The organism is Paenibacillus sp. IITD108 (assembly GCF_036541265.1).
Classification (GTDB): Bacteria; Bacillota; Bacilli; order Paenibacillales; family Paenibacillaceae; genus Pristimantibacillus.
Genome location: NZ_JAZHCT010000004.1, coordinates 230,685 through 285,286, shown reverse-complemented (window position 1 = coordinate 285,286; position 54,602 = coordinate 230,685). Strand labels below are relative to the sequence as shown.

The following is a 54,602-nucleotide window of genomic DNA, read 5'->3' as shown; positions in this document are numbered from 1 at the left end:
TTTTCGGGAAACACTCGCTTTTCCGCCTACGATTATCCCATCGGTGCCGCAGTTTATTAACTACGTCGATGCGATGCAGGCAGGACCGTTTCTGACCTATTTTAAAAACTCGGTCGTCATTACGCTGAGCATTATCGTCATTCAGATGATCGTGATGATTCCGGCCGCTTATGCGTTTGCCAAGTACAAGTTTTGGGGCAGCGGAATTTTGTTCAGCCTCGTGCTGCTTGCCTTTATGATCCCTGGTCAGGTTACATTTATTCCCGTATACCTGATGATGTCGGATTGGGGCATTATGAAAACGTTATTGCCGCAGATTATTCCGTTTATGTCCAATGCCTTCGGTATCTTCCTGCTTCGCCAGTACTTTATGCAAATTCAGGACGAAATCGTGGAGGCGGCCCGCTTGGATAACGCGTCCGAGCTTAGCATTATGACTCGCATCATGCTGCCCATGTCCTTGCCTGCTCTAGCTACAGTAGGCTTGTTCAGCTTCGTCAGCCACTGGAATGATTATTTCTGGCCGCTCGTGATGACCGATTCCGCAGCTGTTAGACCGCTGACCATTGGTATTTCCATGCTGCGTGAAACAGAAGGCATCAGCAACTGGCATATTATCATGGCAGGCAACGTGGTGCTCGTACTGCCGATCCTGATTGTGTACTTGTTCAGCTCCAAACAAATCGTAAAAGCGTTTGTTTACTCAGGTATTAAGTAATTATTACTAATACATCCTAGAAACATAAAAATGGAGGGTTAAAAAATGAAAAAGTTTTCTGTAATCCTTATTATGCTGACGCTGGTCGCGAGCATGCTAGCTGCGTGCGGCCAATCTTCCACAGGCGGAAACAACCCGACAGATCCATCCAAAGCACCGTCTAACACGGCCGACAATGGCGGCAGTAAAGGTAAGAAAACCGTTCACTTCTGGCATTCGCTTGGCGGAGGAAACGGTGAACGCATCGACGAAATGATTAAACGTTTTAACGATTCTCAAGACAAAATCGAAGTAGTCGGCACTTTCCAAGGTAACTATAAAGAAACAGTTACCAAGCTGCAGCAAGCGATTGCTGCCAAGTCCGCTCCTGAAGTCGCGATGATTGAGCGTGCTTATATTCAAATGTTCTCGGATTCAGACGTACTTGAAGATCTCACACCTTATGTTGCAAAAACGAACCTGGATCTTAACGATTTCAGCGAAGGTCTAATGGGCCACTCTAATTTCAATGACAAGCTGGTATCGTTGCCGCTTAACCGTTCTACTCCAATCCTTCATGTTAACAAAACGATGCTTGATGAGCTAAACCTTGCCATCCCGACAACTTGGGAAGAAATGGCGGACGTAGCTTCCAAGTTAGCGATTAAAGAAGGTAATGAATACAAGCGCTATGGCCTCTCTATGCCGTATGACACTTGGTATCCAATGGCGATGATTACGCAAGCTGGCGGCAGATTCTTTAACGAAGAAGGCACGGGTCTAGGCTTTATTGACAACGGTATTGGCGTAAAAGTTTTCGAAGAGCTTAAAAAGCTGCAATCCAATGGTGGCCTATACTACCCGCCTGCAACAGACTCTGGTAACATCGTAGGTTCTATGTTCAAAGAAGGTAAAGTAGGCATGCTTTATCAATCAACAGGTACAATCGGCGGCTTTCTGTCTTCTGTTGAGTTCGAATACGTAACAGCTTTCTTGCCGAAAGAGCAAGTTCATGCTAACCCAACTGGCGGCGCTAACGTATCTATGTTAAACAGCGGAACTAACAAGGACGAAGCTTGGGAATTCATTAACTGGATGATGACGAATGAGCAAGGCGCTCTGCAGTTCATTATTGATACTGGTTACCTTCCATTCACGAAGTCGATGACGGAGTCCAAAGCGATCCAAGATCTATGGGCAAAAGAGCCCATCCGTAAAACGGCTTACGAGCAATTGCAATACGCGATTGACACTAACAAAGCTGTAGCTTGGACTGAAGTAGAGCAAGAATTCTTCTCTGCAATTGAAGCTATTATGTACGACAGCAAAGATATCGCAGCAACGCTCGATACATTAAAGAAAAACACAGATCGTTCATTCAAGTAAAAAACGGGAGCTATTGATATGATAGAGAAAATCCAAGACATTCAGACCATTGTCATATCAGGACATCGCGGTTACAAGACCGCTTACCCGGAAAACACACTGCTTGCCTTTCATGAAGCGATTCAAAGAGGCGTCGATATGCTCGAATTTGATTTGCGATTGTCAAAGGACCAGCAGGTAGTTGTTATTCATGACGAGACAGTAGATCGGACAACAAATGCGACAGGTGCTGTTCGAGACTTTACATTAGCTGAGCTGCAGCAAATGGATGCAGGCGGCTGGCTTGATCCAATGTTCGCCGGGCTGCAAATTCCTACACTTAAACAGCTTTGTGATTTTTTACAACCCTACCCTGAATTGCTGTTTAATGTGGAGATAAAGCCAAGTCCCGATGCGATACAAGTAGTCGATCAAACGATGAAACTGCTAGAGCAGTACGGCATGCTTCCACGATGCGTATTTACTAGCTTTGATGCATCCGTGCTTGCCTACATGCATGATGAGTACGGTGTGAAAACACAGGGCTTCATAGGTTCGATTATGAGTAATTTTGTTGAAGGCGCGGACGGTACCTATTCTAAAATGTGGGCCATCGGCATAGAGCTGAAGCTGCTTACCCCTCAAACAGTGGCCAGCTTTAAGGAAATGGGCTTGCAGGTTTGGAGCTACTGTCCGGACACAGAACAAAAAGTCTACTACTCTATCGGCTGCGGAGCTACCGTCATGACATGCAATGATCCGATGCCTGCTTTGAAGGTTAGAGGTCTATTGTCTAAATAAAACAAGAGAGCGATCAGGAGAAATCCTGATCGCTTTTTTGTTTTATTTATAACAGTTTATAAGTTTTGCACACTTATTCGTTACTAACATTTCGCTACTATTTGGATCAGCATATTTTGGCTCGTCAATAATCATTTACTGCAAATACCCCTGTCAAGAACTGAATGTTCCCATGGTTTTTGATCGAAATCAAGATTATATAATTAATTCAGCTGGATAGAAGGAGTTGTTGGAATGTGATTCGTGGAGTGCTTAAGGAAAAAGGCTTTGATACGTTTAGCAAAGGGAAATTAGCCGCTGGTGCTCGATAGCGGCGAAGTGATAAGTGCAGCGATCGGAGATGTAAGAGGAGCCGGCAGTGAGGATATTATACTCGCCTCGCGGCAGCAGGAAGCGGACGGCCTGGAGAAATCGTGGATTTACTGGGATTCGGAGAAGAGCTATACCAATGACAACCGGACCTCTTTCACGACGAAAAGTGCTTATGATATTGAAGTAGCGGACTTGAACGGCAATGGTTATGACGATGTCATCGTATGCCAGGATAAGACGGAAACGATGTATACGTATGAATCACTTATTTACCGAGGGTCAACAGATGGCTTGGAGGCGCCGCCGTTGCGGCTTGAAACACATTGCGCCGTGGGTGTATTTATTGCTCGAACGATGGACAGCGCGAATCCGCAGGTTATTTTCCTTAATCACATGACTAATCGAATTTTGGGAGATGTGCCAACAGCTATTTACTTGGGCGGACCGGACGGCTTCTCTTCTGAGCGAAGACTTGAACTGACCGGCTGGGCAGCGACAGAGCTGCGAATTTGCGACTTTAATGATGATGGATTTGCGGATGTGTTCATGACCAACAGTAATGAGAACGCGCTGCATATGGATAACGGCTCATTCGTTTTCTACAACGGTCCAGATGGATTTTGTCAGGAGCAAAAAGTGGAGCTTCCGACGAAAAATTCGATGAGCAGTTGCTGTGCGGATCTTAATCGGGACGGGTGGCTTGATCTTATTGTTGTCGGCCACAACAACGACGAATTGTTAATCTTTTACGGCTCAGAGAATGGGTTTGTTGACGAACCGGTGCGCATTCAATTAGTTATTGACGGCGTTGCCTACAGACAGCCGAGATTCATGACTCTGGCGGACTTGAATAATGACGGCTGGCTGGATCTCGTTATACCAGATTGCGGAGCAACCGATGATTTGCTCATTTTGTGGGGCGGGCCGGATGGATTTGATTTGAATCGGCGCACCTTACTGCCGGAAGGAGCGGGAATCAGCTCACGCGCGGCGGATTTAAATGGCAATGGCTGGCTTGACTTAATTGTAGGCGGTTACAAAGGAGCAGACGTCGGCGATCCTTACGGCACTTTTGTTTATATTTACTGGGGTGGCCCTGAAGGGTATTCCAATGACAGAAGGACGGAGCTGCCGGCGCACTTCGCCGCGGATCTTGCAATTGCTGATTTTAACAATGACGGTATTCTTGACATATTTGTTGCTTGCTATCATGGAACTCGAACCCGCGATATCGACTCGTATATTTATTGGGGTGAGCCGGACGGAACTTATTCAGTGGACAAGCGGACGCGACTATTCGGTCATTCCGTCGCCGGTGTGCTGGCCGCTGATTTTAATGAGGACGGATATGTCGATTTGGCGATGGCCAACCATAAGACCTTTGGGAATCATCCGGGCATGTCCTTCGTGTGGTGGAACGGTCCGAAAGGATTTAATGAACACAACCGGACAGAATTGCCTACGACAGGACCACACGGAATGACGCATTCGGACATCGGCAACATTATGGACCGCGGTCCTGATGAGTTCTATGAATCACGCCCTGTTGAGCTGCCGGAAGGCTGCGTCTTAACCGGAATCGATTGGCTTGCAACCGTACCGGTGAAAACGTGGGTTAAAGCACAAATCCGAACCGCCGCGAATGAAGAAGCGCTGATGGAGGCGAACTGGTCTGGCATCGATGGAGAGGGAAGCTGGTTCGAGAAGGGCGGCAAGTGGTCCGCAGGCAAGTATACGGGCAACTGGGTACAATATCGATTAGCTCTTGGAGCTGTCAATAGCGGCGGAACTCCCCGTATTAATGAAGTGATCCTTGATTATGAATCGCAGGCGCAAATATCAGAACAATGATGAATGAGGAGGGGATCAACATCGAACAAACTGCGAGTGCGATCAAAACGGATGCCGGTCTGAAGAGGAACCTCCGCAAAAAGAAGTGGAAAACATTAGCTCAGCAATATCAGTTAATTCTTATGTCTGTGCCGTTTGTCGGCATATTGGCCCTATTTAGTTATTTGCCCTTATGGGGCTGGATTATGGCATTTCAGAAATATTCCGTAGTAAAGGGCATATTCGGAAGCGAATTTGTCGGGCTCGATCAGTTTATAAAACTGTTCAGCGATGACTGGTTTTATATCGTTCTTCGAAATACGCTGGCGATGAGTTTGATGCATCTGATTACGAGCTTCGCAGGAGCAATTGGTTTGGCGCTGCTTCTTAATGAAGTAAGGTCGAGATTGTTCAAACGAACGATTCAAACGATTACGTATATTCCGCATTTCGTCTCCTGGGTTGTGATTGCCAGCATCGTGACACTTGTTCTGTCTCCGGATTTCGGGCCGCTGAATGAGCTGCTGCTCTGGCTTGGCATTGTGGATGAGCCAGTATTTTTTCTATCCAAGGAAAAATGGTTTTGGGTCATTCATACGATGGCCGGCTTCTGGAAGGAGCTGGGCTGGAGCACAATTATTTATTTGGCGGTGCTGGCCGGAGTGGACCCGGCGCTCTATGAAGCCGCCGATGTGGATGGAGCGGGACGTTTCCGCAAAATGATTCATATATCTTTGCCTGGACTTATGCCGACTGCCAGCATTCTACTAATCTTGAACACGGGTTACTTGATCGCGACAGGCTATGAATCACAGATGCTGCTCGGCAACAATCTGGTTATGGAGTATTCGCAGGTGCTTGACTTGTATGCGCTTAACTACTCCATGCAAATCGGGGATTACTCCTATGGCATCGCTATTAGCATGTTCATATCAGTGGTGATAATCCTGATCCTCCATACTATTATCGCAATAATCTTACCATTGCATACAGCGATGATGAGACGCTCACCTGGCAGGGTTATACTGATCTGGTTGGACGTACTCGCCTGTCTACGCCGGGCTGGATTTCCGAGAATGAGAAGCGCAACGTCGTTCAGGCGGATGGAGTAAAGGCAGGTGATGATGCGTGGCTGTTCACCTGGCCTGGACTGACGGGGTCCTTCTCTATGCTGGTGGAGGATTTTGATCGTTATTTGCGCTACAGCCATGGCGTATTGGATAGCTTCGAGTATGAGCATAGCGGAATTTCGCCCGATAATGGGACAACTTTGGCGAATGATTACTGGTGGAAGACGGCTAATTCCGGAGTCGTTACTACAAGTGACGCTGTTGCGAGGCAAGGTGATCGATCGCTTTATATTCACGACAATATTGATGACCAGCGGGTGACGGGCGGATCAAGGCTGTTCCCGGCAACCCGTAAAGCGAGCGTGCAGCTTTCGATCTATGGAGAGAGCTTCGACAATGATCTGTTTATTTCTTTGCAGGAAGGATACTCGCAGCATTGGAATGCGCTCGGTGCCGGTTTCATCCTGCAGCTAGATTCTGACGGATCGTTGAAATATACAGATACAGAAGTAAATTCTTCAACCGGGACGGTCAAAGTAGGATTTGTGAATCCGGACAGCAACCCGCTGACTGGCAACTTGTCCAATTTCTCGGACGCTTTCCCGTTCGCGTTTGATTACAAGGATCGCAGCTTGGCAGGGCTGCCAAGCTGCGTGAAATCCATTTGATTGACAGCAAGCAATATAATAAACCGCAGCCGCCAGACAACCTGCCGGGGAATCGGATACAGCAGCAGAACCTAGAAGTGTATGTCAGCGATATGAATAATGGGGATTGGACACTTGTAGAAGGTTGGAGCTTCGAGAAGGAAGACGGCAATATAACGATTGGACTAGATGGTTTGGAAATCGAAGCGCGCTATGTAAAAGTCCACCAAAACTACTCTGACACGGCCTTTACTTTCGGAGCGCCACAGCAAGAGATTATGCGGGTGATCACAGAGTATGACCAGCCGATCGAGTTCCAAGAGCTGGCGACACCAACAAGCTTGGCGTTTAATGAATGGCATAAAATTCGTCTTGACTTTGATCTGGACAGTGGACTGGCCGACGTCTATGTGGATGATGCATTCAAGGGCACGATAGAGGCTGCTCATCCGGGTAAAGTCATTAACCATCTGATGATCTCATCCGGTGCTTCCGGACTTGGGACGGAAGTCTATGTGGATGAAGTGATTATTCAGGATCTATCTGTGGCGCTGCCGCAAGCCGGACTAATAGGAGATGAGGGGCCGGCAGCTGAAGAAGAGGATACGACTGCTCCGGCGATCGCATTCTCCCCAGACGGTAGTGAAACCATACTGTATGAAGCTTCTGTCCAAGCGGCGGTAACAGATGATTGGAGCGGTATCGACGCAGATCAGCTTAAGTATGTTTGGGCACAGAGTGAAACAGCTCCGGATACAGGCTGGAAAGCATTCAGCTTAAGCGATGCGATGACTTTGTCGAACGTGTCAGGCGATTGGTATTTGCATATTCGAGCAGCTGATTTAAGCGGTAATACAGCGGAAGCCCACTCCAACCGTTTCCGTATGCAGCTAAGGAATTCATCGGGGCCGACGTCGCCTTCAACCGGCGGCAATACCGGCAATGAATGGAACGTTGCTGCCGGGGAAGGCGGGACGTTTGGAAGCAATAATGAAATAGAATTGACGATTCCGGTAGGAGCCTCGGATAAGGCAATGCGTATTGCCATCTCAAAGCTTCAGGAAGCCGACGTTCCCCAGCATATGGAATGGAGCCGGTTAAGTCCTGCCTTTAATGTATCGAAAAATATAGCAGGAAGCTTGAAGAAGCCGGCAACGATTAAGCTGAGGTTTGATCGGGATAAGCTTGAAGATAATCAACAGCCTGTTATTGCTTACTATGATGAAGTGAAAAAAGTTTGGGTTGAAATCGGAGGAAAGGTTGAAGGTGATTTTATTTCGGCGGAAACAGATCGCTTGGCAACATTCGCGGTCTTCGCCAAGCCGCTTGGATCGACAGAGCCTGTCGTGTCGTTTAGCGATTTGGAAGGACATTGGAGTAATTCTGCAGTTTATGAGGCGGTAAGGTTAGGGATTGTCAATGGCTATCCGGATGGCATGTTCAAGCCGGATAAAGCGGTGACAAGGGCTGAGTTCATCGTTATGCTTGCCCGCGCGCTGGAGCTGGAGGCCGATGAAGAAGCGTTGCCATTGTCGTTTGCCGATAGCGAGCAAATCCCGAACTGGGCTTTGCTGTCTGTAGCGCAGGCGCTGAAAGCGAGCATTATACATGGCTATGATGACGGCACCTTCCGTCCGGATGCGAGGATCACTCGCATAGAAATGATTGCAATGACAGTGCGTGCGCTAAAACTCCCAATCGGCGAAGAGACTGCTACGAGCTTTGAAGACGATGCGAATATTCCGGCTTGGGCAAAATCATTAGTTGTTGAAGCAGTTGCCAAGGGACTTGTCAAAGGGCGCGGCGGCAACCGTTTTGCTCCAGGCGAAACATCGACTCGAGCGGAAGCGGTGACGATTTTACTGAGAGCTATTCAATAAGAGATTAGGGAGTATGCGGTGGTATACTCCCTCTCTATTTGGAGCAAGGCTAGATGGCTGTAAAGCAAATATAACCATATTGTTAAGGAAAAACCCAGATTTCTATAGGGTGTGAAAGAGTAGCCTATGCTATTCTGATGCAAATATGGGTACCGAATTATTAGAAAGTGGGTATGTTATGTCGACGATGGATATGTTCCAATTGAATGATCAGGTTGCGATTGTTACAGGTGGATCGGGATTGTACGGTGAACATATTTCAACCGCTCTTTGTGAGGCAGGAGCGCATGTCATTATCGCTTCCCGCAACGAGGGGAAGTGTCAAGCTCTCGCAGATCGCTTCAATGAACGAGGATACAAAGCATCAGGCATGAAGCTGGATCTGAGCGATGAGCAAAGTATTATCGCATTTATCGCAGAAGTGTCCGACAGATACGGGCGAATTGATATTCTCGTCAATAACTCTGTCTCCCGCTATGGTTTAAACAATGTTGAAGAGACGACTGCCGAAGGATGGAATACAGCGCAGCAGGTGAATGGAACGGGGCTGATGCTTATCTCGAGAGAAGCCGTTAAGCTGATGCGTGCCGCCGGCAAAGGAAATATTATTAACATAGCCTCCATTCAAGGAGCGCAGGCGCCTCACTTCCCCGTCTATGGAGATACGGGTATGACTAGCGGTATCGAGTATACGTTCGCGAAGTGGGGGATGATTGGAATGACGAAATGGATGGCCAGCTATTACGGACCTTATAATATTCGCGTCAATGCGATTAGTCCCGGCGGTTATTACGAAGGAGACAATCAGCATAAGGAAGATTCGAATGAATTCGTGAGAAATTACAAGTCCATGACTCCGTTAGGCAGATTAGCTGAAGATGATGATATTAAGGGGCCGATCGTTTTCCTCGCCTCTGAAGCTTCACGCTACATCACGGGCCATAATTTGTTATTGGATGGTGGCTGGACAGTCTGGTAAAAGAAAGGGGGAAATGTCCGTGAATAAACTTACAGTATCCAAAATGACGCTCGGCACTGTACAACTTGGGATGAATTACGGGTTTATCGGCAACAGTCAAAAGCCTGATGTTCAAGCGAGTTATCGTATTTTGCAAGCAGCATGGCAAGGCGGAGTGTCGACCTATGATACGGCTGCGACGTACGGAGAATCTGAGCAAATACTGGGCCATTTTTCGGGGAAGTTGCAATCTGGAGAAGCTCCGACAATCATTACCAAAATTTATGTGCAGCCGGAGGATGGCTGGAGTCCTGCACGAATAAAAGATGAGATTTATCGCCAGACGAGGGCGTCGCTTGAGAGGCTTGGTGTTGAGCAAGTGTCTGCTATGATGCTGCATAACGTCGGTGCGATGCGAGCTCATGGAGACATCATTGCTCAAGTATTCGACGAACTTGTACGGGATGGCTTAGTGAAACAGGCGGGTATTTCATTCTCGTCCAATACAGAAGAGGAATATGCAATGTTGCATCCGTATTTGGAAGACTCCGTTTTCGGCGCTGTACAGCTTCCATTAAATTTGTTCGATCATCGACCGCTAAATAACGGGTGTCTGGAGATGTTGAGATCCGCCGGCAAAACCGTGTTTGTCCGCAGCGTATTTCTGCAAGGACTTCTCTATGCAAATGAAGCGGAGCTGCCATCTCAACTGCCCGAAGCTATTGAGCCGATCCGCCAGCTTCGCGAGCTTGCAAATAGTTGTGGCTTAACTCCTGCTGGGCTGGCTGTTTCCTATATTCGCGATATGCCGGGTGTAGATAGTTTGGTTATCGGCGTGCAGACAGTTGAGCAACTGGAGGAAAATTTGCGGCTAATGGAAGGACCTGCTGTGCCAGAGTCAATTTGTAAAGAAATAAGAGAGAGATTCCGGAATCTTCCCGAGCGGCTCCTTTCACCAGGCATGTGGAGCAGGACATACTCATGATGGTTTTTGTGTTATGGATATCTCTCAGAATAAGTAGGTGAAATGTTGAGGCTCAGGGTGTTAGATCAATTGCAGCGTGGTGAACGAGCTTTTATCGTTTGCATAGGCGATTCTATTACAGAACAGAATTATCATCTTGAGGGCAAGCTTAATTATGTGGGTCTGCTTACAGAACGGTTAATGGAACGGTACAATCGCAAGTCATATGTGTTCAACGCTGGAAAGAGTGGTGATACTTCGCAGGGAATACTGAATCGACTGGATGAAGACGCCTTGCGATTCAGACCGGATCTGATTACAGTGATGATCGGCATGAATGATTCTGTACAAGGAGAAGCAGGTATTGCCCAATTTAAAAGGAACTTGGAACAGATTATCACTAGAGTTATTGCATCTGGATCAGAGGTGCTGCTTTTAACTCAGAATTTGCTTGATTTTAATATTCATGAGCAAGCGGTCATATCTAGAATTGCCTATCCAAAGTACGCTGCAGCGGTGCAGGAAGTGGCGGCCGCAACGGGTGCTCCTTTATGTGATATTTACAGCCATTGGTGTGAACAGGTGCAAGAATCGACCAATTGTCACTTGATGCTTATGCATGATAGTATTCATCCCGGTGCCCGTGGTCATGCTTTCATAGCTGAGCAAATCTATCGATATCTGAATATTTTGCCTAGTGCGGAAGAATTGTCGAACAAATGGTATTTGCAACAGTAATACATATTCATCCAAATGACAGGAGAGGTCTCATAATGATTAGAGATGCTTTGCAAAATTTCAAGCTGTATACAGGCTTTCATCCCCGGTTAGAGCAAGCAGCACAATTTATAACTAACGAGGAATGGAAAACTCTTGAGCCTGGAAAATATGAGATTGACGGAGACAATATCTTTGCACTCGTTCAGCATTATGAAACGAAACCGCGAGAGCAAGGACTTTGGGAAGCACATGAGCGGTACATGGACATTCAATTTATGGCTGAAGGCGAGGAGAGCTTTGGTTACGCGCCTATCGGGCAAGCGGTTGTAACACAACCTTACGATACCGATTCCGACTATGCGTTATACGATGCGGCAGGTGATTTCTTCATACTGCGTGAAGGTCACTTTATATTGGCAGCGCCACAAGATGTTCATATGCCTTGTTTGGCGGTTGACACTCCACAGCCGGTTAAAAAAATAGTGATCAAGGTAAAGGTTTAATCAACCGCAAGAATAAACGACTATCGCCGTCCTTTGGGTAAATGTGTTTACCGACGAAATATAGAACAGGTATAAGTTTTTAGGGGGAACCGAAGGGTTCCCCTCTTTTGCTTCATTGGCGATAGGTGTTTTATTCAGTGTTTTATTCGGTATCCCCTCTACTCAGTTACATATCCAACGAAAAAGAATGATCGAACATAGGGAGTGACATTAGAACGAATGATCTTTTTTTAAAATTATAAGAATTTATAAGTTTTTTCTATAAACTTGTTCTTATAATTCATCGGTAAACGCGCCTTTCCAAAGGACGGCAGAAGCCGTTTATCTTTACATTGAATAGAGAACATGTGTTCTGTATAATATAATTATGAAAGCCAAATGCACGAATAAAAAAATTGCGGTTCAAAGGCTCGACCCTGGCTAACCGATACCGATTCATGATTCAAATATTAAATTTCTTTTGACGGAGGGCGATCATGGTTTGCGACGAGAAGACAATAGTCAAGACATTATTGCGGCTGCCGTATTTGCGCGGTCGTGATGGCCATAGCGATCAGGGACAGAAAGTAAAGCTTGTAAAAGCATGGCGGGCATTTCAGAAACGGTTTGCCTCGGAATCAGCCTGCTATGACTATTTATTCTATTTGAAATGGCCAAATGGCTATTTGTGCCCGCGCTGCAGCCACGACCGGGCCGTTGTAATTACTACCCGCAGAGCGCCGCTATACCAATGTCGTTGCTGCCACCATCAAACAACATTGACAGCTGGGACGATCATGGAGGGAAGCCGCACACCGCTGCGCAAGTGGCTGACAGCGTTCTTTTTTCTTTCAATTGCTGAAATAGGGGTTAATGCACTGCAAATGCAAATCTTGCTCCAGGTGACTTATAAGACGGCCTGGTCAATTTGCCAGAAAATTCGCCAGGCCATCAGCCAATTAGATGCCGATCAGCCATTAAGCGACCTTGTTACAAAGGAGAATCTTCAAGCATCAGCATCCGTATCTGCTCCTGTACCGATATCCATTTCCGATTCCGCATCAGCTGTATCGACTGCTATGTTTGCGTCTAATTACGACTTGGCTTCATCAACATCTGTACTTCATTTCGATCCTGTTTTTAGTATTGAATCTAAGCCCGATCCAAGCATGGCCTTTAATCATTTATCCGTACGGGATCTTTGCGCTGCCCGATTGCTTATGCCGGCATCCGCGCTTCTGGTTAATCCAGAGCCTCCTCTTTCACTTATTCCTGCTGTTTTACTCGAACGTGATTCTCAAGAGAGGCCGTTTCTTGTTGGCGCTTCTTTGGGCAACTCGGGGCAGCCTGAGTATGTCAAAATCAAGCTAATTGCTAAAGAACATATAGAAGGAAGGCGATTGTTGCCTTTGGGGATACGTTTGTTCGAGGAAAGGCATGTGAAAAAGGGAACATCTGTCGAGCATTCTACCGGCATGCCATATCGCAAGCGACGCTGCCTGCAGAACATATATGACAACAGTATGGGACGGTTGAAACGAACATATGGCAGTTTGGGACCAAAGTATTTGCAAGCTTATCTGGACGAGAGTTGTTACTATTACAATATAAAAGCCAAGGGACGCTTGATTTTTGAAGGGTTGTCTCAACTAAGTATGGCTTCAGTAAAATGAATTTTCTTCGTTATAGTTGATTCGCCTAAAAAGTTTATGAAATTGCTCTAAGGGCTGGATCGCCTCATAAATATTCTTCGAAAAAGCTGGATACTCATGTAAGCTTGATTTCTAAGTATGGACTGCAGAGTTCAAGTTCTAAAAGCGAGGTTTGCATATTGAATAATGTGCGAGATAAGATCAATAGAAAAGTCTGGATTTAATAGGCTTCTTTTTCGCTTATAAGTATATGAGTATATGAGTATATGGACCTGCTAGTCGGTTACTCTCCACTCGCTCAATTATTGCTCACCGCCTGTAACTGAACGAAGGGGATACCGTTTAAATGAATAAAAAAACGTTTGCTGCAATCACATGTACTACTGCAACATAATTCCTGCTTGAAGTTAATTAACCTTATTTTTAAGGAAAAACCCAGATTTCTATAGGGTATGAAAGAATCGTTTATGCTATTCTGAAGAAATAAAAAAGGATAAGCGAATGGGTGCAATGATGTCATTAATGAAATATGAAAGCGCTTGCTAAAAAGGGGGAGTACGATGAGTGAGCATTATGAAGACGATAAAAGCAGAGCGGCTAAAGCCAGCTTTTACCACGCTTATTTTTCATTGAAAAATATATTGATCGGTTCGTATATTGTGCTATCGATTCTCGTTATTTCTATTTTTGCTGTAGTAACAAGCAAGGTGACTGAACAAATCATTACGGAGAAAGAAAATCGCGCTGTCATTAACTCACTTCGCAATATAGATGACCGCATTACGCTCAAACTGGACAATTACGGCACTGTAATGAATTCACTTGCCTATAGCGAGTCGACGCAAACACTGCTAAAACAAGCTAGCGAGCTTTCCAATCAGAGGCAGCTCGAGCTTGTCAATGAAGTGTATTACAGAATGAATGAGGTCAATGTGACCAATACGGAGATAAACGCCATTCAATTAATGGATTTAAGCGGGAAGAAATATACACTTAATAATGGCAATTATTATATGGAAGGACTGATGGACAACTACTTTGAATCGCCGTTATACGATCAGGTACGTTCTTTGAATGGCGGATTGTTTATCGATTACTCGGGAGCATACTCTCGAGATACGAATAACTTGACATTGTATCGGACGATTAACGAATTGCGGGGAACCAGGCCGATTGGCGTTATTGCTATGAGCATTAAGAAGCAAGCGTTGGGAAGCATTTTATTTCAGGATTCCGATCTGCCATTAACAAGTCTCATTGATATATCGGGGATTACTGTGATCGATGCTCAAAAGGAACTGCAGGGCACGGAAAGTGCCATTTCTTTTAACAGTTTTACAGATATAGCTTCTTCGTTCCAAACTCCACTTTATGGCGACAATTACTTCATTACTTATTTGAAAAATAAGCACTACGACTATACCTTGGTCAATCGCGCTCCTATCGGTTCGATCTATCAAGATGTAGCTTTTATTAAAAAGGTTAATTTTTATTTAATATTGTTTAATTTGCTCGTCGTAGTCATTATCGCTGTGTTTCTTTCCAGGACGCTGGTGAAGCCGATCAATGAACTGATCGGATTAATGAATCGGGTTAGACAAGGCAACCTCAATATTAAAATGACAAATCCGCCGCTTAACGAAATCGGCATACTAGCTAACAATTTTAATGAAATGGTAACGACGCTGCGCAATAGCGTTCCGCTGCGCAAGGAGCAATTGATCGGCAAGCTGCTGCTGGGTAGAACGGCAGATAGCGGCCTTTTGCAGCAGGCGAAGGAATTGGGGCTTCCTGCGTTTGACTCCGCCCATGGCGTCGCTGTTGTAGAAATAAACGATCGTTCGAACATAGATGCTTCCGGAGTCTCGATTGATGATGTGGAGATACTGCTCCAATCAGAACTTGCAGCTATTCATTCCAGTGCGTTATTGCATATTCTTGATGCCAGGCGCGTCATTATGATTGTGCATGGAGAGGATGAGGATATCGTTCCCTACTTGCACAAGATGTTGAATGAACAAAAGAACATTCCAGTGACGATTGGCGTTGGCCGCTTTTACGCGAGTGCTGAACATATCCATGAGTCTTATTTGGAAGCGCTGGATGCACTTAATTACAAGCATCTGTTTGATCGGAATGGAATGATTTATATAAACGATATTCAAGCATATGTTTATAGCTACGAGCAGTTGGACGTCTTGGAGGATGGCATTGTCCATGCGGTCAAGTATATGAAAGAGGAAGAGCTGCTCTCAATGATCGACAAGCTGTTTATAACCTTCAAGGAGCAATTTGTAAGCAAGGAAGCGATGAATCGAACGATTGTGAATACGTATTTAAAAATATTCAAATTAATGAGCGATAGAGGGATTGACTTGTTTGGGAGCGAGCAGTCGAATATTCAGGTTCCTTCTATTAACAATATCCATCTTCATGCCGGCGCGCATGAGCTCAAACGAGAATTTGCCGCATTCCTGCAATCGGCAACCCGATTAATAGAAGAACGCCGTGAGAAACGAATGAACGAAACGATTGCAGGAGCAATTGAGATCATCCAAAGCCGCTATGCAGATAATGATTTATCCGCTGGCAATATTGCCAAGGAGCTTCACATTAGCGAGAATTACTTCTCCAAGCTGTTCAAGCATGAGACAGGAGTTAACTTTTCGCAATATGTTACAACAGTGCGAATGGAAGCTGCTGAGAAACTGCTGCGGCAAACCGGTAATAAGATTGGTGAGATCGCCTTGCAGGTCGGTTATAACGACGCCAATTATTTTAGCCTATGCTTTAAGGGGGCTTTCGGGGTTTCTCCGGGCAAATACAGGGAGAAGCAAGGTAACTAACCACATTTTTCATGGTTTTACCCAGATTATTATATGGGCAGAGTAACAGTTTTTCGTATACCTTGAGAAATGAAAGCGATTTATTTAGTGCTTTCAACTACACAATTTGGAGGGGCTATCCTATGGTAAAGGTAAAGCGAAAGTACGGAACGATTAGTCTGGCTGTGCTTGTTCTAATTGTGGCAATCCTTAGCGGATGCGGCAAGAGCAATGAAACAGTACCGGCAAGTGGTTCATCCACGCCGGGAGGAGTTGTCAGCAGCGAGCAGCCGAAAGCTGAAACAAAGGATGATGAGAACGTCGAGCTTGTATTCTGGACTTATCCCGTTCTCGATTTGCCGGGACAGAAGCCGGGTGAATACAATAACGTGCTGATTGAGAAGTTTCAAAACAAGTATCCGAATGTAAAGATCAAATTGGAGATTATCCCATATGAAGGCGGCGATCAGAAGGTTAATGTGGCGCTCGCCTCCAATACCGCACCGGACATCTTCAATGATTATCCGGGCCGTACGACAGGCTATGCTCAGCGGGGCTATACCGTTCCGCTCAACGATATGTTCACGGATGAACAGTTGAAGCAAATTCCAGAGGATCTTCTTCGAATGGTATCGTTGTCCGACGGAACGATCTTCAGCTACCCAACCGGTCTTGGAGCAACGATGCTTGTCATTAATAAGACACTGGTTGAAGCAGCGGGAGCATCCGAGTTTTTGCCAAAGGGCGAGATGCGCACGTGGACGACAGAGCAATTCGAGCAGTTGCTGAAGGCAGTGAAGGATTACCAGAAGAATGACTCTTATCCTATGACGCTGTTTGCTTTGAATGAGCAGGGGGATATGCTTTATCACAGCTTTATGGCAGGCTTCGGCGGCAAGAAATTTTCGGATGATCGTGTCACCAGTGTAATGAACTCTGCGGAAAATGTGCAGGCGCTTGAATGGGTGAAGTCACTCGTCGAGAAAGGGCTTGTTTTCCCGAATCCGGAGACAAGACCAGCCTCGATGAGCAATGACTATTTTGTGCAAGGAAAGACAGCGGTGGCGCTTGGTTCCTTGAATACGTTTAATCTCGTGAAAAAAGCGAAAGAGGATGGTACCATTCCCGAAGAATTTGAAATGATGCTGGCTCCTTTCCCTAGCTCGAAGGAAGATCATGGCGTTATCGTGCCTGGTGGCGGCGTATTTGTCTTATTCAATAATGGCGATGAGAAAAAGATCGAGTATGCCAAGAAGTTTGTTGATTTCGCTGTCAACGAAGATCCGGATTTCTTCAAGGCAGCAAAGACATTCGATGTTTTCGGCAAGCATATGATGGTGGATGAGCTTAGCCCCGAACAGCTATATATGTCTAAAGCGATATCGGAAACGGAGAAAATTTCCCGTATTGACTTATCCTATGATGTCGATGGTTATACACAGACGAGAGCCGTATTTTTCCCGGAAATGCAAGCCATATTTATTGGAGCGAAGACGCCTCAGCAAGCAATGGATGATTTTGTGAAAAAATCAAATGAAATTGTTAAGGCAGCCTCAGCCTCCAAAAAATAAACTAATTTCGGATGGAACAGGAGTGTGGAGTGCAATGCTGAAAAAACAACTTGTCCTCTTGCATAAGGAAAGATACGGCTATATGTTTGTGGCTCCGGCGCTGCTGTTCTTTGCCTTGTTTTATCTATATCCCATATTGGACGCGATCAAAACAAGTCTTTATTCCTATACGGTGTATTCCTCTGGCTGGGCCGGCCTGGGCAATTACTGGCATCTTCTGGAGGATGAAGTGTTTCGCAAATCGGTCCAAAACACTTTGCTTATTGCGTTGATGCTTGTCCCGGCGAAATTGCTGCTCAGCCTAACCTTATCGATTATTATTAGCCAATTCAAATCGAAGGGACAAAGTTTTTTTAAAGCAGTGTTCTATATTCCTGCAGTTACATCCGTCGTTAGCATCACGTTAATGTGGCAATATATTTTGAACTATGATTACGGATTGCTGAACTATGTTATCGGCTTGTTCGGTATGGATAAAGTCAATGTGCTGAGCTATGATATGGCGCTAATCACGACGACTGCTATCGTTCTCACGATGGGAGTGGGACAACCAATCGTAATATTAACAGCTGCACTTGGCGGTATCCCTCCCAGCTATTACGAAGCTGCCGAAATCGATGGCGCATCTTTATTTCGCAAGCATGCAAGCATCACGCTGCCGATGCTGAAGCCGGCCATTCTGTTCGTCGTCGTGACGGCTACAATCGGAGCCTTTCAAGTATTTGCGATTATTCTGCTATTCACTGCGGGAGGGCCGCATTACGCAACATCTACCATATTGTTATTGCTTTACCAGGAAGCGTTCGTTAACGGCGATTATGGCCGAGGAAGTGCGATGGCCGTTATATTAAGCATTATTATTGTAGCGATAGCCTGGATTCAATTTAAACTTCTGAAAACAGAAATTGAGTATTAAGGGGAATGAGTGATGCTATCTAATGAAAAGCTGGTCACCGCCGGTTCCAAACTATTAATCGTCATCATTGCCTTGCTGTTTCTATTTCCGTTTTATTGGATGCTTTCATCATCGTTTAAGGAAATGTCGGTTGCCTATCAGATTCCGCCACAGCTATTTCCTGCCAAGCCAATCATATCAAACTATGTGCAGTTGCTGGAGACTCAAGCGGCAAGATGGATGATGAACAGTATTGCCGTAAGTTTGGTTACGACCTTTCTGGTTGTCATTATATCTTCTATGGCTGCCTATGCACTAGCCAAAGTACCTTTTCGGGCAGGGAAATATATATTCGCTTTATTCGTCGGCTCTATGACGCTCCCGTCTGCGGCGCTCTTAATTCCGCAATTCAAAATGGCGATTGGATTGCAATTGGTCAACACATACGGAGGATTAATTATTCCTGCGTTGGCTGCGCCTTATATGATCTTCCTGCTTAAACAATTCATGATGACTATTCCGAAAGAAATGCTTGAATCGGCAAAAATCGACGGCTGCAGCGAGCCGGGTATCTATTGGCGAATTATGATGCCTCTGGCTAAACCTGGGCTTGGAGCGATCGCGATCTTTACGTTTGTATCCAGTTGGAATGATTACATTTGGCAATTGCTTATTATTAAAGATTCCACGATGATGACTTTGCCGCTAGGCGTCAAGTCGCTCATCAATGTGGAAGCAGTCAATTGGGGGCTCATCATGGCAGGCTCCGTGCTGGCTTCCATGCCAGTGCTAATTGTTTTTATTTCGTTTCAAAAATATTTTGTGCAAGGCTTAACGGTTGGGGCAGTGAAAGGATAGAAGAAAGCTGGCTGGAATGCCTTCCTGTAAATTCGGCCGTTAGCGCAAACGCCTTGCTACAAACAACGCTATCTCTGAGGTTGTCCTTAACGACAGCCTCTTCTTTCTTAGCAGAAAAAATTGAAGAGTTGTCTATAAAAGTGTAAGTTCAGCGAGATTGTAGAGATCATTTGCTATAAGGAGAGAAGCCGAAATGAACATCGAACATAAAGGATTAGAGCAGTTTCTTAAAGGAACTTTCGGAAATGGCGGGGACAATTTGTTCGTTGACGTCGCCGGAACAATTCGCCGGATTATGGATAACGATCTGAACAATAACGGTCTCTTCGATATCGTATTGCCTAACACCCATGGCTATATCGAGCGTGCTCCCACTTATATCTATACAGAGAAGGAGGGAGACTGGGAGAAATTCCAGCTTCCCCATGACAGCGGATGGCTGCCGAAGGCAATAGATGTAGATGGAGACGGATATTTGGATCTCATTATTGCCAATAGCGAGAACGGAGTTACCTCCGAGCTGAAATCGTACATTTATTGGGGAGGGCCAAACGGACTTACCGGCGAGTGTACGGAGCTTGATACGATCGGAGCTTACGATGTGGCGGTGTTCGATATTAATGGCGATGGATTGAATGATCTAATATTTACGACCGCATGGTATGATCATCATAACGCGGGTGTTCCATTGCATCAGAAGGTATACGTTCAGACAGCGCCAAGGCAATTTGTCGATGTGACGGAGAAGTACAAGATTCCCGGCCTTGCCACCGTTTCGCTTATTTGCGAGGACTTGAATGGCGACGGCTATCCCGATCTGGCGCTTGTCAACTTGCGAGATCAATACAATTACGACATCGAGTCGGTCGTTTATTGGGGAACGCCCAAAGGATTCGACACGGACAATCCCGTACGCCTGCCTACCCGGCATGCCGGCCAGGTGCTGGCCGCCGATTTGAACGGAGATGGAAGGAAGGAGCTTCTGTTTGCCGGCGGAAATCAGCTTATCATCTATTGGAATGACAACGGCTCATTCAGTGCCGAAAATCGGCTCGTACTTGATATTGCCGGAATGACCGGTCAATTCGTCAAAGGGATGCTCACTACCGATATCGCTGATATCGATAACGATGGCATTCCCGAGCTTGTGATCGCCACGCTTGAAGGAGTGGAAATTCGCAAAGCCAATGACTTGGAACATGTGTGGATGAAGCTGCCTTGCTATGGCTGCTCCTGGGTGAAAGCGGCTGATATTCGCAATACCGGACGTATCGATATTATAGCTTCGCACTACTGTTCATCAACTGCTTATGACACGGTGTCGCTAGTATTCTGGAACAGCGAGGACGGTTACAGCCTTGACAATGTCACGAGCTTTGAGACCCATGGGCCGATGGGCTGTACGGCCGCCGATTTGGACAACGACGGCGTGAAAGAAATTATATTTTGCAACACGATGAAGGGACCCTCGCAAATGGATCCGAATTTCCCGGTGTTTGTTTATTACGGAACGCCTGATCATCAATACAAGGCTGAAAATCGCAAGGATTACCCGGTTAATATAATGTGCCACACTTATGCGGTGGCGGATGTTGACAATGATGGGTTTGTCGAGCTGATTGTAACGACGGTAGAAGGCATTCGTATTTTTCAAGGAACTGCAGACGGACCTGATTCATCCAATTACTACGATGTCATCCACCCCGCTTGTGAAAAGTATGGCTTAAGCCATATTGTAGGCGGAGTAATGGTGGGTGATTTCAATCGCGACGGCTGGCTGGATTTAATTGTGGTGCCATGGGTCATGAGGAATACGGAGGAGGAACTGAGCCACTCGGTTGTCGTCTATTACGGGGGGCCGAACGGTTATTCCAATGACAGACGCATGATTTTGCCCGCATACACAAGAATCTCACAGGCCATTCTGCTTGCTGATATTAATAATGACGGCTATATCGATTTCTTGTACGGAGACGGAGAAGGCTCTATAGGCGTGTACTATGGAGGCACGGAAGGATTTAATAAGGAACGTTATGGCAAGATCCGGCTTAAGGATTATAATGGCGCGCTGATTATGGGGCTGGCGACAGCCGACATCGACAAGGATGGCTGGCTGGAACTCATCGTAACGACAGCAGGACATTATACCCGTTTGTCGAGCCATGTGTACGTATTGCGGAATGGAAATGAAGGTTTTCCTGAGGAGAGTACGTTCATGTTCGAGACAGGGGGGACGACGGGATTCCCGGCCTTAGCCGATATGACTGGCAGCGGCAATCTGGATTTGCTTCTTCCGTTCTATTCGACAACCGAAACAAGGGAGCTTCCTGCCCGCATCTTTCGCGGGGATGGCAAAGGCAATTTCGATTGGGAGCGTCCAGAGATGATCGATTGCTTGTCATCAATCGCGTTTACCCCGGTCGATCTTAACGGTAATGGATATCCGGATTTGTTCATTTGCTGTCATCGCAATGACCTGGGACATATCGTCAATTCCAAGCTTATTATGAATGGCCCCGACGGTATTGATATAGAGAATGCTCAAGACATACTTGGATATGGCCCGCATAACTTTACGGCGAAGAATCAAGGCAATGCGATGGATCGGAGCGATAACGAGCATTATATATCCCCAGTGTTCGCATGTGATAGGCCGCAAAGGATTGAATGGCAAGGCGAGACGCCATTCAAGACATCATTATCGTTCCATGTGCGCTTCGGCCACAGTGAAGAGGAAGTGAAGGGCTCTGTCTGGAGCGAGAGCATCGTCGACAGTGGCAGTGCCTTGCACGCTCCGCAAAACGCCAAGTACATGCAGTACAAAGTTGAATTCCGCGCGCCCGGATTGGTAAGCTCTCCAAAGCTTACTTCGGTTACGATTAAATCTTAGAGGATTGCGAGCTGTTTCTGAAGGTAAGTAAAACTTTCCAGAGACAGCTTTTTGGTATATGGATTCGGGGCATTCCTATCGTTCAAACAGCCGTTTCCAGACGGATAAATGATGTTCCAGCCACGTTTTTGCTGCGGCTATATTTTTTTTTGCAATAGCTTTCGTAATTTCCTCATGGTCGCGAAGTGTAATATAGCCGGACTCTTTATCCAGAAGCTGATCGCGCCAATCGTGAAAAAATGCGCTTATAACCTCACTTAACTCCTGAAAGGTAGCATTGCCGGTCAACTGAAAGAGGGAACGGTGAAAAGCGATATCCAGTTCGATGATCGATTCGCCATTCTCGATTGCGGCGGCCATCTGTGCATTAATACGGTCTAACGTGTCTAATGCGATTGGCTGTGACCGTGAAAGGATCAGCTCAAGCGCGGCTTTCTCCAGCATGATTCTCGTTTCGAGCAGCTCATGCATACGCGCAGGGTTTTGTGTCCAGCCGAAGGACACTTGATCTACAATATGGCTAATCGAAGCTTCCGATACATAGATGCCGTCACCTGGCTTGATTTGGAGGAGTCCAATTGTTTCCAGCGACTGAAGTGCTTCTCTTATAACCGTTCGGCTCATTTCCAGCCGCTCTATCAGTTCCTTCTCGCTGTAGAAGCGATGTCCCGCACTAAAGCTTCCGTCTGTAATAAATTCGCGGATTTTGGCGATTGCTTGTTCTTTTAGACTAGTGCGTACTATAGGCTCAAGTGACATAATTCCGCTTTCTCCTATTCAGCATAAAATGGTGAAGCGATACTACGATAAAGTTGGAGCTTCCCGACCACTATTATATGTCAACATTTCTTCAGTTCCATTTTAGAAGTGAGAGTAACTGAGCAGCAGATGCTTCTCAAGCAGTTCAATCGCCCTGCCTTTTTGTCCTTGCTCTATGAAATCAAGTAATTGACGATGCTGTCCAATGGACTGGTTGCGTTCTTCTATAGAAAGTGCCTTGTCACGGAGTGGTTGTTCGATAAGCGCAAAAAAATTGTCAATCACAGTGGTCAATTCAACTAAATACGGATTGGATGAAAGCTGGATAAGCCGACGATGCAATTCATGATCCAGTCTTACAAACTCTGAATCGCTGATATTGTCTTCAGATTGCTCTATGATCTTGTATAAAGGCTTAAGCTGCTCCTTCTGAATATGGTTCATAATATGGCTAAGCGCGGCTTGTTCAATCATAAAGCGAAATTCAACCAACTGCTTAAAGGTCTGTTTGTCATAATTGGGGGGGAGCATTTCTTGGAATAGACGAGATAAATTTTGCTCTTTGACAAATAATCCCCGTCCTTGATGCTTCTCGATTAATCCGAGTGTTTCCAGATGGCTGAGCGCTTCTCTGACGACAGGACGACTTACTGCCAAAGCTTCAGACAGTGCGCGTTCCGGAGGCAGCCGGTCGCCAGGCTTCAACTGCTGATCCATCATATATTGTTTAATGCGGTCGCTTACGATCCAGCTTAATGATTTGACTTCACTTGCTAATGGTTGTTTCAATTTGCAGAACCTCCTCTACATTATCATTATAGCCAACAATTTGAGAATGTCGATTGATTGTAAGTAGAATGAGGTTCTACAACTGGTCGGCGTCATACAGAGGGATATTGGCTGCTGTTCCCCGAACCATTAGTCGCTGCTGCTCCAAATCCTTATAGCCTGCGCCGCTAATGATGCATACTATTTTGTCAGTGCGGTTAATTTGGCCTGTTTCCACAGCCTGAACGAGACCGGCCAGTGAAATCGCTCCGGCAGGTTCGCAATAAATGCCTTCCCGCCTTGCAAGTTCACGCTGCCACTTCCATGTTTCCTCATCGGCTACGATGCAGCCCACGCCCTCGCTGCAATCCAGCGCTTCGAAGGCAATGTTTGCATCCGGCGGATTAGACACTTGAATGCCTGAAATCATAGATGTCGAGGCTCCTGCTGCAGGTTGTCCCAAACCTTGCTGCCAGCCTTTTACTAAATTGCTGCAGCCTTCTGATTGGCAGGCACCCATGTGGGGAAGCTTACTGGCTTTGTTTTGTTGGCAAATCTGTTGAAAGCCTTTATATATGCCGGAGAACAGCCCGCCTCCGCCAACAGGGACAAAGACGGCATCGGGCATGCCAAGCTGATCGGCTATTTCCCAAGCGATTGTTTGCACAGCTTCCATAGCAAGCGGAGCATAGGCGAAAGCAGTAATGACAGCTTCCCAATTATTGCGAACCGCCTTGTCCCGTACCTGTTCGAAAACCTTGTTGCCGATCGCCGGATCGAAGCCGAGTCCTTTTACCTTGTACACATGCGGTTGATGGACAAGCACTTGCTCCAGCTTGGCGGGAATAATATTTTCCTGGACATAGACATGATAAGGGATGCCTGCCTTGGCTGCGTAGGCAGCGATAGACGCGCCTGCATTGCCGGAGGTGGTGCCGATACAGGCGGTTTTACCGGATTGTTTGGCCAGGGAGAGTGCCATTGCCGAGATGCGATCCTTGTAGGAACCGGTTGGATTCAGTGATTCCAGCTTAAAATAAAGCTTTGACAAACCCAGCTCTTGGCCAATGGAGCTGCTGGCAATAAGCGGTGTATGCCCTTCTCCAAGTGTAATGCGATTATGCGGCGCTACGGCCGGCAAGGAGTCTGCAAAATGCCATATACCTGTAGATATCATGTAAAATAGCACCTTCTTATTATATTATGGTATTACCAATTATAGTACTGTATACTCATGGTAAGGTCAATGCTTATCTGGATACTTCAATCTATGAAGCGTCCTCGTATCCACAATGAGTAGACAGTTTAACGTTTGCCTAATTAAATGCAAAGGGAAAACATGACATAAATAAAATTGACTAAAACAAAGAACTGATGCTATATTAATTGGTAATACCATATTATAACTATACAAAGGGATGGTGCAATGGTTATTCATGAGCATCAGCAAGCTGCAGCGCATATTCGAGTGGGGATGATCGGGTTAGGACGCTTTTCACAATTTCATCTGAAATGCTTGAAACAGCTTTCAAATGTAAAATTAGTCGCTGCAGCAGATTTAAACGAGTCAAGAAGGCTGGAGACGGCTGAAGAGTGGGGCTGTGCTTGCTATGCAAGCTGGCAGGAAATGATCGACACAGAGAAGCTGGATGCGGTCATTGTGCTTACTCCCGAATTGCATCATGTCGAACCAGCTCTGGCAGCTTTACAGGCAGGCTGTCATGTATTTGTCGAGAAGCCAATGGCGCTTACAGAGCAGGATGCTGAGCGGATGATTGAAACTGCCAAGCGGAATAAGCGGTTGCTTATGGTGGGGCATGTTCTGCGTTTTGATCCTAGAATGCTTGCGGCAAGGCAAGCGGTTCAGCAAGGCGAGTTTGGCAGGATTCGCTCGATTTATTCGAGACGGAACAATCCGAGTCGTTATTTTTCGTTATATGAGCGTACGAATCTAATGTATATTCTCGGCATTCATGATATTGATCTGCAGCGTTGGTTGACAGGAGCAGAGGTTGTTGAAGTGTTTGCCCGATCAAGCAGCGGCACCGGGAACGAACCGGATTTAATATGGACCATGCTTACTTTTTCAGATGGGACGATAGGTGTAATTGAGAATAATTGGCTCATTCCAGAGCAAGCGCCTGCGGAGATGGATGTGCGTATGGAGATTGTCGGCGAGGAGGGCAGCATACATTTTCAGGATCCTGATCAATCGCTTGTATTTTGGAGTGATCACGGCGTAGTTCATAAGGCTTCCTATATATGGAATGAAGCTTATGATTCTTATGCAGGCTATATTTTTGAGGAAATGAAGCATTTCTACCAATGCGTGCGCGATAGCACACCTTCTCCTATTTTGTTGCCAGAGGATGCGAAAGAAGCTGTTCGGGTGGCGGAAGCTATTATTTTGTCCAGTCAAACCGGTCAGCCGGTTCGATTAGCGCCTTGATGTTCAAGGGGAGGCGGCGCGATGGCGCAACTGACTGAGCGTGTTTATTTAGTAGGAAGCGGATTGTTAGGCAATCGTATGTCGGATGACTATGACTGTAATATTTACTATGTAAAGGCTGGTGATAAGGGGATATTGATTGATTGCGGAGGAGGAAGAAATACGCAGATATTGCTTGATCATCTTGCGCAGCATGGATTTTCGGGCGAAAAGCTGGAATGGCTTGTATTGACACATGCGCATGCGGATCATTCCGGTGGTGCTGCCATATTGCAACAGCAATTCGGCGCGAAGGTCGTTTGTTCAAGTTTGACGGCAGAGTTGGTGAGCGGCGGGGAAGACACGCTTGGGATTGGCAAAGCGCGGAAACTAGGGATTTATCCGGCTGATTATCACTACGAGCCTTGCGTACCGACCATCGTGGTTGAAAATGGGGAAAAACTGTGCTGCGGCGACTTGGAGCTACATTTTATTGCGACACCCGGGCATAGCCGTGATCATATAAGTATCTACATCCCGCAGCTTGCTGCATTATTTTGCGGGGATGTACTATTTTCAAATGGAAGAATAGCTGTGCAGCAGGCAGAAGATTTCTCGCTTGAGGAGCTTGCTTGCAGTATACGCAGATTGAAGCTGTTGCCGGCAAAGGATTTGTTTCCGGGACACTGGCAAACATTATGTGGCGATGATGGAAAAACGTTGGCAGCGGCCGAACGGAAATTTGCAGCGGGGGAAATACCGGAGAGCATTGTGTAGGACGGATCGGATTGGATCGGTGTCCAGTAAGGAAAAATTTTGGGAAATGGTAGGGGATGAAGAATGAATCATTTATTGTCGGCAGGGTATTATCCAGCGCTTGGGACGCCTCTTGATGAGCAGGGGAACGTCATTGCTTCGAGTTTAAGTTTACATGTTGAGGATCAGTTGAGTGGGAATGCGGCAGGATTGTTGGTAATGGGCTCGATGGGCATACAAGCACAAATTAAAAACTCCGAATATGCAAGGACGGCACAGATCGCATCTGATGCGGTAAAGGCGGCGCAGTCTGATTGCCCGGTCATGGTTGGCGTTATGGACAATTCGATCGGACGGGTGATGGAACGAATAGAAAGTTTGAAAGGGATGGCTTTAAGCGGCGTTGTAGCGACTACACCTTATTATTTTGGATTGACGCAAATGGAGGTTAGAGCTTATTTCGAACGGATTGCGGCAGAGTCTGATTTTCCTGTGTATATGTATGATTTGCCGGTTATAACAAAGACAAAGATTGAAGCGGCGACAGCTATTGAGCTCATGAAGCATCCGAATATTGCAGGAATCAAGACGGGAGACTTGGCTTTAGCCCGTGTGCTGCAACGCGAGAAGGCTCAGCATGCTCCGGGGTTTTCGGTATTGTTCAGCGGCCTGGATGTATTCGATGCGGCTTACGGTTATGGATTAACGAGCCAGCTTGACGGCATGTTCTCGTGTACGACGACTATTAATAAACAGTTGTATGAAAGTTTGAAGAATAATGATATGGCGACGGCTTCCGGCTGCCTGGATGATATTATTGCGCTTCGTGATGTATTTGCAAGTGTGGGTGTATTCGCCGGCTTTAGCTATGCGATGAACTTGCTCGGTTTTGCTGGAAGTTTTACGCCAGATTATGCGCTGCGGCTGACAGCTGAGCAAGAAGATAGGGTCCGGAGCTTCATGCAGTCACTTAAACTGGTTTAAGGGGAATAACGATGACGATTCCACGTATTCCTGCAGAGTTATTCGATTGGGATTCAGTAAATCCGGGGCAGGTTAAGGATGTGATGTTGACTTTCCCATGTGAGGAAAGAGTCGGGGAAATTCCATTGCATATCGTAAAAGGGGAAGAGCAAGGGCCGACCTTACTTATTTTGGCTGCTGTTCATGGTGACGAATATGACGGGGTGCGTACTGTTATTGAACTTATTCATGCCTTGCAGCCGCAGCATATTCGCGGAACGGTATTGATGGTGCCTGTAGTAAACTTGCCTGCTTATGAAGAAATTTCACGCATTACACCGCTAGACGGCAAAAATCTCGCCAGAGCATTTCCAGGCTCACCAGAGGGAAGTTATACGGAAAGACTGGCTTATTACTTGGATCAGTATATTTTGGCGAAAGCGGATTTCTTGCTCGATCTTCATAGCGGCGCTATGGAATTTTCTATTCCGGTGCTTGTAGGCTATTATCATAATGAGGAAGAAGAGTTAGGGAGACGTTCTTGTGCTGCCGCAGAAGCGTTCGGCATGGAGACGATATGGGCTCATCCGCAGGTTGGGCCGGGGCGCACTGTAAGTGCAGCGATGCAGCGGGGTATTCCCTGGTTATACACAGAAGCGAGCGGCGGCCGCAGAATTAAACGTGCGGAACAGGAACAATACAGGCGGGGCGCTTATCGCTTGATGCATCATTTGGGTATGCTGCTTGGCCCTGAAGCCTGGCTGCTCGAGCCTGCCCCTGCTATTAAGCGAAGATTGAATGGTGATGGCAATTTTGATGCTTCTTTGCTTGCGTCCATTGAAGGTTTCTTTATCCCGGCAGTGGACTTACTGCAGATTGTTGAGGAAGGCGATAATGTCGGCAGTATCTATAATATATTTGGCGAGGAATTGGAGAAGCTGGGTGCTCCTTCCTTCGGGATCGTTGTGGGCCTGGCGGAAATGCCGTACGTCAAAAAAGGCGGAATTATTTGCTCCATTACGGGCATTGAGTAGATGAAAACTAGTTTGGCTAAAATGTAGAGCTCAGTAAGCCGCTCATTTTGTAACGAATCCTAGAAGCGCTATTTCGCATAAAATGTACTTTTTGAAATTGTAACGCATCGTAGAAGTGCTATCTGTGAACAAAAGCTCATTTGGGCGGCGTTTTACAGCTAATAAGCACGCTGGGATTCGTTACATTTTTATAATGAGTTTTTTCGGTATAATAGCGCTACTAGCATTCGTTAGAGTTTCCAAATGAATTTTCAACAGTCTGAAATATGCCGACTTTAAACGCAAAAACTGGCGGTTACGCAATTAAGCTTGAAAGCCGAGCTTTCGTGAAATAGCAGCTGCCGCTTCTTGCACATTGGCGGATATATCAGCCAGAAGCTCAGGCTTAAATCTATGCATGGCTCCCGAAAGGCTGATCGCTCCTGCCGGTTTGCCATACATATCGAATATAGTTGCTGCAACGCAGCGTGCACCTTCTACAATTTCCTCGTCATCAAGCGCATAACCGTCCGTTTGAATTTTTTTGAGCGCTGCTTTCAGCTGCGGCACGGACTGGATTGTATTTGGTGTAAGCGGGGGCAAGCCGTACACTTGCACAAGCCCCTCGACTTCCTTGCTGTCCATATAAGCGGCTATTGCTTTTCCCATTGCCGTAGCATGAAAAGGGGAGCGCGAGCCGATAGAGTCCATCATTCTAAGCGCATGCGTGCTTTCGATGATTTCGACGTAAAGAACCTTTCCATCAACTAATACACCCAGATTGACCGTGTCGCCATAACGCTCTGACAGCTTCTTCATTTCGTAAATGGCGGCAGTGCGCAGCGTATTTCTTTCAAGCAAATTCCGCGTCAGCATCAGCTGCTTATACCCCAGACAATATTTGCCGTCCTCATCGCTTCTGCTAATGTATCCCCGGTTCTCAAGCGTGAGTACAATACGGTAGGTTGAGGACTTGGGCTGCTCCAGCATGCTGGTAAGCTCAATCAGATTAAGCGAGCCATGCTCGGCCAAAAGCTCAATTAAATCGAGTGCCTTATCAACAGATTGAATAATATATCGTTCGGTGTTTTCGACTGCTTCTTTGCTCAAATGACATTCCTCCATTTATTCCAGGCGAAGCTGCTGCAGCATCAGTTAGAGACGGGCCAGCGCTCGATCAACGGCCTGCAAGGTAGCTTCGATGTCTGCCTCGCTATGGACCGTGGAAATATACCATAGTCCGCTAGGGCGAACAAGAACGCCTTCCTCCAGCATGATCTCCGCAAATTTCGTATATTTCGCAGCATCGCGCTTGCCGAAGGCTGTAAAATCTTCAACGCTGCTTTGATCGGTAAACATCATATGAAAGACTGGGCCAACGTGATTGATAAGCCCTTGTATTTGATGCTTGCCAAACAGCGTGCGAATCCCATCTGCAAGCTGCTTCATGAATTGCTCCATTCGATGATAGCTGCTTCCGTTATCTTTGCCAAGCTCATGCAGAGTTGCCAAAGCTGCGGCTGTTGCCGCGTAATTGCCGTTAAGCGTGCCAAGATGGCTGACCGTGCCATCTTCAATCAGCTTCATTATATCGTATTTGCCGGCTACGCCGCTAATGGCCATGCCGCCGCCCATCGCTTTGCCGATCGTGACCAGATCAGGGCTAAGTCCAAACTTGCCATGTGCGCCGCTTGTGCCGAGTCTAAAGCCGGTAATAACCTCATCCATGATCATAACAATGCCGTATTTAGCCGTCAACTCTCTCATTTTTTGCAAATATCCATCCTTAGGCTGGATACAGCCGTTATTGCACATGATTGGCTCAGTAATGACGGCAGCGATAGTATGATGCTCTTTGTCCAGCAGCGCTTCAAGCGCTGCCGCGTCATTCCAAGGCAGCATAATAATATCGCCTAAGCTGCTGCTGCTTTGCCCATTCGTACCGGGTACGGCACTATCAGAGGCTGCTGCTGAAACAGCTGATTGCTTCATATCGGTGCTTGGGAAAGAGGTGAAGATCGTATCGGACCAGCCATGAAAATGGCCATGGAAGCGAACCACTTTTGTTTTGCCTGTATAAGCGCGAGACAGGCGCAGCGCCAGCATTACCGCTTCGGTGCCGGAGCCGCTTAAGGCTACCCGCTCAGCGCAAGGAAGTATCTCGGTAAGCAGCTTGGCGAGTTCAATTTCGCCGCGATGCTGAAGTCCGTACGTAAAGCCTAGCTTGGATGCCTTGCTCAACGCCTCCTCCAAAGCCGGATGGGCATGACCCAGAATAAGAGGTCCGTATGCCAGCAAATAATCAATATATTGATTGCCGTCTACATCAGTAACATAAGCACCCTTGCCCGATTCTACGAAAAGCGGGGCAGGCTTCATCGAGGCGCGCAGGGTGGAAGCGACGCCGCCAGCCAAGTAATGCTTGGACTCGGCAAACAGCTGCTCAGAGACTTTGGTCGTGTAAGTCATTTAAAATGCCTCCTAATATTAGGGTTGATTTATAGGGTCGAAAGGGTAGATTGGTCTACGAATATGCTTATATTCGATATGTTGCAGGTTCGCGCTGCAGCAGCCTGGCGTATCGACCAAGAGAACCTTTTTAGCGATTGGCCCAAATGCGGTTTGCCAGGCAATAGCTGATTTGACCACAATTAATTTAAAGCGGCTGGCATCCAGTCCTGCATATTGAATATGGCCGATGTCCCAAGGTGGAACGCGTTTTTCTGTTAAAACGACTGTAAGCTTTCCGCATTCAATAACAGCGGTTAAACCCATAGCTGCTATTTGCCCGGTCATATAGGGACCCGCATGCCGATAGTTGCCATCGAATAATAGTTTGACTTTTCCTGTTACTTCAACGGGATCGCCATGCAACCGGTCGCTTTTCCCGCCTATATGTGCTTTGAAATCGCCGCCGATGCCTAGAGCCGCAGCATACTGCACGGCCTCTTCATCCTTTATTACAATTAAGGCAGGCTGATCGATAGAAACAAGCTCCTCCAGCAAGTAGGTTGCATCAGCAGGGGCGCCGCCCCCGACATTGTCGGAGCCCTCCACCAATATAACAGGGCCTTCCCGCTCAGCGAGGGCGATAGAAATGGCTTCTGCTGGTGTGAGCTGATCGATAGCGAATGATTCCTTCATGCTAACCGCCAAATCGACGAGCTCGGCAGCGAGCTTGTTGGCAAGCTCCTGATTATTGTCAGTTGTAACGATAAAAGACATCCCGGCATCCACCACATCGCTGTATGGAAAGCCGCCGATAACCGTTACGTTAAGTACCGACTCTAACTCCTCCATTGCAAAAGCGCGGTCCATTAATATCTTCATGCTGCCTTCTTCAGTCATCATCGCTTGCGGCACGACAAGCATTTGCGTATGCTTCACACATCGCACTGGTGAGATATCCCCATTAATCATATTCACAAGCAGATGAAAGGCCTCGACCGCTCGTTCGTACATATCCACATGTGGATATGTATCATAGCCTACGATAATATCGGCCAGCTGTCCCATCTCCTGGCTTACATTAGCGTGCAAATCGAGCGTCATTGCGATTGGAAGCTTATCTCCAAGCTTGGCTCGCAGCCGACTTAAACACTCTCCCTCGAAGTCGGGATATTGCTCGGAAACCATAGCGCCATGTGCGATAACGACAAGGCCGTCGATATGCTCCGGCAGCGATTGCACAAGTTCGCCAAGCAGCAGCTCGGCACTGCCCGCTTCAATCATGCCACTGGGTGTAGTCGTTGTATATAAGCCGACCTCAAGCTGAACGCCGTGTTGCTTGGCAGCGTCCAGTACGCCGCCCATTGAGGTTCGTGTGCCAAGATAGCGCTGCTCAAACATTTCCTTTGTTGTGCTGCGCTCCTTTGAAAAATGCTCTGCGGTTGTCAATCCGGGAGCAAATGTGTTGGTTTCATGCAAAATACCAGCGACAGCGATTGTTAAAGGCTTCATGAATGTCCTCCCCGAACGCTCGGAGCATAGGCAATAGCATCGATTTCAACCAAATAGTCGCCTATGCCGCATTGAATAGAAGTGCGGGTAGGGAAAGGCTGCTTGATCATTTCTGAATAAGTGCGGTTATAACCAGGGAAATCCTCGTATTTCGAAAGAAAAGCGTTCATTTTAACGATATGATCTAGAGTAAGTCCGGCAGCCTGTAATATGGTTTCAATATTGCGCAGCGCTTGTGCCGTTTGCTCTTCAATGGTGGAACCTGCAACTTGCCGTGTTTGCGGGTCAACGCCTACTTGGCCGGATACATAGACAAAATCTCCTGATCTCAGCGCCTGCGAGAAAGGCAGCGGAAATTGTGGTGCTAGCTCAGTATGAATAGGTTGTGACATTGTGCTCATCTCCTTTAAAAGAATTGAATTATGAAGGATCGACCATACGATTCGTCAGAGAGCCAAGCTTTTCAATTTCTATCGTAACGATATCTCCGTCCTTGAGCCATACCTGCTTATCTTCTGGATAGCCGAGGACGACGCCTTCCGGTGTTCCAGTCAAAATAATATCACCAGGAGATAGGGTCATATGCTTGGAAATATAGCTGACAATCTCGTCGCAATGGAAAATCATATCGGAAGTATTGGAGTTTTGGCGCACCTCGCCATTAACAGTGCATTTGATTTGCAAATCATTCGGATTGCCAACTTCGTCAGCCGTAACCAAATAAGGCCCAAGCGGGCTGAAGCCGTCGCAGCATTTTCCCAGCAGCCACTGGCTGGTGCGCATTTGCAAATCGCGGGCAGAGAGATCGTTGACGCAGCAATAGCCAAACACATGGTCAAGCGCATTAGCCTTGTCGACATTTTTGGCTGTTTTGCCAATGACGATAACAAGCTCTGCTTCGTAGTCGACTTGAGAAGTGACAGCAGAAGGGAGAGTCACGTCTTTGCCATCGGCAGTCAGAGTATTGGAAAATTTATTAAATAATATAGGGAAGCTTGGAATAGGAGCATTCGTTTCCTCCGCGTGTTTACGGTAGTTCAGTCCGACGCAAATGATTTTACCGGGATTTGTAACACAAGGCTCTAGCTCCAGATCGGATTGCGAGGACAAATACATGCTTGCTTCCGGAGATGCAAGTGTATCAGCCGCAAGCTGCTGCAGCTGTTCGATTGCCGAATTGCCTGCAGAGATTGCATCCATGACTTGAAGCGGAATGGTATGCCCTTGTGGATAAAGCGCTGCTGCTGCCCGGTCGACATGCAGGACGCCTTGCTCTGTAAAGATGCCCAGCCGGTTTTGCTCGTTTTCTGTAAAAGTTAACAGTTTCATCGTATGCCTCCTATGAAATGAGTATTTCGTTTCATTATTTGAAACCATGGTTTCATTTAATATAGCATGTGCTAAATTTGTTGTAAATGCTTCCATGTCATGTTTTTGGAAAAAGCACCTTTCGGAGGAGGGAAATGAACAAAATGAACTAGACATACAACAAAAAACCGCCAGAAGCGCTTGAACCGCCAACAGCTAGATGGTATCTAACTCTTGGGGGGGGGGGGATTTAGCGTCTAACGGTTTTGTTAATTGCGGTGCCATTATGAACCGGCATCTTCAAAGAGAGACTTTATGGCTTCGAGCAGCTCGTTGTTGGAAACGTAATACACGTTACGGATAGAGTTGTTTGTAAATGTAAGCCGCAGTTGTTTATTTTCGAATAAGTAAACCGAAAATAAAGTGCCGACACTGCCTTCTTGATCAGCTTCAGGCGTTATGACGATGTTTGCTATAGAACTCAGCCATTGCTGAATTTGCTCACGGTCAGAATACGTTTTGAGCTCACCGGTGGAGCCGCTGCGAATTTCGATAGAATCTACCTGCTTTAGATCGCCAGGGTACAGCTCTTGCACTTTTTGCGGAGCAAGGTCAGGCGTTGGCGATGATTTACTGCAGCCAGCGGCAACTAGCGCCAGCGCAATAAACAAGGTTAAAGCTAGGCGAGACAGGTTCATATAATCCCCCCGTTCCGGATAAGTTATATACAATGCTCCTCAACCGTTATCTGTTTGTCTGTAATCGTAACCGTTGAATAACCGGAAGCACTTTCGGTGTAAGAGCAAACGGTTTTTTTCGTTGTTTTCCCGTTGGAGTCTGTAAATTCCATATAAATGGAGCCTTCGCCGAAAAACTTCAGCTTCGGAATGATTTTTGCTTTTTTCCCGCTGGCAATCGTTTGTTCAAAGGAATGCTTTGACTCGCCAGGCTGTGCGGGCGTACCGCTTAATAAGCCTGTTTCTACTTTTACAATATCAAGTTTGGATTGGTTTACAATCTCTACCGTAAGGCTTTGAAATTGGCGAAACAAGTTTTCATACGTTTTATATGCGATGAAAATTCCGGCAGCTAATATTGCAGCAGCTACTATTGTTACTATTATTGGTTTGCGCAGCTTCATGGGTTGGATCATTCCTCCTTTTGAAAAGCAGACGATCATGCTGCTGGAAAGGTTGCGGCTGTCCGCAAGAAAGGATTGCTTATAAAGAAATAGAATAAGCCTCTTTACATTTCCGTTACGTTAACGTTTAATGTAGGCAAGTGAATGAGGTGATGCAGCATGCATATTAAAGAAGCGGCAAGACGGCTGAATATATCGGCGCGGGCGATTCGTTTCTATGAAGAGAAGGGATTGATTGATCCTGCCAAGGATAAGCATAATCAGTATCGGATTTTTCAGGAAAAGGATGTCTGGCGTTTGCAGACGATAATTGCTTTGCGTGAATCTGGCATGACGATCGAGGATATTAAACAGGCTTTAGCTAATATAGAAGGCGATGATTACGAGGAGCTGCTGTATTATTTGGAGCTGCAGCGCTCGGTAATGTTTGCGAAATGGCTTGAAATTCGCGGAACGATCGAGATGACGGATCATATGATCCAAGTGGTCCGCACCAAGGCCAGGCTTCCGCTCGAGGATATTTACCAGCTGGCGGAGCGGTCCAAACGGCTTAGAGATCAGCGCAGCAACTGGCAGGACAGATGGAATTTTGATAAACAGGCTGTAGAGCATGATGAGCGTGTCAAGCACGCGGAGGCCAAGTACCGTGATTACGAGGCTGCGCTGGCATTAACCGTGCAATGGGTTGCGCCGCTTGCTGGCGAGCGGGGGCTCGATATTGGCACCGGCACGGGTAATTTGGCCAAGAAACTGATTGAACGCGGGGCGCTAATGGCCGGTGTCGATCAATCGAAGGAAATGCTGAAGCGCTGCCGCGAAAAGCTGCCTGAGATGGAAACGAAGCTGGGCAATTTTTTGGCGCTGCCTTATTTGGGGGAACAATTTGATTTTGCAGTGACAAGCTTTGCCTTTCATCATTTGTCTGAGCAGCAGCAGGTGCTTGCCATCGAGGAAATGCGCAGAGTGCTTAAGCCGCATGGGCGTATTTGTATTGCCGATCTCATGTATAGCGGAGCTTATGAGAAGCTGCCGTGCAGCGGTGAATCCTACATTCATTTGGAAAAGCTTATCGAGGTGCTGGAGCAGCGCAGATATGTGACCAAATGGCAAAGGCTCAATGAGCATTTGCATATTATATATGCTATTCCTATCCGATAATGGTATTGACCTTTCCGTTACGAGAACCCTTATGCTAGGAGCTGAAAACAAAGCTGAACTGCTGGCTGCACGCTGGCATAAGGAGGAAAAAGAATGACTGATCATGCACGTATTTATGTAGAGGAAGCAGAAAAATATCATCTGCTTATTTCCAAGCAGCCGCTGCTTCATGACGTAATCGAGGAAATAAAGCCGCTGAAAGGGCTGTATGTCGTGGATGTTGGTGCAGGTACAGGACGGCTGACTGTTGCGCTTGCTCCATTAGTGAAATCTGTTATTGCGCTGGATGCTTCCGCTGAGATGCTGGCTGTTACAGCAGAGCGATTGAAGCAGAAAGGGTTGAGAAATTGGCAGACGCATATTGCGGACCATCGTTATTTGCCGATCAAGGATAATAGCGCGGATTTGGTAGTTGCAGGCTGGACTGTTGCTTATATTGCCAATGACGAGGTAAAGGATGGAGCGCTTAATTTGCAGGAAACGATTGCGGAAATGAAGCGTATTTTGCGACCTGGCGGCACTATAATTATTTTCGAAACGATGGGTACGGGAGAGACTGCACCGAATCCTCCGGATATGCTGAAAGGATATTACAAACGGCTGCAGGAGGAATATGGCTTCGCTCATCGCTGGATCCGAATGGATTATCAGTTTGAGAGTGTGCAGCAAGCGCTTGAGCTTACGCAATTTTTCTTTGGGGACGAGTGGGCGGAGAAAGTGAAGCAGAGCCAGTCCAGTGTTGTTCCTGAATGTGCGGGGATATGGTGGCTGCATGTGTAAGCTGTATGGGGTGTAAATACAGCTATTAGCGGTTGCACTGCGTCACTTTGTACGAAAAATCATACAAAAGGTCGTGTTTGTGGCGCGCCCTGTGCCACTTTGTGCGAAAAATCGTAAAGCCGTTTCAGACACGCAAATCGGAAAAATAAAACCTGCATCTGCCTAAGCAGCTCAGCTTAGGCGGTGCAGGTTTTTTGTACGGTGAAAAACAATTCTCCGCGAAATGATGTGTCACAAGAACGGTACAATGCGCCTGCCAGATTTAATTTTCCTGCTGGTGTTTGGCAATCGCAACTTTGGAGCGCGATACGATTAACACAAGCGCAGAGTATGAGATGAGAATAACGCCAGTAATAATAAAACCGCCTATTACATCGGTCGGCAGCCAGCCAATTAATGCAGATCCGGCAACTACGCCAAGCGAGAAGAAAGCATAGAAATATCCATAAGCCTTGCCTCGAATATCCTCAGTAGTGGCGTCGATGAGCACAGAGTTAAGAGATGGGAACAGCAGCGCAAAGCCGATGCCGTAGCAGGAAAGAGCTGCATATAGTATCATGCTTGAATGCCCCTGGCTAATGAACAGCTGCCCCGCGCCCATTAGACATATGCCAAGCGATAGAGTATAAATTGGAGATACCTTGTCAAATATGCGATTCGTTGGCAAAATAAAGACAAGCACCGCAACAACACCGAACATGCTCATTAATGTTCCGCTAAGCCTGGAATCAAAGCCAAGCGACTGGACATGCAGCGGTAACAAATAGGCCAGACAGCCTTGCGAGAACATTAGGAAAAAGGCGCCGCTATAGGCCGTCATAATGCCTTTATTCATAAAAAAGGTGCGGAGCGGGATGCGGACAGCGGCCTTCTTCTTGCGTATGACAGGCGCTTTGGATTTCAATGCGATGTAAACGATAATAGTAAGCAAAAAGCCGCTGATCGCGACGACCGCAAACACGGATGGCACACTAGTGCGGCTTGCCATAATGCCGCTGAAGGCCGGACCGACGATCGCTGCAATACCGACGAAGGCTCCAGATATAGCACTGTTTTTGCCGCGCTTTTGTCCTTCTGAGCTATTGGCCAGATACGTGAAGGCTGCAGGAACAATTAAGCCCCCAACAAAGCCGTGGATAAATCGGATAATAAGCAAGGTGGTCGTATCTTGAATGACCCCGTACAGCAGCAGTGCGCCGCTTGTCATGAACAATCCGGTCAGCAATATAATGAAAGGATTGCGGCGATCTGTCAGTACACCTGATAAAATATTGCCGAATGTGTTGGAGAAGGAATACATGCCAACAGCAAGACCAGCGACAAGTGGCGAGGCGCCCAAGGATTCAGCAAATGTACTCATGACAGGCAGCTGTGAAAATAAATCAAAAAATGAGAAAAAGACGACACAGTAAATCAGGTAAATCGTATTAAATGGCTTAACCTCGTAGCTCGCTTGCACTTTTTTTAGCTTAATATCTAAAATAAAGTTGCCAAACGGTATAAATGCGGCCAAAAAGGCGACAAGGGACCAAACAATGCTCCATTGAATCCGGATAGCAGCATAAATAATAGCAGCCGCGTATCCGACGAATATAATACCGTGCAGACTGCCAACGATACGTACCGCAGCATCAATACCGCCCATATATTTTAGCGGCATCGCGATAAGCAGTAATATTAGCAACGATAAACCATCCAGCATGCCTGCGGCTCGCAGTATGCCGATTGGATGACGAAACATAATAAAACCCCCAAGTGATGCGAATGATGTTAATCTTAACCTATTATAACGTACATTATTTTTATATAAACCTTGTTATTTTGACAATGTTGAAAACAGTAAGCATGATTGGATCAAAGGCTGATCGAAAGGAGCGACTATGTCGACCTATACCTGGCTGGAAGCTATATTATTTCCTCAAGTGCGCATAAACGAGCAAAGGCTGCTTCAACACTTATCCGGTAAAACAATTATTATTACAGGCGCCAGCTCGGGTATTGGCGAAGCATTGGCTGTCAGACTGTCCAATATGCCTGTTCATCTTATTTTGATCGCCCGAAGAGAGCAGAAGCTGATTGAGCTTAAAAACAGCATCGCCGCAAAGGGTAAGGCGAAGGTGTCAGTCTACGCTGCAGATCTTCGTCAAGCCGATGAAATGGAAGCCTTGCTGCTGTGGCTTGAGGCTGTGCCTGGCGGCATTGATATTATCGTAAGCAATGCAGGCAAGTCGATCAAGCGCTCAATTTTTGCCAGCCTTGACCGGTATCATGATTTTACACGAACGATGGCCATCAATTATTTGGCACCAGTGCAGCTCATGCTTGCTTTAATTCCTGTGCTGGAAGAAAAAAAAGGGCAGATCATTAATGTTTCAACTATTAATATGCTTCTGCAGCCTTTTCCGCATTGGTCTGCCTATCTAGCCTCCAAATCGGCCTTCGACCAATGGCTGCGTGCTGCTGCGCCCGAGCTTCGCGCCAGAGATGTGAAAGTAACGACTTTTTACCTCCCTTTAGTGCGCACCCCTATGATTGAGCCGACCGCCTCCTACAAGTCGATGCCGGCTATGTCGCCCGAGCATGTGGCGGCGCATATCAGCAAGGCGATGTATACGCACAAACGAGCTTTCAAGCCATGGTGGCTTTGGCCTGCAGAGTGGCTGTCTTTCTTTAAATGATAAGACTTTATAAGTTTTCACTATAAATTTGTTCTTATAATTCGCCGGTAAACGCGCCTGTCCAAAGGACGGCGGAGCTGTTTATCCTTGTGCGCGCGCTTGGGACAGGCTGGCGCCAAGATGGATAAAGGGGGAGCGCTGATGGACTTTTCAAAGCTGCTTCGCGTTATTTATAGACTGAAACTGCACACGCCTGTTGGCTGGATAAGACTGATGAATGCGATGAGACAATATGGGACGAATGTTTTGGCGCTGCTACATTATGCCAGTCGATCGTACGGCTTTCGTTCTGCATTAAGAGATGAAGAGGAAGCTTTCACTTATAATCAATTGTTTGACCAATCCTTATCCCTAGCGTACTGGCTCCGCACCAAATACGGGTTGCAAAAAAAAGACCGTGTGGCCATTTTGTGCAGAAATCATGCCAGCCTTGTTCATTCGATATTTGCGGGCTCCGGGCTAGGCGCAGATTTGTACTTCATAAATATTGAGATGAGCAAGGAACAGTGGCAGCGGCTGGCAGCGCAATACGAGTTCAGCTTTGTCATATATGATGAGGAGTTCACTGAGTTTCTTCATGCATCCTGCTATGCCGGTAGGAAACTGTTAAGCTATCATGATAAAGCTGATTCAGTTTATAAGCTCGCTCGCACAGCTGCACCGGAAAAAATAAAGCTGGCAAGAGTCAGCGCCGGAAAATTAATGCTTTTAACAGGAGGAACGACAGGCCATTTCAAAACGGCTGCTCATAAGCCTTCGATATCGCAATATATAGGTCCTTTTTTATCTATCATGACCAGATTGAAATTAGCTGATTACGAGCGAGCTTATATTGCCACGCCTATTTTTCATGGCTATGGCATTGCGCTCCTGTTCGTTATGACCGCGATGGGCGGGGAGATGGCGATTTGCCGCCGCTTCACCGCTGAGCAGGCTTGCGCGATTGTAGAGCAGCATAAAATTGAAATGATCTCGGTTGTGCCGCTAATGCTTCATCGCATGCTTGCGCATTCCAAGCAAAGCTTGAACTCGCTGCGCTGCATCGCTTCCGGAGGAGCAGAGCTTCAGCCGTCATTTGTTGAGCTCGTATTAAAGCAGCTTGGCCCAATCCTATACAATTTGTACGGCACCTCAGAGGCTGGGCTTAATACAATTGCGTCTCCGAACGATTTAAGCAGCAACTCGGCAACGATTGGCCAAAAAATATTCGGCATTCAAATAGCGGTGATGAATGATAACAATAAGCCTATGCAGGCTGGCGGGATCGGACAGCTATGCGTTTCGCATGAGCTCTTTCGCAAAAGATCAAGGAAGCGCTGGATTCCATCTGGAGATATGGGCTATCAGGACGAACAGGGGCTTTATTACTTAAGCGGCAGAATGGATGACAGAATCGTGTCAGCAGGAGAGAACGTCTATCCGCTTGATGTGGAGCGAGTGCTTTTGCAGCATCCTCTTATTGAATTTGCAGCCGTCGTGGGCGCAGCGGATGAGCTGTACGGCCAGCGATTGCATGCTTGGATCGTACCCGCTTTTGCGGCGGACCTGACAGAGGAGTTGCTGAAAGAATGGCTGCGCAGCAGATTGGCGAGGTATCAAATGCCTGCTCAGTTTACATTTGTGGAGCAGCTGCCTTATACTGCTGTAGGCAAGCTGGATCGGAAGCAGCTGAAAAGCTGGAAAGGTGAGAAGGATGAAACAGGCAATACAAGAACAGAAAAAAATAATGGAGCTTGAGCAAATAGATCGAATGGAGCAAGCACAGTCGTTTTTTGTGCGCAAGCAGAAGGAAACGGGCGTAGAGCTGAATGAGGTTCAGAAGCGGGCCGTCGCGACAACTGACGGGCCGGTGCTTCTGCTCGCTTCTCCCGGATCAGGCAAAACAACGACGATGGTGATGAGAATCGGCTATCTGATTGAAGAGAAGCAGGTTAACCCTGCGCGTATTAAGGCGCTTACCTTTAGCCGAGCTTCGGCGGCGGATATGAAGCAGCGCTTCCAGCGCTTTTTTCCTTATTTGCCGGCCGCCCAGTTCTCTACCATTCATAGCTTTTCCTTCGAAATTATGAAAAGCTACTTGCGCAGCAAGGGGCGGCGCTTTCGCCTTATTGAAGGGCGGGCGCTGGCAGGAGAAGCGCCTTCTGCTGCGTCCTCGTTATTGGAGAACGGGCAGCCGCCGCATAAAAAAATGATTTTGCGCATGCTGTACGAGCGAATAACCAGGCAGATCCTGGCTGAGGATCAGATGGAAGAGCTGCTTCGGTACATCAGCTATGTCAAAAATAAAATGATTCCGCAGCAGCAATGGGCTGATGTGCGTACAAGCCTCGTGAAGGCCGATATTGTATTGCGGGAGTACGAGCAGTTCAAGCTTGATCAGCACGGCGAACAGTGGATCGATTATGACGATATGCTCGTTATAGCCGAGCGGGCCTTGCGCGAGGATCCGGTGCTGCTGGAGAGCTTTGCGCAGCAATTCGATTATGTGATGACGGATGAAAGCCAGGACACCTCGCTTATTCAGCATGCGATTGTAGAGAAGCTGGTAAGCGGGCATGTCAATTTATGCGTCGTTGCTGACGATGACCAATCCATCTATAGCTGGCGTGGTGCAGAGCCTTCCTATTTGCTCGATTTTCAGAAGGTATATAAAAATGCGGAAATATTATTTATGGAACAAAATTATCGTTCAACGCCGCAAATTGTTAACACTGCTAATGAATTCATTAAGCGCAACCGTGACCGTTATCCGAAAAATATGTTTACAACCAAAGAAAAGCAAGCAAATGAGTCGATCCTATTTACACAATTGCCGGCTTATGATCGCCAGGCTGCTTATATTGTAGAGCGAATTCAACAGTATAAGCTGGAAGAGCTATCCGAGGTCGCTATATTATACCGCAATCATGATAGCTCCATTCCACTTATCCATGCTTTCGACCGCGCGGGTATTCCTTTTTATATGAAGGATGCTGACAATCGCTTTTTCTCTCATTGGGTTGTTGAAGATATTTTGAATTTTATGCGCATGACCTTTACTGATCGGCGTGTGGACCTGCTGGAAGCTATATATCGGAAAATGAACGGCTATATAAGCAAAGCGCAAATGGAAGCGCTGAAGCAAATAGATAACAAGCAGTCTGTGTTTGATAACTTAGTACAATATGTTGAATTGCAGGATTATCAGCCGCAGCTGATTACCGAATGCAAGGAAATATTTCAGCAGATGAAAGGGATGCCGCCGCTGCAAGCTATTCAGGTTATAAGAGGGCGGTTAGGCTACGACAAAGCGATTGAGAAGCTGAGCGAGCGTTATGGCTTTCGCAAGGATTATTTGCTGGGCATATTGGATACTTTGGAGAGCATTGCGGATTCGTTAGAGACGATGGAGCAATTCGCTGCTCGCCTAAAGCACTTGGAGGAAAGGCTTAAGCATGCTAAGAAGATAAAAGGGCAGCCTGCTGTAACGTTTTCCACTCTTCACAGCGCCAAAGGGCTGGAGTTCGACCATGTATACATGATTGATATGATGGAAGGGATTATTCCTTCGGCAGATGAAATGAAAAACAGTGAGCAGAGCAAAGCTGCAATGGAGGAAGCGGTACGGTTATTTTATGTCGGCATGACGCGAGCGAGACATAGGCTGGAATGCATGACTTACTCGGAGCGGGGCGGTGTAAAAGGGATGGAGTCGCGTTTTGTCAGCGCCATTAAGGCTAAGGCAGACCCGAAGGAGCCGGGCACAGCCCTTCAGCAGACTGTCCCGGCGCTGCTTCCAATGAATAATCCCAATGCTATAAAAAATAGATCGGAGCTCGTAGTGGGCAGCTCGGTGAAGCATAGCAAATTCGGCATAGGCACAATTGTGCAAGTGGAAGGCGACGGCGTACAAATTCAATTTACTGATCGCGAAGCGCTGCTTTCCATCCAAATATGCCTCGATATGTGTCTGTTGGAGCTGGCTTAGCGACCAGTGGGCAGTTAGGCAGCGGGTGAGTAAGCAGGCTTGGGCGGGATAAAGCAGGCTCGAGCAGGATAATGAGGCTTGCAGGATAATGCAGGCTTGAGCAGTATAATGATGCAGGCTTGAGCAGTATAACAGGCAGAGTATTCATTTACTGCGCTTTGCTTGTTTACCGGATCAGCTAACTTGTTTGTTAAAGTATCGCGTATAACGGCTTGTCTATCAGGGTATGAACAGCTATATGGGGAAATTGCTCGGCAAGCAATTGTGCGATATAGCGCATGCCGGGCGCTTCACTTTCTGCATGTCCAAGCATAATCATGGAATAATCCAACCCTTGCTCACGGGCATCGCGAACATACTCAGGCGCCTCCCATTCCGGGCCCTCCCCTGCGATAACGAGCTGTACTCGCTGCTCACGCAGCAAAGGAAGCACGACATTGCCGCCGCCGCGATAGCCTACAGTAATCGCAACGCGCGAGCATGCCTGAGAGGGGTCTCCTATTAACCGCACATAAGGAATCCTTAATGTATGCTTGATATGCTCCGCAATGTCGGCAGCAGACATAGAAGGCAGAACGGCGATCGAAGCGGCAGGCAGCCGCTGCTCCATATACGGCTCCCACTCCAGCTGGCGAACTAATCCATCTGTAATAAGGTCGATTTGCTCGCGGTGGCAATGGTCATGATAGCGAAATATAGCTATGCCGGATTCCATAATGGATAAATGCTTGTTTTGCGCTACAGCATCCTCTTTCCACTGTTCGTGCTGCATACCGTTATGATTATAGTAAGGATGCTCATGTGAAATAATGAGGTTCGCTCCAAGCTCGGCAGCCTGCTTAATGACAGATTGCGTGGCCAGGAAGGTTACAGCAACACTTGTTATAGTTGTATCTGGTTCACCATACAGAAGCTTGTCTACCGTTGGGGATACTGCGGGTCCGCGGCTGGTCAAGTAGTCAATGAGCTCTCCAATCGTAAGGCTGGTGTTATGCTGAGCAGACAGGTTCATCTCTATTAACTCCTCTGATACTATGATTAGCTTTCATTATAAATGATGGCTAATGATGCGAACAGTGCGAATAGGTGTCTCGGGTCATCTTAGTGTAATTTGTCAGGCTGTTGAAAATAATTCTAACGAAGCTGACAAGTGCTATTTCAACGAAAACAGCTCATTTTTAATTGTAACGAAGACTAGCAGCTCTATGTGTGAACAATCCACGTTTTTAGGCCCTTTTGACCCAAATAAGCCCGTCAAGCTTCGTTAGATTTTTAATGCAAGCTTTTTCGGCATAATAGCGTTTCTGGTCTTCAATAGATGGTCAGTCGTTCCGCTATTGGGCCCAAAACCGCAGTTTTGAGGAGGTAAAGTGACAGACGTTCCGCTATTGGTCAATAAATCGAAGAAAAAGTCCCATCTAGAGACGAATAGCGGAATGTGTGTCCGCGTAATTAAATCAATGGCAGTTTTTAGGTAAATAACGGAACGTGTGACCATGTACATTCATTTTGGGCAACATTTGGTAAGCAAAAGAAAGGTGAACGGAGAGCAAGATTGGGACTGAAGCGATAGCGTCCGCCTTTGTAGGCCAGTTTTAACTATTACAGGTTTTATATGCACCAAAAAATTGGCATATAACAGCGGTCGTAAAGCCCAAACTTGATCGCAGTGCCACCTCTTCAATTGCTTGTTGCATCATTCACAATTGAATGGACACACCTGAGAAGCCTTATTGGTGTAAAAAGGGGGCTCCAAATGGCGGTTTGCTTACACAGAGCGCTTGGCGAATTCGTTACAATTTCAAACACTCCATTGTACACATATAGGCTCCACGCAGCCGTTAGGTCTGAACCCGATGCCGGGCTCAGGCTTTTTTTTGTTAGTAATAGGCAGCTGTATAAAATTTGTTCAATCAGACTTGTGGATAACATGTGTACAAACATCCATTTACATGTTGATAAGGCTGTTGATTTTGTGGATATCTAACTTGAAAACTGTGAGTTTCATGTGTATGAAATGTGGATAAGTGCATAAGTGCGTGAATAACTTGGTGTGCGGCTTGAATGTTGGGGTGAAAATGCAGTGAAGCAGCTTCTCGCGATTATTAACATGTTTATAGTTTGATTTTGTGTATCAGTCATTACCCTAACGGTTGCCAGAGATGCTATTTCGATTATTTTAGCTCATTTGAGCATTTAACGGTTGCCACGAGCGCTATTGTACCATTTCTCGAGCAAAAACAGTGCTTTTTGGGAAATTAAGCGCGATGGCAACCGTTAAAAAATTAAAGCTGTCTTTTTTGCACGAATAGCGTTTGTGGCAACCCTTAGAGGTTCATCATTGCTCGGTATTCTCTGCGACGAAGTAAGTCAACTCGAATGGGAGATCGCATTAAAACAACTTGCCTATGTCACCAGTTACTTCAAGGCTTAACTGCCAAATTTAAACTGCGATTAACTGGTTCTTATTCTTCATCGGTAAACGCGCTTTTCCAAAGAACTGCGAAGCCGTTTATTCTTGTTTGTCCAAAAAGTCCCAGTTCACAATTTGAATATGCTCAGTTAATGCTGCACATATGTCGTTCTCGTTGCCTAGCTTAATCGCTTCTAATAAGGTTTCATGCTCCTGGCATAATTTTATTAGATCGTCATAGGTGCGGGCTTGAGTTATGAAATGAAGGCGAATTCGGTTATAGATAGAGTTCCAGATGCTAATGATGTTGCTCATTCCGGAAAGCTCAACCAAATAAGCGTGAAAGTGCAGGTCGTAATCTGCTATTTGGGCGATATCCTGACGATTTGCTGCCTCTCTCATCTTATCTATGATGCTTTGCAGTTTAGCATAGTGTGAATCATCAAGTAAATCTAATGCTTTTTTAACTGCAAATTGCTCTAAGGTCAGCCTTATTGGAATAAGTACGTGAATAACTTCCTCGCGAGTAATATCAGAAACCATAGTTTCCTTGTAGGGCTGAGAAATAAGCAAGCCTTCCTGTTCAAGCATCCGCATAGCTTCTCGAATAGGTCCCCGGCTGACACCCATTTGCTTTGACATCTCCACCTCACGTAACCGTGTACCTGGCAATAGATGTCCGCTAAAAATCGCTTTGCGTATATCATCAGTAATTTTATGGCGAAGAGAAGTGTTTTTCTGTTCTTCGAAAGTGAAATTTTCCATATGAGCCGTAAACTCCTTTACCAACAATAAATCCTTATTAATCTAGACTATAACTTACAAAAATAAATTTGTAAAACTAAATTGTAATATTGTAGACAATCTTACAACATGAAATTATAATGGGGGTAAGTTGGTTAAATATTCAAGTATGGGAAAAGAGGCTACCTAAAGATGAGCAGAGAACTCGAGACATTAGAAAGTCAGAAAGTGCGCAAAATCAGCTTTGAGGGCGATGCCCTGAGGATGTCGATGGACTGGACAGTTGAGGATCTGAATAAGGTTCAGGTTCTCGTCGAAAGTACCGATGGGGCTAGCCACCCTAGCTCTTATCACTTAAATCAGCTAGTGAGCGAGATCGAAAAGGGCGTATTTCAAATGAATGGTAAGCCCGCCATCTATACGACAACAGACATTTGCGATGGAGTAGCACAAGCGCATCAAGGCATGAAGTATTCTCTTCCATCCCGGGATATGATTGCTTCCATGGTCGAAATTCATGCAATGGCTACCCCATTCGACGCAATGGTGCTTTCTTCTGCTGGAGATAAGGCGGTTCCGGCTCATTTGATGGCGATAGCCAGGTTGGATATACCAGCTATACATGTGCCTGGCGGAGCCATGGGGGCGGGCCCTTGCATGCGTTCCAACGAAGAGCTTTGGCATATGAGCGTAGAGGTGGATAAAGGAAAAATGACCAAGGAAGAGTTCTTGGCGTTTCAACGTGCTTGCTGCCCTACCTGCGGAGCCTGTCAATATATGGGTACGGCAGCTACTATGCAAGTAATGGCAGAAGCTCTAGGATTAGCGCTTCCTTGGTCAGCCTTAATTCCTGCAACGAATGCAGAGATTGGGCGCATGGCACGGGCTGCTGGTCAACAAATTATGCGGCTGGTTCATGAAGGGATATCACCTTCAAAGATATTAACGAAGGAAGCTTTCGAGAACGCCATTATGGTTCACTCTGCGATTGGAGGCTCGTTAAATGCAGTCATGCATTTGATTGCAATTGCCAGGGAAATTGGGATTGAGCTCGATGTACAAGAGTTCGATCGCATTCATCGTCAAATTCCAGTGCTAGTTGATACGAAGACAGCCGGTCATTATCCGACGGAGTTGTTTTGGTACGCTGGGGGCGTGCCGCAGGTTATGCTTGAGTTGGAAGCTTATTTGCATCTTGATGTGATAACTGTAACCGGAAAAACATTGAGAGAAAACTTAAACGAATATCGAAACAACGAAATGCCGCGTTTTGCTGAAATGTTTTTGGCTAATTACAAACTAAATCGTAGAAACGTTATTTATCCAATGTCCAAACCGCTTAAATCTCACGGGTCGCTTGCCGTGCTGAAAGGCAATTTGGCTCCGAAAGAAGCTACCATTAAAATTTCCGCTGTTTCAGCAGACATGCAGGTGCATAAAGGAAAAGCAAAAGTATATGATAGTGAACGGTCTGCCGTTGATGCATTGATCAATAAGGAAATTGTGCCGGGAGATGTTATTATTGTCCGTTATCAAGGTCCTAAGGCTGTCGGCATGCCGGAAATGTTTTTTCTTTCTGAATTAATCGCTTCTGATCCTGTTCTTTCACACACGACATCGCTGGTGACGGATGGAAGATTTTCCGGTGCTACACGCGGGCCTTGCGTAGGATATTTGGGACCTGAAGCGCTCTCGGGAGGACCGATTGCTGTTGTTCAGAATGATGATATTATTTTAATAGATATTCCTAATCGAATCATTGATGTAGTTGGAACTGAAGGCGTAGAACGTACTTCGGCTGAAATCGATCAAATTTACAGCGAGCGTCTGAAAAACTGGACACCTCCGACTATTTACCATAAAGGCGTGCTGGGACAATATACGCGTGGAGCAAGACCAGCTTTAGAAGGCGGCTCGTGCTCGAGCTATCATTCAAATCATTTTGAATAGGGGAGAATGGTTATGGTAAAAAAGCTGAATATCATTGTTGGAGGCATGCTTCAGGAAAGCAATACATTTAGCTCGTACAAAAGCGGCATTGCGGACTTTTACAACTATTATTTTAAAATAGGAGAGCAGCTGCTGGATAATAACGTAGATAATGAACTGAGCGGATTTCTTCGTGCTGCCAAAGAGCGGCAAAATGTCACGATACTTCCAACCTTATTTACACAAGCGTGCTCTTCCGGACCAATCCGTCGGAACGATCTTAATGAGCTGAAGCAATTGCTTGCGGAGCGATTGAATGAATGGCCTGCATGCGATGGTGTCTTGTTTGTTCTGCATGGTTCATGGGTAGCTGAAGACAGCGATGATGTTGATGGAGAAATTGTAACCCTGATTCGTAACAAGGTAGGTGCAGATGTTCCAATTGTAATAACACTTGATTCGCATGCAAACGTTACTCAGACGATCATGAATCAAGTTGATGCGCTTGTTGCATACCGAACATTCCCGCATGTCGATTATGCTGATACTGGCTACAGAGCTGCTAATATATTGTTTTCAATTATTGGCAAGGAGTTTAAGCCGTTTATGTATCATGTGAAGCTTCCTTTAATATTGCCAGCAGAGGCGCATACAACAAGTGTCGAGCCCATGAAGGAGCTGTGGCTGGAGGCAGATGCAGGGCAGCAAAGCGGAGCTTCATTAGCTACTTCGCTTTTGATTGTTCAGCCATGGCTAGACGTAGCTGAGCTCGGCTGTACCGTTGTCGTAGTAGGCAAGGATGCAGTAGAAGCTGAGACGGAAGCGAAGCGGCTCGCATCATTACTATGGAGCAGACGTCAACAATTTCAAGTCGATTTATGGAATGTGGAGCAAATTATAGAGCTTATGCGAAAGCAAAAGCCCGCAGGGCCTGTTATTGTTTCAGATTCAGCCGATAGCCCTGGTGCCGGGTCACCTGGAGACAGCAATGCTGTTTTGCGGCAGCTCCTGCAATTTGGCAATGAATTGAAATTTACTTGTCTGTTAAGTATGGTTGATGGCGATGCTGCCAAGCTAGCTGCAGACAAAGGCGTAGGTCAAAGTGTTAGATTAACCGTCGGTCACTCTATGAGTGTTGAATATGGACAGCCTATCGAAATTCAAGGGATAGTGGAGTATGTCAATCGAGAGGGTTCATTCACTTTTGGGGGTGGGACGGTCCCAAATATGAAGGCGATTATGGGCTGCTGTGCAGTTATTCGAATCGATAGCATTTATTTATTGCTTATGGAGCATCCGACCTTTACCGGTGATCCGGCTATGTATAGAAGTGTTGGATTGGAACCGCTTGAAGCTGACCTTGTCCTGGTGAAATCTGCTTCGCAATTCCGTGCGGAATATGAACGCATCGCTCATGGCGGCATTTACATAATCGATACGCCTGGAGCAAGCACGGCCAATTTTTCTAAGCTGTCTTTTAAAAAGGTGCCGAGACCTTTGTATCCTTTAGATGAATGCCTGGATTACATCATATAGCTGCTTGGCAGCAAGAGGAAGGGAAGGAGTCACTTATGCGTTTATATAATAAGGTCGCTTTGGTTACCGGCGGCGCTACTGGAATTGGCCGAGAAGTATGTTTAGCCTTTGGCCGTGAGGGGGCCAAGGTAGTTGTCAATTACATAGGTGATCCGAAAAGCGCTGAAAAAGTCGTGTCTGAGATAGAAGCGGCCGGCGGAACGGCGATCGCTATTTGTGCGGATGTCAGCAGTGAAGAGCAGGTCGAAGATATGTTTCGAGAAATCGAAACAAAGTGGGATGGCGTGGATATTCTCGTGAATAACGCAGGGATTTATCCCCGCAAAGCCTGGCATGAGATTACCGGAGATGAATGGGACAAGGTGCAGGCTGTCAATGCCAAATCCTGTTTCCTGACGAGTAAAGCCGCGTATCCTTATATGCGCAGCAAAGGGTATGGCAAAATCATAAACGTAACCTCTGTAACTTTTTTTCGAGGTCAAAAGAATTTTGTCCATTATGTTGCTTCCAAAGGAGCAGTCATCGGATTCACTCGCGCATTGAGCCGTGAATTAGGAGCAGAAGGAATTACCGTTAATGCGATATCTCCTGGAGCCGTTATGACCGAACAGGAATTGTTGGATTTTCCGGATAGTTCTGTACAAGAAGAGACGAGACTCTATTTGGAGCAAGAGCAAGCGATTCCTAGACGACAGCTGCCGCATGATATGGTAGGCAGCTTTATCTTTCTTGCTTCGTCAGACAGTGATTTTATGACGGGCCAAACATTAAATGTAGACGGTGGCTGGGTGATGCACTAAGGTGCCAACCTGTTGCCACGGGGATATAGACAAGGAAAAGACCTTATCCGACATCCGGGTTAAGGTCTTTTTGCATTATAAATTACGATATTCCTAGGGGGTCATTTTTATTTTTATCGCATTTATGTGAATTTAGAGATATTGGTTTTTTATTTAGGATTATATTTTTTAGTTTTTTTTCAGAATGTTTGTAATAAGATAGGTTGGATAGTGTCTTGGATGGAAAATAGGCATATATAATTAAAATGCAACAAACCCCGAAGTATACTTTAACGACAAATGGAGTGATATAGGCAGATTAAATAGATAGTTAGCGATAATGTTGCTATTAAAATTATGTGTAGGAAGAAGAGGACATCATGCGAAAATATGCAAAAATATTTTGGATTTGTTTATTAGCCGTTGCTTTGCAGCTCGGTTCTATTTCTGCTGTACTCGTTTCATATGCGGCAGGCAATGATGTGACGGGTCAAGTATTAACTGACTTTATTACAGAAGTAGACTTAAAGGAAAAGACCGGCGTTCCAGGCAATCCACTGGGAAACACTCTTTTTGGTCAAACAGAAATTGATAAAAATATTGAATTTTGGCTTTATTATGAGTTTCATTTGCCTAATGATCATACCATTGAAGCAGATGACTACATCATTTTTGACGTACCTGCAGCAATATCATTGCCGCCTAGTACAGGCACTCCTTTTGAATACTTAAGAACAGAAGATGGCGATGTAATTGCTAATGCTTATATCGAGCCAGGCAATAAAATTAAAGTTGTATTTACCGCGGGTGTGACGGAAGAATCCAACGTAGGCGGAGCATTTTTCCTTGCTGGCGGATTCAATCAAAGCGAGATTAATACAAACGGAGATTCGACAGATATCCAATTTACAGATCCAAGCAAAACGATTACATTAACATTTGAAAAAGATTTTGTTCCGCCACCGCCTCCTGTATCGGTTCAAAAGAGTGGTGCGCTCGTTAACGGTACGGACATTAAGTGGACAATTGTTGTTAATAGTGAAAATGTAGCGGTGGAGAATGCAACGCTAATAGATGCAATTCCAGCCAGTCAAGTACTTGATCAGTCTACTATTACACTTAATAATGTTGCTCTTGCAAGCGGCGATTTCACGGTTAGCGGTAATACATTGAGTATCCCTCTAGGCGATATCGATTCTCAGCAAACGATTAGCTTTGTTACAAATCTGGATCCGGCTGCTCTTGCAGCTGCGCTGGAAGAGGGAAAAACCTCCATTAACGTAACAAATAATGCACATCTAACACATGACGGAGATAAAACTACGAATGCGGATAACCCGGCAACCGTTCCAATCCCAATCAATATATTAAGCAAGTCGGGTTCGAAATTATCTCCAACTACAGCAAACAACACGAAAAATATTAAATGGACGATTGTCGTCAATGAGGACGGCTTGCAGTTCAACGATGCTGTAATTAAGGACAAGCTGCCAGCGGGACTAACTTTTGTTGCGGGCTCTGCAATAGTAACTGGTGCTTCCACTGTAGCACCTGTAATATCTGGATCAAATATTACGTTTAATCTTGGCAATATTACGGATAAGGTTACGATCACATATGAGACCGAAATTGCTCCAGACTTCTTCCAGAAAAATGGATACTACGACTTCAAGAACGAAGCTGAGCTTTCATGGGCTGGCCTAGCTGCGGGTGCTGGTGTTGTCAACAAAGGGTCTGTCGGAGTAGGAAGCAACCTGTTTACAAAAAGCGGCGCAGGCTATAACCGCGCAAACGGCGTTATATCATGGTCCATTTCAATTAATAATGAAAATATTAAATTGGCTGCCCCAACCATTTCCGACGTGATTCCTTCAAGTCAGCAATATATTGCAGGATCAGCAAAAATTGTCGACGCAAATGGAAATGCTTATTCGGGCGGTACTTTCGGCTACAATAGCACCAACAAAACACTAACTTATACGTTTGGCGCAGATATTAACTCAAAATATACGATTACCTTTGATACTAAGCCGGAAAATAATAATGTAATAACAGCTAACAGTAGCGGCAGCTTTGGGAACACGGCTAACTTTACGAGCGGTTCCATAAGTTTTAACTCTACGGGCACGCAAACCTTTGCAAGCAATGTATTCAAAAAACAAAATGCCGGCTATAACGCTGGAGATCGTTATATTAAATGGAAGCTAGTTGTTAATGAGAATGGGTCATTCGCTACACCAGTTAATCCGGGAGCATTAGATCCATTGCTGTATAGTCCTATTAAATTAAATAATGTAAAAATTGTGGATGAAATTCCTGCAGGCTTGAACTTCGTACCTAGTCAGGTTGTCGTAAAAGATAAGAATGGCAATACTGTCAATGGCCTTGTAACGGCAACTGAAACTACAGATGCTAACGGGAAAAAAGTAACATTTGAATTCAATCAAGGCATAACTGAGATGTACACGATTGAGTTTGTAACTGAAGTTGTGGATTTGTCCAAATTTACGAAACAAAATGGCGACTTCAATAATGGCAGCTTTAACATTACGAATAAAGCTACATTAACGCATGACGAAACAAATATAGAAAATGTCGAAACAGCGACTGAGACGATCAAAAACCATATCGTAAGCAAAAAAGGCGTTGTTCCTATTAAATCAACGGACAGCCGTTATATCGATTGGATCGTTTATATTAACTCCAATGCTGTTGACTTGAATCAGCTGTTGGGCGTCAAGGAGTTTTGGCTGATTGATATTCTGAAGCCGGGATTGGAGCTGGATACATCAAGTGTTACGTTGACGAAATACGCTGGTCCTATTCAAGTTCCAAATTCGATTCCAGCAGATTTGAATGATGGTTTGGGCGCGGGCACGAATGTTCCTCTTGATGGCTCGAATATCAAGTACGATTCTACAACGAATGAGTTTAGATTTGATTTCCCTTACAATGCGGCAGATGACCAGGATTCCATTAAACATGCTTATAAGCTTTCCTTCCGTACGTACACAACCGAAAATGTGGCTAATGGAACTTCATTCACTAACAGCATTAACTTATTCGGAACCAATGCGTCAGGAGAAAAAGTAGAAATTAGCGATG

At 46.1% G+C, this 54,602-nt stretch carries 43 protein-coding genes (1 of these 43 only partly in view); 30 read left to right on the top strand and 13 right to left on the bottom strand.

Annotation, left to right across the window (positions count from 1 at the left end):
* The 17 genes from V1L65_RS05530 to V1L65_RS05450 form a co-directional block, all read left to right on the top strand.
* The coding region (locus V1L65_RS05530) for a carbohydrate ABC transporter permease (RefSeq protein ID WP_331698079.1) at nucleotides 1-718 on the top strand (718 nt) is incomplete at its 5' end.
* Nucleotides 719-763: 45 nt separating this feature from the next.
* Nucleotides 764-2,083 carry an ABC transporter substrate-binding protein gene (locus V1L65_RS05525; protein WP_331698078.1) on the top strand — a complete coding sequence of 440 codons (1,320 nt, stop codon included), beginning with the start codon at nucleotides 764-766 and terminating at the stop codon, nucleotides 2,081-2,083.
* An 18-nt stretch (nucleotides 2,084-2,101) separates the two neighbouring features.
* Nucleotides 2,102-2,863 carry a glycerophosphodiester phosphodiesterase family protein gene (locus V1L65_RS05520; protein ID WP_331698077.1) on the top strand — a complete coding sequence of 254 codons (762 nt, stop codon included), beginning with the start codon at nucleotides 2,102-2,104 and terminating at the stop codon, nucleotides 2,861-2,863.
* Nucleotides 2,864-3,163: 300 nt separating this feature from the next.
* Nucleotides 3,164-5,026: an FG-GAP repeat domain-containing protein gene (locus V1L65_RS05515; RefSeq protein ID WP_331698076.1), complete on the top strand. Its 1,863-nt coding sequence runs from the start codon at nucleotides 3,164-3,166 to the stop codon at nucleotides 5,024-5,026.
* A complete protein-coding gene (locus V1L65_RS05510) occupies nucleotides 5,023-6,117 on the top strand; it encodes an ABC transporter permease (protein WP_331698075.1) in 1,095 nt (364 codons plus the stop codon). The genes V1L65_RS05515 and V1L65_RS05510 overlap by 4 nt, the downstream gene beginning before the upstream one ends.
* 56 nt (nucleotides 6,118-6,173) lie before the next feature.
* On the top strand, nucleotides 6,174-6,743 hold the full coding sequence (locus V1L65_RS05505; protein WP_331698074.1) for a hypothetical protein: 570 nt from the start codon (nucleotides 6,174-6,176) through the stop codon (nucleotides 6,741-6,743).
* On the top strand, nucleotides 6,740-8,602 hold the full coding sequence (locus V1L65_RS05500; protein ID WP_331698073.1) for an S-layer homology domain-containing protein: 1,863 nt from the start codon (nucleotides 6,740-6,742) through the stop codon (nucleotides 8,600-8,602). Before V1L65_RS05505 ends, V1L65_RS05500 begins: the two co-directional genes overlap by 4 nt.
* A gap of 145 nt (nucleotides 8,603-8,747) precedes the next feature.
* A complete protein-coding gene (locus V1L65_RS05495) occupies nucleotides 8,748-9,581 on the top strand; it encodes an SDR family NAD(P)-dependent oxidoreductase (RefSeq protein ID WP_331698072.1) in 834 nt (277 codons plus the stop codon).
* A gap of 19 nt (nucleotides 9,582-9,600) precedes the next feature.
* Complete coding sequence (locus V1L65_RS05490; protein ID WP_331698071.1) at nucleotides 9,601-10,545, top strand: aldo/keto reductase; 945 nt, start codon at nucleotides 9,601-9,603, stop codon at nucleotides 10,543-10,545.
* A 57-nt stretch (nucleotides 10,546-10,602) separates the two neighbouring features.
* Nucleotides 10,603-11,262: an SGNH/GDSL hydrolase family protein gene (locus tag V1L65_RS05485; protein ID WP_331698070.1), complete on the top strand. Its 660-nt coding sequence runs from the start codon at nucleotides 10,603-10,605 to the stop codon at nucleotides 11,260-11,262.
* Nucleotides 11,263-11,297: 35 nt separating this feature from the next.
* On the top strand, nucleotides 11,298-11,747 hold the full coding sequence (locus V1L65_RS05480) for a YhcH/YjgK/YiaL family protein (protein WP_331698069.1): 450 nt from the start codon (nucleotides 11,298-11,300) through the stop codon (nucleotides 11,745-11,747).
* 476 nt (nucleotides 11,748-12,223) lie between these two features.
* Nucleotides 12,224-13,399, top strand: coding sequence for an IS1595 family transposase (locus V1L65_RS05475; protein WP_331698068.1), 1,176 nt, complete (start codon nucleotides 12,224-12,226; stop codon nucleotides 13,397-13,399).
* Between the two features lie 539 nt (nucleotides 13,400-13,938).
* Nucleotides 13,939-16,224: a helix-turn-helix domain-containing protein gene (locus V1L65_RS05470; RefSeq protein WP_331698067.1), complete on the top strand. Its 2,286-nt coding sequence runs from the start codon at nucleotides 13,939-13,941 to the stop codon at nucleotides 16,222-16,224.
* Nucleotides 16,225-16,346: 122 nt separating this feature from the next.
* The gene (locus V1L65_RS05465) at nucleotides 16,347-17,774 is read left to right on the top strand and encodes an ABC transporter substrate-binding protein (protein ID WP_331698066.1); all 1,428 of its coding nucleotides are present in this window, start codon (nucleotides 16,347-16,349) and stop codon (nucleotides 17,772-17,774) included.
* 34 nt (nucleotides 17,775-17,808) lie between these two features.
* Nucleotides 17,809-18,690 carry a carbohydrate ABC transporter permease gene (locus tag V1L65_RS05460; RefSeq protein WP_331698065.1) on the top strand — a complete coding sequence of 294 codons (882 nt, stop codon included), beginning with the start codon at nucleotides 17,809-17,811 and terminating at the stop codon, nucleotides 18,688-18,690.
* A 12-nt stretch (nucleotides 18,691-18,702) separates the two neighbouring features.
* A complete protein-coding gene (locus V1L65_RS05455) occupies nucleotides 18,703-19,527 on the top strand; it encodes a carbohydrate ABC transporter permease (protein WP_331698064.1) in 825 nt (274 codons plus the stop codon).
* Nucleotides 19,528-19,720: 193 nt separating this feature from the next.
* Complete coding sequence (locus V1L65_RS05450) at nucleotides 19,721-22,417, top strand: FG-GAP repeat domain-containing protein (protein WP_331698063.1); 2,697 nt, start codon at nucleotides 19,721-19,723, stop codon at nucleotides 22,415-22,417.
* A gap of 75 nt (nucleotides 22,418-22,492) precedes the next feature.
* Here V1L65_RS05450 and V1L65_RS05445 read toward each other — a convergent pair whose 3' ends face one another.
* The 3 genes from V1L65_RS05445 to V1L65_RS05435 form a co-directional block, all read right to left on the bottom strand.
* Complete coding sequence (locus V1L65_RS05445) at nucleotides 22,493-23,176, bottom strand: FadR/GntR family transcriptional regulator (protein WP_331698062.1); 684 nt, start codon at nucleotides 23,174-23,176, stop codon at nucleotides 22,493-22,495.
* 102 nt (nucleotides 23,177-23,278) lie between these two features.
* On the bottom strand, nucleotides 23,279-23,965 hold the full coding sequence (locus V1L65_RS05440; protein ID WP_331698061.1) for a FadR/GntR family transcriptional regulator: 687 nt from the start codon (nucleotides 23,963-23,965) through the stop codon (nucleotides 23,279-23,281).
* Nucleotides 23,966-24,041: 76 nt separating this feature from the next.
* Nucleotides 24,042-25,121, bottom strand: coding sequence for a pyridoxal-phosphate dependent enzyme (locus V1L65_RS05435; protein WP_331698060.1), 1,080 nt, complete (start codon nucleotides 25,119-25,121; stop codon nucleotides 24,042-24,044).
* Nucleotides 25,122-25,370: 249 nt separating this feature from the next.
* Between V1L65_RS05435 and V1L65_RS05430 the strand changes: the two genes are divergently transcribed.
* The 4 genes from V1L65_RS05430 (at nucleotide 25,371) to V1L65_RS05415 (ending at nucleotide 29,125) form a co-directional block, all read left to right on the top strand.
* Nucleotides 25,371-26,393, top strand: a complete 1,023-nt coding sequence (locus tag V1L65_RS05430; RefSeq protein WP_331698059.1) for a Gfo/Idh/MocA family protein — start codon at nucleotides 25,371-25,373, stop codon at nucleotides 26,391-26,393.
* A 21-nt stretch (nucleotides 26,394-26,414) separates the two neighbouring features.
* Nucleotides 26,415-27,149, top strand: coding sequence for an MBL fold metallo-hydrolase (locus V1L65_RS05425; RefSeq protein WP_331698058.1), 735 nt, complete (start codon nucleotides 26,415-26,417; stop codon nucleotides 27,147-27,149).
* Between the two features lie 63 nt (nucleotides 27,150-27,212).
* Nucleotides 27,213-28,112, top strand: a complete 900-nt coding sequence (locus V1L65_RS05420; protein WP_331698057.1) for a dihydrodipicolinate synthase family protein — start codon at nucleotides 27,213-27,215, stop codon at nucleotides 28,110-28,112.
* 11 nt (nucleotides 28,113-28,123) lie between these two features.
* On the top strand, nucleotides 28,124-29,125 hold the full coding sequence (locus V1L65_RS05415) for a succinylglutamate desuccinylase/aspartoacylase family protein (RefSeq protein WP_331698056.1): 1,002 nt from the start codon (nucleotides 28,124-28,126) through the stop codon (nucleotides 29,123-29,125).
* A gap of 303 nt (nucleotides 29,126-29,428) precedes the next feature.
* On the opposite strand, the gene V1L65_RS05410 is transcribed toward V1L65_RS05415, so the two are convergent.
* From V1L65_RS05410 to V1L65_RS05380, 7 genes are all read right to left on the bottom strand, one after another.
* Nucleotides 29,429-30,214 carry an IclR family transcriptional regulator gene (locus tag V1L65_RS05410; RefSeq protein WP_331698055.1) on the bottom strand — a complete coding sequence of 262 codons (786 nt, stop codon included), beginning with the start codon at nucleotides 30,212-30,214 and terminating at the stop codon, nucleotides 29,429-29,431.
* 45 nt (nucleotides 30,215-30,259) lie between these two features.
* Nucleotides 30,260-31,573, bottom strand: a complete 1,314-nt coding sequence (locus tag V1L65_RS05405) for an aspartate aminotransferase family protein (RefSeq protein ID WP_331698054.1) — start codon at nucleotides 31,571-31,573, stop codon at nucleotides 30,260-30,262.
* Nucleotides 31,574-31,591: 18 nt separating this feature from the next.
* A complete protein-coding gene (locus tag V1L65_RS05400) occupies nucleotides 31,592-33,064 on the bottom strand; it encodes a M81 family metallopeptidase (protein ID WP_331698053.1) in 1,473 nt (490 codons plus the stop codon).
* Nucleotides 33,061-33,456, bottom strand: a complete 396-nt coding sequence (locus V1L65_RS05395; protein WP_331698052.1) for a RidA family protein — start codon at nucleotides 33,454-33,456, stop codon at nucleotides 33,061-33,063. Before V1L65_RS05395 ends, V1L65_RS05400 begins: the two co-directional genes overlap by 4 nt.
* A 28-nt stretch (nucleotides 33,457-33,484) precedes the next feature.
* Nucleotides 33,485-34,393 (bottom strand): fumarylacetoacetate hydrolase family protein, encoded by a 909-nt coding sequence (locus V1L65_RS05390; RefSeq protein ID WP_331698051.1) that lies wholly within the window; start codon nucleotides 34,391-34,393, stop codon nucleotides 33,485-33,487.
* Between the two features lie 263 nt (nucleotides 34,394-34,656).
* Complete coding sequence (locus V1L65_RS05385; protein ID WP_331698050.1) at nucleotides 34,657-35,070, bottom strand: hypothetical protein; 414 nt, start codon at nucleotides 35,068-35,070, stop codon at nucleotides 34,657-34,659.
* Nucleotides 35,071-35,093: 23 nt separating this feature from the next.
* Nucleotides 35,094-35,513, bottom strand: coding sequence for a hypothetical protein (locus V1L65_RS05380; RefSeq protein WP_331698049.1), 420 nt, complete (start codon nucleotides 35,511-35,513; stop codon nucleotides 35,094-35,096).
* Nucleotides 35,514-35,672: 159 nt separating this feature from the next.
* Between V1L65_RS05380 and V1L65_RS05375 the strand changes: the two genes are divergently transcribed.
* Both V1L65_RS05375 and V1L65_RS05370 read left to right on the top strand, forming a co-directional pair.
* Complete coding sequence (locus V1L65_RS05375; RefSeq protein ID WP_331698048.1) at nucleotides 35,673-36,671, top strand: MerR family transcriptional regulator; 999 nt, start codon at nucleotides 35,673-35,675, stop codon at nucleotides 36,669-36,671.
* Between the two features lie 93 nt (nucleotides 36,672-36,764).
* The gene (locus V1L65_RS05370; protein ID WP_331698047.1) at nucleotides 36,765-37,451 is read left to right on the top strand and encodes a class I SAM-dependent methyltransferase; all 687 of its coding nucleotides are present in this window, start codon (nucleotides 36,765-36,767) and stop codon (nucleotides 37,449-37,451) included.
* A gap of 262 nt (nucleotides 37,452-37,713) precedes the next feature.
* Here the strand turns inward: V1L65_RS05370 and V1L65_RS05365 are convergent, their stop codons facing one another.
* Nucleotides 37,714-39,192, bottom strand: coding sequence for an MFS transporter (locus V1L65_RS05365; protein ID WP_331698046.1), 1,479 nt, complete (start codon nucleotides 39,190-39,192; stop codon nucleotides 37,714-37,716).
* Between the two features lie 139 nt (nucleotides 39,193-39,331).
* Here V1L65_RS05365 and V1L65_RS05360 point away from each other — a divergent pair, with 139 nt between their 5' ends.
* From V1L65_RS05360 to V1L65_RS05350, 3 genes are all read left to right on the top strand, one after another.
* Nucleotides 39,332-40,129 (top strand): SDR family NAD(P)-dependent oxidoreductase, encoded by a 798-nt coding sequence (locus tag V1L65_RS05360; RefSeq protein WP_331698045.1) that lies wholly within the window; start codon nucleotides 39,332-39,334, stop codon nucleotides 40,127-40,129.
* Between the two features lie 141 nt (nucleotides 40,130-40,270).
* Complete coding sequence (locus V1L65_RS05355; protein ID WP_331698044.1) at nucleotides 40,271-41,866, top strand: AMP-binding protein; 1,596 nt, start codon at nucleotides 40,271-40,273, stop codon at nucleotides 41,864-41,866.
* A 13-nt stretch (nucleotides 41,867-41,879) separates the two neighbouring features.
* The gene (locus V1L65_RS05350) at nucleotides 41,880-44,096 is read left to right on the top strand and encodes an ATP-dependent helicase (protein ID WP_442955672.1); all 2,217 of its coding nucleotides are present in this window, start codon (nucleotides 41,880-41,882) and stop codon (nucleotides 44,094-44,096) included.
* A gap of 190 nt (nucleotides 44,097-44,286) precedes the next feature.
* Here V1L65_RS05350 and V1L65_RS05345 read toward each other — a convergent pair whose 3' ends face one another.
* The gene (locus V1L65_RS05345; protein ID WP_331698042.1) at nucleotides 44,287-45,108 is read right to left on the bottom strand and encodes a Nif3-like dinuclear metal center hexameric protein; all 822 of its coding nucleotides are present in this window, start codon (nucleotides 45,106-45,108) and stop codon (nucleotides 44,287-44,289) included.
* 1,500 nt (nucleotides 45,109-46,608) lie between these two features.
* Nucleotides 46,609-47,274, bottom strand: coding sequence for a GntR family transcriptional regulator (locus tag V1L65_RS05340; RefSeq protein ID WP_331698041.1), 666 nt, complete (start codon nucleotides 47,272-47,274; stop codon nucleotides 46,609-46,611).
* A 171-nt stretch (nucleotides 47,275-47,445) separates the two neighbouring features.
* On the opposite strand from V1L65_RS05340, the gene ilvD reads away from it, so the two are divergent.
* From ilvD to V1L65_RS05320, 4 genes are all read left to right on the top strand, one after another.
* On the top strand, nucleotides 47,446-49,203 hold the full coding sequence (gene ilvD / locus V1L65_RS05335) for a dihydroxy-acid dehydratase (protein ID WP_331698040.1): 1,758 nt from the start codon (nucleotides 47,446-47,448) through the stop codon (nucleotides 49,201-49,203).
* 12 nt (nucleotides 49,204-49,215) lie between these two features.
* Complete coding sequence (locus tag V1L65_RS05330; protein WP_331698039.1) at nucleotides 49,216-50,718, top strand: M81 family metallopeptidase; 1,503 nt, start codon at nucleotides 49,216-49,218, stop codon at nucleotides 50,716-50,718.
* The gene (locus V1L65_RS05325; protein ID WP_331698038.1) at nucleotides 50,697-51,518 is read left to right on the top strand and encodes an SDR family NAD(P)-dependent oxidoreductase; all 822 of its coding nucleotides are present in this window, start codon (nucleotides 50,697-50,699) and stop codon (nucleotides 51,516-51,518) included. Before V1L65_RS05330 ends, V1L65_RS05325 begins: the two co-directional genes overlap by 22 nt.
* A gap of 359 nt (nucleotides 51,519-51,877) precedes the next feature.
* Nucleotides 51,878-54,602, top strand: the start of a protein-coding gene (locus V1L65_RS05320) for a SpaA isopeptide-forming pilin-related protein (protein ID WP_331698037.1). The gene runs 3,866 nt beyond the window's last position; the window shows 2,725 of its 6,591 coding nt (coding positions 1-2,725); it begins with the start codon at nucleotides 51,878-51,880; its stop codon lies beyond the right edge, outside the window.

Excerpts from the sequence above, each read along its gene's own strand:
- V1L65_RS05350 (WP_442955672.1), top strand. The coding sequence starts at position 41,880 with ATGGAGCAAGCACAGTCGTTTTTTGTGCGCAAGCAGAAGGAAACGGGC.
- V1L65_RS05380 (WP_331698049.1), bottom strand. The coding sequence starts at position 35,513 with ATGAAGCTGCGCAAACCAATAATAGTAACAATAGTAGCTGCTGCAATA.
- V1L65_RS05330 (WP_331698039.1), top strand. The coding sequence starts at position 49,216 with ATGGTAAAAAAGCTGAATATCATTGTTGGAGGCATGCTTCAGGAAAGC.
- V1L65_RS05495 (WP_331698072.1), top strand. The coding sequence starts at position 8,748 with ATGGGTACCGAATTATTAGAAAGTGGGTATGTTATGTCGACGATGGAT.
- V1L65_RS05470 (WP_331698067.1), top strand. The coding sequence starts at position 13,939 with ATGAGTGAGCATTATGAAGACGATAAAAGCAGAGCGGCTAAAGCCAGC.
- V1L65_RS05510 (WP_331698075.1), top strand. The coding sequence starts at position 5,023 with ATGATGAATGAGGAGGGGATCAACATCGAACAAACTGCGAGTGCGATC.
- V1L65_RS05385 (WP_331698050.1), bottom strand. The coding sequence starts at position 35,070 with ATGAACCTGTCTCGCCTAGCTTTAACCTTGTTTATTGCGCTGGCGCTA.
- ilvD (WP_331698040.1), top strand. The coding sequence starts at position 47,446 with ATGAGCAGAGAACTCGAGACATTAGAAAGTCAGAAAGTGCGCAAAATC.
- V1L65_RS05395 (WP_331698052.1), bottom strand. The coding sequence starts at position 33,456 with ATGTCACAACCTATTCATACTGAGCTAGCACCACAATTTCCGCTGCCT.
- V1L65_RS05460 (WP_331698065.1), top strand. The coding sequence starts at position 17,809 with ATGCTGAAAAAACAACTTGTCCTCTTGCATAAGGAAAGATACGGCTAT.
- V1L65_RS05430 (WP_331698059.1), top strand. The coding sequence starts at position 25,371 with ATGGTTATTCATGAGCATCAGCAAGCTGCAGCGCATATTCGAGTGGGG.
- V1L65_RS05505 (WP_331698074.1), top strand. The coding sequence starts at position 6,174 with ATGCTGGTGGAGGATTTTGATCGTTATTTGCGCTACAGCCATGGCGTA.
- V1L65_RS05445 (WP_331698062.1), bottom strand. The coding sequence starts at position 23,176 with ATGTCACTTGAGCCTATAGTACGCACTAGTCTAAAAGAACAAGCAATC.
- V1L65_RS05525 (WP_331698078.1), top strand. The coding sequence starts at position 764 with ATGAAAAAGTTTTCTGTAATCCTTATTATGCTGACGCTGGTCGCGAGC.
- V1L65_RS05415 (WP_331698056.1), top strand. The coding sequence starts at position 28,124 with ATGACGATTCCACGTATTCCTGCAGAGTTATTCGATTGGGATTCAGTA.
- V1L65_RS05435 (WP_331698060.1), bottom strand. The coding sequence starts at position 25,121 with ATGATATCTACAGGTATATGGCATTTTGCAGACTCCTTGCCGGCCGTA.
- V1L65_RS05465 (WP_331698066.1), top strand. The coding sequence starts at position 16,347 with ATGGTAAAGGTAAAGCGAAAGTACGGAACGATTAGTCTGGCTGTGCTT.
- V1L65_RS05405 (WP_331698054.1), bottom strand. The coding sequence starts at position 31,573 with ATGACTTACACGACCAAAGTCTCTGAGCAGCTGTTTGCCGAGTCCAAG.
- V1L65_RS05355 (WP_331698044.1), top strand. The coding sequence starts at position 40,271 with ATGGACTTTTCAAAGCTGCTTCGCGTTATTTATAGACTGAAACTGCAC.
- V1L65_RS05400 (WP_331698053.1), bottom strand. The coding sequence starts at position 33,064 with ATGAAGCCTTTAACAATCGCTGTCGCTGGTATTTTGCATGAAACCAAC.
- V1L65_RS05420 (WP_331698057.1), top strand. The coding sequence starts at position 27,213 with ATGAATCATTTATTGTCGGCAGGGTATTATCCAGCGCTTGGGACGCCT.
- V1L65_RS05360 (WP_331698045.1), top strand. The coding sequence starts at position 39,332 with ATGTCGACCTATACCTGGCTGGAAGCTATATTATTTCCTCAAGTGCGC.
- V1L65_RS05520 (WP_331698077.1), top strand. The coding sequence starts at position 2,102 with ATGATAGAGAAAATCCAAGACATTCAGACCATTGTCATATCAGGACAT.
- V1L65_RS05450 (WP_331698063.1), top strand. The coding sequence starts at position 19,721 with ATGAACATCGAACATAAAGGATTAGAGCAGTTTCTTAAAGGAACTTTC.
- V1L65_RS05370 (WP_331698047.1), top strand. The coding sequence starts at position 36,765 with ATGACTGATCATGCACGTATTTATGTAGAGGAAGCAGAAAAATATCAT.
- V1L65_RS05345 (WP_331698042.1), bottom strand. The coding sequence starts at position 45,108 with ATGAACCTGTCTGCTCAGCATAACACCAGCCTTACGATTGGAGAGCTC.
- V1L65_RS05475 (WP_331698068.1), top strand. The coding sequence starts at position 12,224 with ATGGTTTGCGACGAGAAGACAATAGTCAAGACATTATTGCGGCTGCCG.
- V1L65_RS05480 (WP_331698069.1), top strand. The coding sequence starts at position 11,298 with ATGATTAGAGATGCTTTGCAAAATTTCAAGCTGTATACAGGCTTTCAT.
- V1L65_RS05365 (WP_331698046.1), bottom strand. The coding sequence starts at position 39,192 with ATGTTTCGTCATCCAATCGGCATACTGCGAGCCGCAGGCATGCTGGAT.
- V1L65_RS05375 (WP_331698048.1), top strand. The coding sequence starts at position 35,673 with ATGCATATTAAAGAAGCGGCAAGACGGCTGAATATATCGGCGCGGGCG.
- V1L65_RS05390 (WP_331698051.1), bottom strand. The coding sequence starts at position 34,393 with ATGAAACTGTTAACTTTTACAGAAAACGAGCAAAACCGGCTGGGCATC.
- V1L65_RS05340 (WP_331698041.1), bottom strand. The coding sequence starts at position 47,274 with ATGGAAAATTTCACTTTCGAAGAACAGAAAAACACTTCTCTTCGCCAT.
- V1L65_RS05425 (WP_331698058.1), top strand. The coding sequence starts at position 26,415 with ATGGCGCAACTGACTGAGCGTGTTTATTTAGTAGGAAGCGGATTGTTA.
- V1L65_RS05325 (WP_331698038.1), top strand. The coding sequence starts at position 50,697 with ATGCCTGGATTACATCATATAGCTGCTTGGCAGCAAGAGGAAGGGAAG.
- V1L65_RS05455 (WP_331698064.1), top strand. The coding sequence starts at position 18,703 with ATGCTATCTAATGAAAAGCTGGTCACCGCCGGTTCCAAACTATTAATC.